The following is a 42,683-nucleotide window of genomic DNA, read 5'->3' as shown; positions in this document are numbered from 1 at the left end:
TCTCACTGCACGCTGGTGACGATGGCCGACGCCCCTCATCTGCGGTGAGACGAGCAGGATTATGCCGGTGATTTGGGGGAAAACGGAAGCAGAATGTTTTTGATTCTCAGGCTTGACACGGATTCCGAAAATCAGAAGTGAGTTGCCCGTCGGGCGGTTTCCTCGCACGCTTTGCCTTGTCGCTCTTGCACGCGTGATCTAACATCGAACTCCAAGCACAATAATCGTGCGGGCCCGAACCGCATCGAAGGGAGAAGACAATGAAGCCATTGATGATGGCCGCAGCCGTTGTTGCCGGTATCGCTGCCACCGCCGCAAGTGCCGCGCCGCTGCCCGAGGCAAAGCCCGATGACGTCGGATTTTCACAACAGGGATTGGCCCGCCTCGACGATTTCTTTGCGCGCGAGATCGCCGCGAAGCGCGTCCCCGGCGCCGTGGTCGCGATCGCCCGCGACGGCAAGCTCGTGCAGTACAAGGCGTATGGCCAGCTCGATCCGGTGAAAGGCACGCCGATGCCGCTGGACGCCGTGTTCGCGCTGGCCTCGATGACCAAGCCGATGGCGGCGGTCGCCGGCCTGACGCTGATGGAACAGGGCCGCCTGCCGCTGCAGGCGAAGCTCTCGGACTACTATCCCGGGTTCGGCGCGATGAAGGTCGGCGTCCCGCAGGCGGACGGTTCGCTAAAACTCGATGCGCAGGCTTCGCCGATCCACATCCACGACCTTTACCGGCACACATCCGGACTGATGTATGGCGGACGCCCGGACAGTTCGAGCCCGGTCGCGCGTCAGTATCCCGGTGGCACCGCGCCGGCGACCGAAGGCGATACCCAGGCCTTCATCGATCGCATCACCAAGCTGCCGCTGGCGCACCAGCCGGCGACGGTTTTCGAATACGGCTTCTCGATCGACGTGCTCGGCGCCGTCGTTGAAAAGGTCAGCGAGCAGCGGCTTGGCGACTACCTCGGCAGCAATGTGTGGCAGCCGCTCGGCATGAAGGACGCCACCTTCCATCCCACCGAGGCGCAGCGCGCGCGCCTTGCCCGTCCCTTCCCCAATGACCCGCTGACCGGCAAGCCGCAGGCGATCACGCTGCTGGACACGCCGACCAAATTCGACTGCGGCGGCGCCTGCGCGTTCGCCACCATGGGCGACTATGTGCGCTTTGGACAGATGCTGCTCAACGGTGGCGAGCTCGACGGCCAGCGTGTTCTCGGGCCCAAGACCGTGCACCACATGATCTCCAACCACCTTGGTCCTGACATCAAGAACAACGTCGGCAATATAGAACCGCATCGCGCCGGCTTTGGCTTCGGCCTGAGCGTGGCCGTTCGCACCGAGGAAGGGCTGTCGTCGGTGCCGGGCAATCCCGGCGAGTTCACCTGGAACGGCGCCTACGGCACGCAGTTCTTCTGCGATCCGAAGGAGCGGCTCGTCGTCGTGGTGGGAACGGCGGCCCCCGGGGAATTGCGAAAATACTATCGCGAGCAGGTGCAGGACATCGTCTACGGCGCGATGGTGAAGTAGGTTGGCGGTGGACTCGTAGCCCGCATGAGCGGAGCGATATGCGGGAACACTTTTCCCGGGGTCGCTTCGCTCGCCCGGGCTACGAAACGCTCTCGGGGCAATTCGTCAATCGCGCCGGCACGCCGATGGCGGTGCAGCCGGCGGGCACATCATGCTCGACGAGCGCGCCGGCGCCGATTCTTGCGAAGTCGCCGACGCTGACATTGCCGATGATGGTCGAGCCGGCGCTGAGCAGAACGCCCCTTCCGATCTTCGGCGCACGCTCCAGTTCGCAATGCTTGCGACCGATGGTGACGTTCTGCAGGATCGTCACCTCGTCGCCGACGACGGCAAAGGCGCCGATGATGATGCCGGTGGCGTGATCGAGAAACACCGACGTTCCGATCGACGCGGCGGGATGAATGCTGACCTGAAGCTGATCGGACGACAGGCTTTGCAGCAGCAGCGCGAGATCACGCCGTCGCTCCTGCCAGAGCCAGTTGGACACGCGCCAGGCCTGCAGCGCGACGTAGCCCTTGAAGTTCAAGAGCGGTGGCAGCAGCGTTGTCGTCGCGGGATCGTGAACGGCGATGCCCTGCAGGTCGCGGCTGGCGGCGTCGATCAGATCTGAAGACGCCGTGAAGGCCTGGTGCGCGACCTGCGTGAAGCGCGCGCGATCCGCCTGCGTTCTGCCGAGCCGCGCACCGATCTGATGGGCCAGCGCGTGGGCGAAATCGGGATGGGCGAGAATCGACGCGGACAGCGCGGCGCCGAACACGGGATCGCGTGCGACGGCGCTCTCGGCTTCGCCGCGGATCGTGCGCCAGAGATGATCGACTGATGCAATTCCCTTCATGACGGCCGCCCAAGAGGTTGCGCGTGCAGACAATATAGAGCGGCTGCACAACAGCGCCAGCGTGCCTTGGTGCTTCGGCTGCTCCATTGCCCGTCCATGACGAAAGGAGAGAGCGGGAGCCATGCCGTCATAGGGAAAGTGAAGAGCACTCGCGCGCCGTACCAAAAACAAACCGCCCATCTGCTTTCGCAGATGGGCGGCTGTATCCGCCATCGAGCGTCATGGGGGCATCACGCGCGCGGCTGAATTCTCTCTACCGAGCCGACCTCAATTCTGTGGCTGGTCGTTCGGCGGGGTCGGGCGCGTCTTGTGCTGCGCCATGAACGCGTCGAACTCTTCCTTGTCCTTGGCGTGGCGCAGGCGGTCGAGGAAGTTCTTGAACTCGACCTGCTCTTCCTCGAGCCGGCGCAGGGTTTCCATGCGGTACTCGTCGAAGGCGCGGTTGCCGCTGGAGGGCGGGCCGAAGCCGAAGCCGCCAAAGCCGCGGCCTTCCATGCGGTTGCGCATCCGGTCCATCTTGTACTGCATCCGCTCCATCTTGTTCTGCCAGCGATCCCCGTTGCTCCAGCAACCCATTTTTCTGCTCCCTAGTGTGAAAAAGAGAAGGGCGAGGCCGATCGGCCACCAGATGATGAAGCCGAGGATGGTCACCGCGATCCAGCCGGGGTGCCAGGGGCTCTCAAGCATATGGGGGCGGTGATAGGTCTCTTCCCTCGGACCGCGCCATCGATTGACATCTGCGGTGTAGGCCATTTCCCTCTCCATGACGGCAATCACGCCGTTGTGAATGTAAATAACATTTACATACCTAAACCATCCACCGTTTTTGTCAAGCGGACGGCGCGTCGCGGCTCTGAAAATTTATTTTTGGGAGCCCCAGGGACCAGATGGCGGTACCGGCGGCGGGCCTGACGGCTTCTGGTCCGGCGACCGGCGGTCAGTCGGGAACCCCAGCCCGCGCAGATAGATCAACACCTGGGCTTCCAGCAGTTCGTCCGGCGACATCGGCAATTTGCGCCGCGCCCCGTCGCCGCGGCCGAACAGCGAGGCCACGCCGTGCGCCATCGACCAGATGTGCAGCGCCATCATCAGCGCCGGTGGCCGGGGCACGCCGGGCGGCGCCATCGCCGCCAGCCGCTCGGCGGCGGCGCGCATGATGGCGAAGGCGCGCTCGCTCGCCGCCATCAAATTGGCGTTGGACTCGACGGGAATCCCCGATTCGAACATCGCCGAGTAGAGCGCGGGCTCGTTGCGGGCGAATGCCAGATAGGCCTTGCCGACGCGTTCGAAGGCGGTGACCGTGTCCGGACGGCCGTCGTCCCAGGCCTGCGTCAGCACCGCCTCGAACTGCTCGAAACCGCGCTGGGCGACCGACGACAGCAATTCATCGCGATCGCGGAAATGGCGGTAGGGCGCGGCGGGGCTGACCCCGGCCATGCGCGCGGCGTCCGCGAAGGTGAAGCCGGCCGGCCCCTTCTGCGAGATCAGATCGAGCGCGGCCTGCAGCAGCGCTTCCTTCAGATTGCCGTGGTGGTAGCCGCGCTCGGTGCGGCCTTGGTCCTTGCGCCAGCTCATGTGAATGGCTTTTACATGAGTGGCGCGTAAAGGTCACTTATTTTGCGCGTTCAGGAAGGTTAACGGTTGGATAGTAGGGCCGGTGGTGACCACTTGAACCTCTCCCCGCCTGCGGCGTTCTCACCCCGCCTTGTGCGCGCTGCCCTTCTGCAGTTCCTCGAAGCCTTTCGCGGCCTGCTGCACGTCCTCGGAGAAATCCGACATCTCCTGGATCTGGCGGATCTCGATCACCTCGTTCGCGCTGGCCGGGCATTTTTTCGCCCAGGCGATCGCCTCCTCGCGCGACCTGACGTCGATCATCCAGTAGCCGCCGAGCACTTCCTTGGCCTCGGTGAAGGGACCGTCGGTGACCATGGGCGTGCCGGTGGCGAAGGAGACCCGCGCGCCCATCGAGGGCGGATGCAGCCCGTCGAGCGCGATCAGGACGCCGGCTTCCTTCAGCGCCTCGTTGTACTTCATCATCGCCTTGACCCTTTCAGGGTCGAGCTGGACGTCGGGCGGCGCGGTCTCATAACCCAGCGGGATCATCAGCATCATGAAGCGCATGGCGGGAGTGTCCTTGGTTCGGGGGTTGCCGTCACTTCTTCGCTTGCGCCCGCAGCTTCTCTTCCTGCTCGCGCAGTTCGGGGGTGAGCGCCTCGCCAAAATCTTCGGCTGAAAACACCTGGCGAATTTCGATCTCGTCGCCTTCGGCAAATGGCGCGCGCTTCATCCAGCCGATCGCCTCGTCCAGCGATTTGGTGTTGATCAGCCAGAAACCGGCGACGAGATCGTTGCTCAGCGCGAACGGACCGCGGCTGACGCCCTCCCCGCTGCCATATCTGATCCGCGCGCCCTTGGACGTCGGATGCAGGCCCTCGCCCGCCTCCATCACGCCGGCCTTGACCAGTTCCTCGTTGAACTTGCCCATCGCGGCAAAGAGCTCCGTGCTCGGCATCACGCCCGCTTCTGAATCCTTGCTGGCCTTCACAATCACCATGAATCGCATCGTCATGCTCCGTTTCGATCCCGTTGGGCGGCAACCATCGCGCCGGCCCTCGTCAACAAGACGAACGGGCTTTTGCGGCCCCGACATGTCGGTCGAGTTTTATTTTTGGTGTGATTCATACCCCGACGCGCATTATTGCCGCGTCGTCGATCCGGTACGGGCTCACCGCTCGTGCTGGATTTTGCATATGCGCCGGCGCCTGGGCTATAGAGCGGGAAATCACCTCTCTCGCCGACGGACCTGGCCATGGCCTCCTCTCCTCAAAAAGTTGCCCTCGTCACCGGCGCCGCGCGCGGCATCGGGCTGGCGGCGGCCAAACGCTTTCTTGCCGAGGGCTGGAAGGTGGCGCTGCTCGACATCGAGGGCGAGTTGCTGCGCGGCGCGGTCGCCGGCATCGCCGATGCCGACAACACGCTGGCGCTCCATTGCGACGTCTCCGATGCGACTGCTGTGGCGAGCGCGATGGCCTCGCTCAATGGACGCTTCGGCCGGCTCGACGCGCTGGTCAACAATGCAGGGATCGCCGTGTTCGCGCCGCTGCTCGATACTTCAGACCGGGACTGGAGCCGCATATTGGCGGTCAACCTCACCGGTCCATTCATCTGCACGAAGGCGGCGGCGCCGTTGATGCGCGAGCATGGCGGCGCGATCGTCAACATCACCTCGATCTCGGCGGTGCGCGCCTCCACGCTGCGCTCGGCCTACGGCACCAGCAAAGCGGGGCTGGCGCATCTCACCAAGCAACTCGCGGTCGAACTCGCTTCGCTCGGCATCCGCGTCAATGCGGTGGCGCCCGGCCCGGTTGAAACCGCGATGGCGAAGCAGGTCCACACGCCTGAAATCCGCGCCGACTATCACGACGCCATTCCGCTCAACCGCTACGGGCTGGAGGAAGAGCTGGCGGAAGCGATCTTCTTCCTGTGCAGCGACCGGTCGAGCTACATCACGGGCCAGGTGCTCGCCGTCGACGGCGGCTTTGATGCCGCCGGCATCGGCCTGCCGACGCTGCGGGGCCAGCGCAGGAACGGGTGAGGTTCGTTCTGCGCATCCCGGCAGGCCAGCATCGATTTCGCCGGCGCTCGACTGGTGCCATTGAACGCCTGTCGCAATATCTTGATCGAAGCCGGCGTCTGTGACGCGAGGCACTTGACGAAACCTTGCCACATATCTCAGCGTAACTGCCCGGAAGGGCCGTGCTGAAAGGAGCCGCGCATGCGAATGGCGATTATCAGAATTGCCGTTGCCGCCGTCGGCCTGGTGGCGGCGATCCTGCCGGTGCGGGCGGATATCCGAATCCTGGCGAGCCCCGGCGGAGAGGTCGGACCGTTTCTCGAACTGTTCGGTCGCGTCCGTGAATCCGGCGAGCGGGTGGTGATCGACGGGCCCTGCCTGTCGGCCTGCACGCTGGTGCTGATGACGGTGCCGACCGAGCGCATCTGCGTGACGCGCCGCGCGGTGCTGGGATTTCACGCCGCGCGCTCGATCGATCGCCGCGGCCGGATCTACGCCGAACCGGAAGCCTCGCGCGCGGTCGAGGCGGCCTATCCGGAACCGGTGCGGCGATGGATCATGCGGCGCGGCGGGCTGACGTCGCGACTGTTGCTGCTGCGCGGGCGCGAGCTGGCCGCGATCTATCCGCGGTGCAGGTGAGCCCGCCAATGTTTCGATGCGCGGTGGGCGCGTCGGTGGGTTACGGCTTCGCCTAACCCACCCTACGAAACCTCACATCCCTTCCTTCGGGCAGTTCACCATCCAGGGGATGCCGAATTTGTCGACGCACATGCCGAAGCCGTTGGAAAAGAACGTCGGGCCGAACGGCATCCGCACCGTGCCGCCCTCGGCGAGCGCCTTGAAGCGACGCTCGCCGTCAGCGGGATCCTCGACTGCGAGCGCGACGGAAAAGCCCTGCGGCGCCTTGTAATCGCCGGGCGTGGCGTCGGATGCCATCAGCACCTCGCCGTCGATGGTGACGCGGGCATGCATGATCTTCGCCTTCCAGTCCGCGGGGATCGGCATATCGGCGGGACCATCGCCATAGGGCATCTTGGCCTCGATCTGCGCGCCGAGCGCCTTCTGGTAATAGTTGAGCGCTTCCTCGCAATTGCCGTTGAAGAACAGATAGGGATTGACCTGCATCGCTGTCTCCTTGGTTTCTTTGGTGGTAGCGTTGGGTTCCGGCTCTGCGTCGCATCACTAACGTGCTGCGCCGCGTCCGGGACACGATCGTTGCTCTCATTTCTCGGTGAGCGTCTTCAGCCTGGCGAGACCGGCTTCAAAATCCCGGCCGATCATGTTGTCGAGATTGATGAACACCTGGATCAGCCTGGACATGAAGTTCGCCGGACCATGCATCACCCATGTGACATGGGTGCCATCGCCCTGCGGCAGCATTGTGAACTCGGCGGTGTTGTGACCTTCGAACGGCGTGAAGAAATCGAGCTTGATGACGATTTTGGACGGCGCCGCAGCCTCGAGAATTTCCATCCGGCCGGAACCGACATTCCTGTCGCCGTCCCAGGCGTAGATCGCGCCCTTGCCGCTCGCGTCACCGTCATAGCTGCGCTTCATGGCGGGGTCTTTCTGCTCGTAAGGCGACCAGCTCAGCCATTTGTGAAAGTCCGATATCAGCGGGAAGATTCGTTCGGCCGGCGCCTTGATATCGATCGCCCGCACGACGCAAATCGTGGCCGGCTTGGTCGCGGCAAGGCCCAGGATGACGGCGATGGCAATCGCCAGGATCACGGCAATGATGGCAATGACTTCGAACATGATCGGCTCCGGGAGGGAGATTGAATGGAGGTCGGCGGCTCTCGTTCAAGACGAGCGAGGGAGGCGGGGGCCGACAAGGGCAGCGAAATTTTTCGGTGTGGCCCTACTTGCCCGCCTTCTTGCCGCGGGGCTGGCTGTCGCGCTGGAGGCGGTCGAGGTGCATGCGGATGTGGGCGGCTTCGGCGGAGGTATTGGCAAGCGCAATGGCGCGGTCGAAGGCGGTGCGGGCTTCCTCGTTGCGGTCGAGTTGCATCAGGAAGGCGCCGCGCACGCCGAAGAAATGAAAATAGTTCGACAGCCGCGCCGCCAGCGGCTCGATCATGTCGAGCGCGGCTTCCGCTCCCCTCACCTTTGAAACCGCGACCGCGCGGTTCAGCGTCACCACCGGCGACGGCTGCATGATCTCGAGTGCGCCATAGAGCAGGTCGATCTGGGTCCAGTCGGTATCCTCGGGCTTTTCCGCACGCGCGTGCAGCGCTGAAATCGCAGCCTGCACCTGATAGGGGCCGCTGCGGCGATGGCGCATCGCCTTGTCGATCAGCGCCAGCCCCTCGGCGATCAGCGGCTTGTTCCACTTCGAGCGGTCCTGGTCGTCGAGCAGGATCACCGCCCCATCAGCGTCGAACCGCGCATCGGCGCGCGCGTGCTGCAACAGCAATAGCGCGGTCAGCCCCATGATCTCCGGCTCGCTCTGGAACAGCCGCAGCAACAGCCGCGCCAGCCGAATGGCCTCCTCGCACAGGGGACTGCGGATCTCGGCGGTGTCGCCGCTCGCCGAATAGCCCTCGTTGAAGATCAGGTAGATCATGGCGGCGACGGAGGCCAAGCGCTCGGAGCGCTCCGCCGCGCCCGGCGTCTCGAACGGCACGTCGGCATCGGCGACGCGCGCCTTGGCGCGGGTGATGCGCTGCTCCATCGCCGCTTCCGAGACCAGGAAGGCGCGCGCGATCTGCTTCACCGTCAGCCCCGAGACGATGCGCAGGGCGAGTGCGATCTGCTGCGTCGCCGGCAGGTCCGGGTGGCAGCAGATGAACAATAGCCGCAGGATGTCGTCACGGTAGTGCGAGCCGTCCAGCCGCTCCGCGACTTGTTCCTCGGCGTCGTCGAGATCGGAGATCGCCTCGTCGTCGGGCAGCGCCTCCTGCTTCTTGGTCCGGCGGATATCGTCGATCGCGACGTTGCGCCCGACCATGATCAGCCACGCCGCGGCATCGCGCGGCGGGCCGTTCTGCGGCCAGTTCTTCAGTGCGCGCAGGCACGCGTTCTGGAACGCCTCCTCCGCGGTATCGAGATTGCGGAAATAGCGCAGCAATGCGCCGACCGCCTGGGGGCGAGCCGACGTCAGCGCGGCATCGATCCAGGCGGCGTCGGTCATGGCTTGGCGCTCCCCGGCGTGAAGTGGCCGACCGGGCGGATCTCGTAGGCGCCGCCGGGATTGGCCGCGCCGAGATCGCGGGCAACCTCAAGCGCCTCGTCGAGGTTCTTGCAATCGACGACATAGAAGCCGAGCAGTTGCTCCTTGGTCTCGGCGAAGGGTCCGTCCAGCACCAGCGGCGGGTTTTCCTTGCGCAGCGTGGTCGCCGCCGTCGTCGGCAACAGCCGGGCGACCGGGCCGAGCCGGCCCTGCTGGGAGAGCTTGTCCTGCACGACCGCGAGTTTCTTCATGACGGCGGCGTCCTGTTCCTTGGTCCAGGAGCCGACGAGATCCTCGTCGTGATAGCAAAGTATGGCGTACAGCATGGCTGTCAGGCGTCTCCGTTCGTAGTGATGACGAACGATTATGCCCGCTGCCGACAGGTGCGTCGAAGAAATTCTGAAATGTTCCGCCTCAGGGCCCGACGATCGTCGGCGGCGGCGGTTGAGCATGTGAAGGCTCCCCTCCCGGATCAAAGAAGGCTAGAGAAGCGGCTGGATCCATGATGTGAGGCGGGTCAAGCCGTCTTGGTGCTGCGGAAGGGTTGGCAATGACGAAGGGTGCGCTCGCGCTGCTGGTGCATGGTGGTACCGAAAACTGGTCGCCGCAGCGCTGGAAGAGCCGGTTCGACGAGGTCTGCGAGGGCCGACCCGTGCTGCAGCTTTCCGACGCCAAATCCGATCCGGCGGCGGTGCACTACGCCGCGGTATGGAAGCCGCGTCCGGGCGAGCTTGCCGCCTTCCCCAATCTGCGTGTGATCTTCAATCTCGGCGCCGGCGTCGATGCGCTGATGGCCGACCGCACCCTGCCCGACGTGCCGCTGGTGCGCGTCGCCGTCGGCGACCTCACCGCGCGGATGACCGAATATGTCGTGCTGCATGTGCTGATGCACCACCGCCAGGAGCTCTACTTGCGGGAATCGCAGCGCGAAAAACGCTGGGCGCCGAAGTCGCAATGGGCGGCGAACGCGATCTCTGTCGGGGTGATGGGGCTCGGCACGCTGGGCGCCGATGCGGCCGATGTGCTGCGGCGGCTCGGCTTTCGCGTCGCGGGCTGGAGCCGCGGCCCGCGCACGATCGCTGATATCGAATGCTTTCATGGCGAGGCGCAGCTTGACGCATTTCTGCGGCGCACCGACATCCTGGTCTGCCTGCTGCCGCTGACGGCGGAGACGCGGCACATTCTCAACCGGCCGCTGTTCGAGAAGCTGAACCGCGCCAGCCCGCTCGGCGCGCCGATCCTGATCAACGCCGGGCGCGGCGGCCTGCAGAACGAACCTGATATCCTGCAATGTCTCGACGACGGCACGCTCGGCGGCGCCTCGCTCGACGTCTACGGCACCGAGCCATTGCCGGCCGACAGCCGGTTCTGGACCCATCCGAAGGTGGTGCTGACCCCGCACAACGCGGCCGATACCGATCCGGACGAGATCTCGAAATACGTCGCCGAGCAGATCGAGCGCTTCGAGGCCGGCGGCGCGCTGGAGAATGTGGTGGATCGCGGACGGGGGTATTAGGGTTGATCGCCAATACGAGGAAACTGGAAACCGACAGCGATCAGAGAAAAGATCGTCGTCCCTGCGAACGCAGGGACCCATAACCACAAATCCATGTTTTGTTAGAAGGCGTCTGCCTGATCGCCCTACCGATAGATCACGCGGTTTGGGTCCCTGCGTTCGCAGGGACGACGGAGAAAACTATTTCGCCGTGCCGAGCATCACGTTGATCGCGCCGTTGACGATCGCTTCCAGCTCCTTCCGCGGCACCTGGGCGCGGGCGCGGATGGCGATGGTGTGGATGGTGGAGGAAGCGATCTGCGCCAGCACGGCCGGATCGGCGCCATCAGGCAGTTCGCCCTTCTCTTTCGCGTGCCGGAAGCAGGCGGCGAACGCCTTGTCCAGACCGACAAGGCCCTCCAGCACCATGGCGCGGATATCAGGGTCATGCACCGCCTCGGAGGCGGCGGTCATCACCGTGAAGCAGCCGCGCGGGCCGGCTTCGCCTGACAGATAGATGTCGAGCGCCACCGCATAGATGCGCGCCAGCCGCTTTCGGATCGGCAGTTCGTTCGTGAAGATATCGCCCATCGCGGCCCGCGCATCGTCGCGATAGCGGCGGTAGCTCTTGATGAAGAGTTCGCGCTTGTCGCCGAACGCACCATAGAGGCTCGGCCGGTTCATGCCGGTCGCGGCGGAGAGATCATCGAGCGATGTCGCCGCGAATCCATCCTTGCGAAACAGGTCGAGCGCCTTGGCCAGCGCCACATCAGGCTCGTAGGAGCGCGGACGGCCGCGCCGCCTCGGTGGAGCCGGGTCGTCGATCCTGGTAACAGGCGGCCTCTTACTTTTTTGTACCATTTCGCAATATATTCCTTGACCCGATTTATATTATGCGGAACAGTATAAAAATCAATCCTGCCCGCCCCGGAGCGTCGGCCCGATTGATCAACCTGCCAAGGAGGAAACCATGGATCTCTATTTCTCGCCGCTCGCCTGCTCGCTGGCGACCAGGATCGCGTTGTACGAAGCCGGCGCCGAGGCCAATTATCTCGAGGTCGATCCGAAGACCAAGGTCGTGCGGAAGGACGGTTCGGATTTCCGCACCGTCAATCCGCTTGGCCTGGTGCCGACACTGCGCACCGACGACGGCACCGTGCTGACGGAGAACGCCGCGATCCTGCAATATGTCGCCGACCGCTTTCCGAACGCCGGCATCTCGGCCAAGTCTGCCGAGGAACGCAGCCGCCTGCATCAATGGCTCTGCTTCATCGGCACCGAACTGCACAAGGCGCTGTTCGTGCCGCTGCTCGACAAGACCGCGCCGCAGGACGCCAAGACCTATGCGCTGAGCAAGAACATCTCGCGGCTCGACTATCTCGAGAACTACCTGAAGGGCCGCGAGTTCCTGCTCGACCATTTCAGCGTGGCCGATGCCTACCTCGTCACCATCATCAACTGGACGATGGCGACGCCGCCGGTCGAGCTGGCGAAATGGCCGACGGTGAAGGCGTATCATGATCGGCTGCGCGCCCGCCCGAGCATCGCGAAAGCGGTGGCGGAAGAGTTCGAGCTCTACAAGGCCGAGCAGGCGCGGCACAAGACAGCGGCATAGGGCGTAGTCTCTCAACACGCCGCCTCCGCGAATGCGGGGGCGGCCTGGTAGACAAGCGTTATCCCGCCGGCGCCAGCAGGCGCCTGGTCAGATCGCTCAACGCCCGTCGAAAAATCCCGGCATCGTTGCGCGCCCGCGCCAGCACCAGCGCGCCCTGGATGGTGAGCAGCGCATCTTCCGCGCGGCGCTGGGCCTGGCTCCTGCTCAGGCCGGATCGCCGCAACAGCAGCACAAGCGCAGCTTGCCAGCGCGCAAAATAGCTTTCGACGGCTTCCGAGAAATGATCGCGCGCAGCGCCGAGCGCGACCAGACCGATCAGGCAGATGCGATTTCCCGAATGGAAATACTCGTCAACGCCGGCGATCATGGCGGCGATTGCGCGCGCCGGATCGTCGGCATCGCGCAAGGGAGCGTAGATGTTGAGTTCGAACCAGCCGTCGATCTCGGCCAGCACCTCGCTCGCCATCTGCTCCTTGCCGCCGGGAAAGAGGTGATAGAGGCTGCCCTTGCCGAGTCCGGTCGCCTCGGTGATCAGCGTCAGCGAAGCGCCCTCGTAGCCATGCGCGCGAAACACTTCGCCGAGCGTGCGCAATATCTCCTTCCGCTCGACGCCCCGCTTCAGCATCTCGTTACTTCGGATCCTCGCCGAGACCCGGGACGTCGGCCGGGCGCGGCCCCGGCGCCGGCCAGTGGAAGCGGCGCTCGCTCTCCTTGATCGCGACGTCGTTGATGCTGGCCTCGCGCCGGCGCATCAGGCCGTGCTCGTCGAACTCCCACTGCTCGTTGCCGTAGGAGCGGTGCCACTGCCCGACATCGTCGTGCCATTCATACTGAAAGCGCACCGCAATGCGGTTCTGGTCGAACGCCCAGAGGTCCTTGATCAGGCGGTAGTCATGCTCCTTCGCCCATTTGCGGGTGAGGAATTCGACGATCGCCTCGCGCCCCTGGAAAAATTCCGAGCGGTTGCGCCAGCGGCTGTCCTCGGTATAGGCGAGCGACACCTTGACCGGATCGCGGGAATTCCAGGCGTCCTCGGCCATCCGCGTCCTCTGCGCGGCGGTTTCGCGGGTGAACGGCGGCAGCGGCGGACGCGACATGGCATGTCTCCGGTTATGACCGGGGACAATTGTACCGGCCGGTACAGCCAGTCAAGTGGGAAAATTCTATTCCGCCAGGTCCGCCTTCATCAGAAGCCGCAGCGATTTCGGGATTGGCTGCGCCCTGCCGTCGCAGATGAAGGCGACGCGCACCTCGGCCTTGACCAGCACCTCCTCGGCGCGCCGCACCTCCTGCGCCAGCGTGATCGAGGCGCCCTTCACCGCGACCGGCCATGTCACGACATCGAGCACGTCATCCATCCGCGCCGGCCGCAGGAAGTCGAGCTGCATCGAGCGCACCACGAAGGCGAAGCCCGGCGTCTCCACCTCGGCCTGTTCGAAGAGAGCGTGCTGCGAGGCGCCCATCAGCCGCAGATGATTGGTGCGCCCGCGCTCCATGAAGCGCAGATAGTTGGCGTGATAGACGATGCCGGAGAAGTCGGTGTCCTCGTAGTAGACACGGACCTGCATGTGATGGCGGCCGTCACGGATCTCGCCGTCGAGGGGAAGGGTCATGTCATTCTCAGATATCAGCAGAGAGAGACAAGGATCGGGCCGTGACCAGCAGCCGCTTGTCGCGCGTCCAGATAAGCATCTCCGCTGTCAGCGCTGCAGCCGCCAACAGATGGGCATCGACATATCCAATCCCCAATCCCGACAATTTCCGATCCGCGATGAAGCTCAGGACTTGATCGGTACTCGCTGCCGCCGCTTGCGGAAGAGCGCTCAGGTCGTCGATCATTTCGGTGATCCTGGGCATGTTTCCGAGCGCCAACTCGCCGAGCACGAAGGGATGCATCGCGACATCACCACGATCAAGCAGTTGAACCAACTGGGTATCGGAATGGCGGAAATGGTCGATCCAAACCGATGTGTCGACCAATACGATCATTCGGGCCGACGACGTGGCGGTGCCTCAGCCCCCGGTTGGGTTCCTCCCATGCGCGCAAGCCGGCGCCCGGCCTCACGCTCGACAAACGCCTTCAGTGCTTCTCGAACGACAGCCGACTCCTCGGTAAGACCGGCATATTCCTGGGCTTTGGCAAAAAGCTCGTCGTCGATCGCGATCGTGGTTCTCATCCGGCCATCTCCTGCATCAAAGGATAGCACCCTTCGATGCAGATTTCCATGCAGGCACTCATGCCACCGCCGGCCTTGCCGCGCCCACGGTCACCAGCACGATTTCCGGCGGAACACCCAGGCGGAACGGCATGATGCTGCAGCCGAGGCCGCCGGAGACGACGACGTCGCAGTTCATCTTGATGTGGCCATAGGCGAGCTGCTGTCCGGACGGCGAGATCGGCGACCAGCCCAGCATGCGCACCTGGCCGCCGTGGGTGTGCCCGGAGAGCTGCAGCGCGACGCGCGAGGGCATGCGCCGGGCGACGTCGGGCTCATGCGCCATCAGAACCACCGGCGCGTCGTCGGTGATCTTCGAAAGCGTCGCGGAGAGATCGTCGACGCCGACCCGCTTGAGCGGCCGGAAGCGGCGCGCCGGGACGTAGGCGAGCTGATCGCCGAGACCGGCGAGCCAGAACGCGCGACCGTTCTTGTGGAGTTTCTTCGCGTCGTTTTCGTAGACGGGAATGCCGACCTTCTCCAGCGCGCGGCCGGCGGACGGCAGCCCATGTCCTTCGCGCTGCACGGTCTTGTCTTCCCACCAGTCGTGATTGCCGAGCACCGCATGCACGCCGAGCGGCGCCTTCAACCCGGCCAGCACCGCCGCCCATTCGGCCTCGGGAATGATGCGCGTCACCTTGCGATGGCCGATCACGTAGTCGCCGAGCAGGACGACGATGTCGGGCCTGAGCGCATTGGTGCGCTCGACGATCTGCCGGATGCGATCGAGCGACATCCAGGGATCGCAGGCGTGCAGATCGGCGATGGCGGCGATCCTGAGATCGAGATCTGCGGGCCATTGCGGCGGCGAGATGTTGTACCTGGTGACGCGAAGCCGGACGACCGGCTCGCTGAATCCGTAAGCGGTGGTCGAGACGCCGACCGCGCCCAGTCCACCCATGCTCTGCAGAAAATGACGGCGTGTTAACATGGAACTCATTCGTGATGCATTTCGAACATGGGGACGGATTGAGCCCGAATTGCGGTGCGTTTGTGCAGATCGTCAGCAGACCTCCGGGAGCTTCTCACAAGCGCGAGACTGCGACGCTTCCAGCGCGCTGGCCATCTCTCTTGGTGCATCGTCGGAAGGATCGGGTTCAAAACGTCAGTCGTCGCTGTCGCCGTTGCCGAACAGGCCGAATTGCGCGGGATCGCTGCTGGGTTCGGCGAGGCCGAGGTGGCGGAAGGCGTGCGAGGTCAGCAGCCGGCCGCGCGGGGTGCGCTGCAAATAGCCGCACTGGATCAAATAGGGCTCGATGATATCCTCGATCGCGTCGCGCGGCTCCGACAGCGCCGCCGCCATGGTCTCGACCCCGACCGGGCCGCCGCCATAGTTCAGCGCGATGGTCGTGAGGTAGCGACGATCCATGGCATCGAGGCCGGCGGCATCGACCTCCAGCGCGCTCAGCGCGTGGTCGGCGATGGCGCGGTCGACCGAACTGGCATCAGCCGCGGAGGCAAAGTCGCGGACGCGACGCAGCAGGCGGCCGGCGATGCGCGGCGTGCCGCGGGCGCGGCGCGCGATCTCGTTGGCGCCATCCTGCGTCATGCCGATATTGAGCACGCGGGCGCCGCGGGAGACGATCTTCTCGAGTTCCTCCTCGGTGTAGAAATTCAGGCGGATCGGAATGCCGAAGCGGTCGCGCAGCGGATTGGTCAAGAGGCCTGCGCGCGTGGTGGCGCCGACGAGGGTGAATTTTGCGAGATCGATCTTGACCGAGCGTGCCGCAGGTCCTTCGCCGATGATCAGGTCGAGCTGAAAATCCTCCATCGCGGGATAGAGCACTTCCTCGACCGCCGGGCTGAGGCGATGGATCTCGTCGATGAAGAGCACGTCGCGCTCTTCGAGATTGGTCAAGAGCGCCGCGAGATCGCCGGCCTTTGCGATCACAGGACCCGAGGTGGCGCGAAAGCCGACGCCGAGCTCGCGCGCAACGATCTGCGCCAGCGTGGTCTTGCCGAGGCCCGGAGGACCGACGAACAGCACGTGATCCAGCGCCTCGCCGCGCTTGCGCGCCGCCTCGATGAAGATCGAGAGATTCTTGCGCGCCTGCGCCTGGCCGACGAATTCGGACAGCAGTTGCGGACGCAGCGCGGTGTCGCCGACGTCGTCGCTGCGGCGTTCGGGGGTGACGATGCGGGAGGGAGGATTCACTTCGCCAGTTCCTTCAGGCCCAACCGGATCAATTGCGCCGTCTCGGCATTCTCGCCGGCGCTGCGCGACGCCGCGGCAATCGCGGCCGCCGCCTGCGGCTGGCCATAGCCGAGATTGACCAGCGCGGAAATCGCGTCGGTCACCGGGCGCGGCGCGCGCTGATCGTCGACGGCGCCGGCGAGATGCACCACGGCCGGATCGACGTTGGCGAACGCGGGCGCCTTGTCCTTCAATTCAGAGACGATGCGCTCGGCGACTTTCGGTCCGACACCGGGCGTGCGCGACACTGCGGCCTTGTCGCGCAGCGCGATGGCGTTGGCGAGTTCGGCCGGCGGCAAGGTACCGAGCACCGCGAGAGCGACTTTCGCGCCGACGCCCTGCACGGTCTGCAGCAGGCGAAACCATTCGCGCTCGGTATCGGTGCGGAAGCCGAACAGCTTGATCTGGTCCTCGCGGACATAGGTCTCGATCGACAGCACCGCGGCCTCGCCGGGCGACGGCAGCGCCTGCAGCGTGCGCGAGGAGCAATGCACCTGATAACCGACGCCGCCGACGTCGAGGATGACAAAGTCCTCGCCGTAGGTATCGATCAGGCCCTTGAGTTTACCGATCATAGGCTGGCCACCCTCATCCGCAGCGCGGCGCCCTGGCGGTGGTGGGCATGGGTGATGGCGATGGCGAGCGCGTCCGCGGCGTCGGCGGATCTCGGCTCGGCCTTCGGCAACAGAAGCTTCAGCATCACCGCGACCTGGTGCTTGTCCGCATGTCCCGCGCCGACCACGGTCTTCTTCACCCGGTTGGGCGCATATTCCGCAACCGATATACCGAACATCGCGGGCGCCAGCATGGCGACGCCGCGGGCCTGGCCGAGTTTCAGGGTAGCGACGCCGTCCTTGTTCACGAAGGTCTGCTCCACCGCGGCCTCGGCCGGGCGGAAATCGCCGAGCACGGCGGCCAATCCCTCATGGATCGCGAGCAGGCGGCTGGCCAGCGGCAGATCGTCCGGCGGCTCGACCGAGCCGCAGCCGATGAAGACGAGCCGGTTGCCCTCGCTCTCGATCACGCCCCAGCCGGTGCGGCGCAGGCCGGGGTCGATGCCGAGGATGCGGACGGGGTGGCGAATCGGTGGGGCTGTCATGGCGTAGTGATAACGCCAGAGCCGGATGAACGAAACATAAAGAGAACGGAAATCCCCGCCAAAGCGGCTGGCCGCGCCGCCGAACCATCGTCGTCCCTGCGAACGCTGCGTTCGCAGGGACCCATAGCCACCGTTGCCGATGGTGAAGGAAGTCGTCTCCCCTTGTGCCCTTTCCGCGGGCCGCGGCGTATGGGTCCCGGCTCAAGGCCGGGACGACGGATTACCCGCCCATCCTGGCGACGAGGGCGTCGGAGATTTCGAAATTGGCATAGACGTTCTGGACGTCGTCGTGCTCGTTGAGCACGTCCATCAGCTTCAACAGCTTCTCGCCGGTCTCGTCGTCGACCGCGATCGTGTTCTGCGGCTTCCAGGTCAGCGCGGCCTTGCGGGCTTCGCCGAACTTGCCTTCCAGCGCCTTTGCGACCTCGCGAAAGGTTTCCTGCGAAGCATAGACCTCGTGGCCGCTTTCGCTTGAAACCACGTCGTCGGCGCCGGCCTCGATCGCGGCTTCCAGCATGGCGTCGTCGGAAGCGACCCTGGCGTCATATTCGATGATGCCGGTGCGGTCGAACATGAAGGCGACCGAGCCGGTTTCGCCGAGGTTACCGCCGGACTTCGTGAAGTAGGAACGGATGTCGGACGCGGCGCGGTTGCGGTTATCGGTCAGCGCCTCGACGATCACGGCAACGCCGCCGGGGCCGTAACCCTCGTAACGGATTTCGTCGTAGCTCTCGCCATCACCGCCGGTCGCCTTCTTGATGGCGCGCTCGATATTGTCCTTCGGCATGTTTTCCTGGCGCGCCGCGATCACCGCCGCGCGCAGCCGCGGGTTCATGGCCGGGTCCGGCGTTCCCAATTTGGCGGCCACCGTGATTTCGCGCGCCAGCTTGCCGAACAGCTTGGACTTCTGGGCATCCTGCTTGCCCTTGCGGTGCATGATGTTCTTGAATTGGGAATGGCCGGCCATGCAGGGATCTCTTGGATTCGTCCAGGGAATGCGGGGGTTGAAGCGCGGCCTTATAGGCCCTGAACCGGCCGAAATCAAAGATTTGCGACCCCGCAGGGTATGAGGGTACTGCCGTGCGGCGAAATATCAGGCAGTTGTTAACCATGATTTCATGCTCGGATGAGAGGATTTTCCGCAGATCTTCAACTTTTACGAGATGTCATGGCCTTCGGATTGTTCAAGAAGCAGCCGTCAGGACCGGTCGCACCTGCCGTCGAGCCCAAGGCCCAGGCGACCGCCACCCCGGCGGAGGTCGCTTCCGGTGACGGCGATTCGGCCAAGGCGATCCTCGAACTTCTGGAACTCGAGCTCGGCGCGATGATCCGCCAGCTCGAGCGCGCGGCCAATTCGGTCGCCGGCGGCGCCGAGGCGACGGCTGCGACACTCTCGACCATCCGCGAGCGCACCGATGCCCTGACGAGCCGTTCCAGCGCCGCCCAGAGCACGGCGACGACGTTCTCGCACGCCGCCGACAAATTCACGCAGTCGGCAGAGGGCATCGGCACGCAGGTGCGCGACGCCGGCAAGCTTGCCGACCAGGCCAGCGAGGCCGCGCGCGAAGCCGGCGCCAATGTCGACCGCCTGCGCGAGTCCTCCGCGGCGATCGGCAATGTCGTCAATCTGATCGCGCAGATCGCGCGGCAGACCACCCTGCTCGCGCTCAATTCCACCATCGAGGCCGCGCGCGCCGGCGAGGCCGGCCGCGGCTTCGCCGTGGTCGCGACCGAAGTGAAGGCGCTCGCGGTGCAGACGCAGAACGCCACCGAGGAGATCACCAAGAAGATCGAGGCGCTGCAGCGCGACGCCGCCGGATCGGTCGACGCCGTTCACCGCATCACGCAGGCGATCGAAGCGATCCGCCCGGTGTTCGCTCACGTCAACAACGCGGTCGCCGAGCAGAACGCGACGACAGGCGAAATAGCCGACAATGCGGCTTCCGCTTCCAGCTTCATCGCCGCCGTCGGCGACAGCGCCGGCGAGATCGACAGCGCGACCAAGCAAGCCGAGTCCCATGGCGAAAGCGTCGCCAGGGCCGGACGCAATGTCACCGCGTTTGCGCAGAAGCTGAAGGCGCGCTGCGCCGTGCTGCTGCGACTGGATGAAAAGCAGGGCGAACGCACCGAGCGCCGCAAGGACGAAAGGTTGCCTTGCAACCTCAAGATCGAGATTACGGTCCCGCGCGGAGCGATATCAGCGCCGGTCTATGAAATTTCGAGGGGAGGCATTCTGGTCGGCGAGACCGAGGCGGAAGCGCTGGCGCAGGGCCAGAGTTTTGACGCGACGCTGCAGGATGTCGGCGCCTGCCGCATTCGTATCGTCCAGCGGTCGAAAGCCGGCGCGCACGCGCAGTTCGAACGGCCGGACACCGCGTTGACTGAAAAGATCGAAGACAAGATGTGGTCGATCCAGGACGACAACACCGAGGCGGTGACCCGTGCGATGGAAGCCGCGGCCGCGTTGAAGAAGATTTTTGAAAACGGCATCGACTCCGGCGCGATCTCGATGGAGGACATGTTCGACACCAACTATGTCGAGATACAAGGCAGCAATCCGGTGCAATACCGCACCAAAATTCTCGACTGGGCCGATCGCGCGCTGCCGCCGTTCCAGGAAGCCTTCCTCGCCAAGGACAAGCGGATGGCGTTCTGCGCCATGATCGACATCAACGGCTACCTGCCGGTTCACAACAAGATCTATTCGCACCCGCAGCGGCCGGGCGACGTCACCTGGAACACCGCCAACAGCCGCAACCGCCGCATCTTCAACGATGCGGCCGGGCTCGCCGCCGGGCGCAACCAGCGCGCCTATCTGCTCCAGAGCTATGCGCGCGACATGGGCAACGGTAACACGGTGATGATGCGCGAGATCGACGTGCCGATCCGTGTCAAAGGCCGCCACTGGGGCGGGTTCCGCACCGCCTACAAGCTCTAGTGCGCTCTCAGGCAAGACTCCAAGGCGCGAATCGCGTTCTAGACTTGGAATGGAATGCGATCGCAGCAACGGGCCGCCTCGCCGGCTCTGACTGGAGAAAGCTCTGACATGTCCGTTGTGCAGCGTGCCGTCCTGGACACTCTATCCAACCAGACCCTGGCCGAACGACTGATCGACCAGCTTGCCGACCGTATCGGCGGACTCGGCGTGGAGCTTGCCGATATCGCCGGCAGCGTGCAGGAGGTCGCAAGCCGCGTCGCGAACCAGTCGGAGCGGTTCCACCATCTGCAGAACACCGCGGAGACGATGGTCTCGGCCAATCGCGGCATCGCCAACGCATCGCAGGCGGTGCAATCGACGACATCAGCGGCCGTCGTGGAGATCGTCCAATCGCGCAGCGCGGTGGATACGGCCGTCAACCACATCGCCGAACTCGTCGAAGCGGTCGGCCGCATCGAGGCCCGGCTCAGCGCCGTCGGCACGGCGCTGTCGCAGGTCGCAAAGGTTTCCGGCTCGATCGAGGCGATTGCCAAGCAAACCAACCTGCTGGCGCTCAACGCCACGATCGAGGCGGCGCGCGCCGGAAGCGCCGGCCGCGGCTTTGCCGTGGTGGCGAGTGAAGTGAAGAGCCTGGCGGAAGGGACACGCCAGGCCACGCAGCAGATTTCCGATACCATCCGCGATCTCGACGGCCAGATCGGCAGCCTGATCGGCGAGAGCAGCGACGCCTCGCTCCGCGCCAAGAGTGCCGGCGAAGGCGCACGGCAGATCAGCGGCATCATCGCACGGGTGCACCAGGGCATCGCGTCGGTAGGTCAGGAAATCGATGGCGTCGCGCGGGCTGCGACGTCCAATCTCGGCCATTGCGACACCGTCATCACCGAGCTCAGCGAACTCGCCAGGGGCGTCGAGCTCTCCTCGCGCGATCTCAAGCACGCGGACGAGCGGGTGGCAAAGCTGCTCGAGACCTCCGAAGGCCTGATCGCGTTGATTGCCGACAGCGGCGTCGAGACCTCGGACGCGCCGCTGATCCGCGTCGTCGTCGACACCGCAAAGCGCATCTCGTCCGAGTTCGAGGCCGCGATCGACCGCGGCGAGATCACGCTCGACCGGCTCATGGACGAGAAGTATCGGGAAATCCCCGGCACCGATCCCAAGCAGTATCTGACCCATTACGTCGACTTCACCGACCGCGTGCTGCCCGGGATTCAGGATCCGATCCAGAAATCCGATCCGCGCATCGTGTTCTGCGTCGCCTGGGCCAGGAGCGGCTATCTGCCGACCCACAATCCGAACTACCGCCTGCCGCAGGGACCTGATCCGGTCTGGAACAACGCCAACTGCCGCAACCGCCGCCTATTCAACGATCGCGCGGTAAAGAAGGTAGCGGCGAACACAAAGCCGTTTCTGTTGCAGACCTACCGCCGCGACATGGGCGGCGGCAACTTCGTGCTGATGAAAGACCTGTCGTCACCGATCTTCATCCGCGGCCGCCATTGGGGCGCCTTCCGGATGGGTTTTCGGCAGAACTAAACTCCAGCGGAAACCTCATCACGCCCAGAACGAGGGCACGGCCGGCTCGAGCCTGCCGCCGGCCCGCACCGGCGCAACGCGCAGCGCGAGGCCGCTTGAATCATCGGTTTCGACCGCGACACCGCTCAGCGTCGCAACGCCGCCCGCAGGTTCGAAGCGGCTGGAGGGAATGCCGCCCGTGAAGCGCCGCAGCGGCTCTTCCTTCTGCATGCCGATCACGGAATCATAATCTCCGGTCATGCCGGCATCGGTCATGTAGGCGGTGCCGCCGGAAAGAATCTGGTGGTCGGCGGTCGGCACGTGGGTGTGGGTGCCGACGACGAGGCTGGCGCGGCCATCGCAGAAATAGCCGATCGCCTGCTTCTCGCTGGTCGCCTCGCCGTGGAAATCGACCACGATCGCGTCTGCCGCCTCGCGCAGCGGGCAGGCATCGAGCTCCCGGTTGAGCACCGCGAAGGGATCGTCGAACGGCGTCATGAAGACGCGGCCGATGGCGTTGATGACGAGCGCGCGCTTGCCGTTCCTGGTCTCGACCAGCGCCGCGCCGCGGCCCGGCGTGCCCTTCGGATAGTTGGCAGGGCGGATCAGTTTTGGCGCACGCTCGATGAACACCAGCGCCTCGCGCTGATCCCAGGCGTGATTGCCGAGCGTGATCGCATCGGCGCCGGCGTCGAGCAGTTCCTGATAGATCGCCTCGGTGATGCCGAAACCGCCGGCGGAATTCTCGCCATTGACGACGACAAGATCGAGCGCCCAGTCCTTGATCATGCCGGGCAGATGTTCCGAGATCGCGGTGCGGCCGGCCCGGCCGACGACGTCACCGACAAAGAGAATTCGCAAAGTTCAACTCCGGAAATCGAACACTTTCTTTTCCGTTAGCACATAATCCAGTGCGACGTCGTGCGGCAGGGCTGGAACGGCTTTTATTTCCTGCACCGAGAATGCGGTGCCGACAGCGATGATCGCCTTCGCCTTGCGCAGATGCGCGAGTGTGAAGTCGTAATGACCGGCGCCGTAGCCGATGCGATGGCCGGCGCGGTCGAACGCCGCCAATGGCACCAGCATGATGTCAGGAATGAGTTCTTCCGCCGCGGGCGACGGCTCGGGTATGCCGAGCGGTCCCAGCATCAGGCGATCCTCGGGCGACCATGCGCGAAAGGCGAGTGACTTGCCGCGCGACAGCACCGCGGGAAGCGCGAGCCGTGCGCCCTGCCCGGCGAGCTTTTTCATCAGGGGTGCGGGATCGATCTCGCTGCGGATCGGCGAATAGCCCGACACGACGAGGCCCCGCTCGATCTTGAACGGCAAGCCGCGTTTCGCCATCGCTTCCGAGGCGGCAGCGCGCTGCTCGTCGCTCATGGCATCGCGTTTGGCCAGCGCGGCGGCGCGGAGGTCGGCTTTCGACAGGGTTGTGGTCATGCGATGAACGATCCGGATTCCGAGCCAATCGTAGCCCGGATGGAGCGCAGCGAAATCCGGGATCATCTCGCAACCAAGAAGCGCCTGTCCCGGATTGCGCTGCGCTCCATCCGGGCTACGCTGGGCACGCCGTATCAGACAGCGATGCTCCGAAAGCTTGGGGAAACAGACTTGCCGACAAGCCAAAGTGCGAGGCCGCGAACGCCGTTGAAGCACTCGATCCCGGAGTTCCCTACGAAAGTAGGTGGGCACCATATGTCCGGGTCCACGGACCCGGCCAGGGACAGTTCCCTAAAGGATCGATAAGGCCCCGGGGATATATGGCTCCTGACGCACGACGCAGCTTCGCAACGACAATGTAAGCGCTGCAGACCGAATCCGCCAGCGGTTACCGAGCGATCATCCGAAGCTCTAACTCACCCTAAGATTGCGTTCTATTTCACCTTCTCCTGAAGGGTCCTCCAGGGGGTGAAGCAACCCAGCACCCAATGCTGTCTCCTCACCCGATCGCGATGCCGGTGCCGATGGTGCGGTTGATGATCTGCGTGGTCTTCTCGATGCGGTCGGCGGCGGCGTTCAGCGCGTTGGCGACGGCGATCTGCGTTGCCTTGGCGCGATCGGCGGCGGCGACGCGGACGTTGCGCAGGGTTTCCAGTTCGCTCTCCAGCGCGCGGACGCGGGCGTTGGCGTCGAGCAGTTCGTCGCACACGGTGAGCGCGGCCATCACGGTGAGGCGCGCATCGCCGATCTCGCCGAACTTGCCGCGCAGCTCGCCGACCCGCGATTCCAGGCTCTCGGCGAGCTTCAGGAGCCGCACTTCCTGTCCTTCCTCGCAGGCCATGCGGTACTGCCGGCCGTTGATGGTGACGTTGATGTGGCTCATTCGTCCTCTCCGGCATCGAGCACCGCGCGGATGGTGCCGATCGCGACATCAAGTCTTTCGGCGATCTCGCGGTTGGTGCGCTCCAGCCGCCGCGTCTTCACCAGCGAGCCGTCGAGCTCGTCGGCGAGCCGCGAGCGATCGGCGCCGAGCGCCTGGATCCGGCTCGCCAGTTCGTTCTCGTCGCGGTCGGCATCGCGCCGTCGTTCGGCTGCCGCCTCGAGCGCATCGAGCGCCAGCATCAGGCGCCGCGTGGCGGCGTCGATGTCGACCTGGACCTGCTCGGCCGTGCCGGTCCCATTGGTGTAACGATCGCTCATGAGAGGCTGCGCGCACCTTCGCGATAGGCCCGCCGCGTGACAGCAAAATCTGCGGTTCGGCAAGCGGTTAGAGGACGAAATTTACGTGGCAAGCGAGCCGAGCGCAACGGCCGCGCGAAGCTATGCACTGCTAGATCGGGGTGGACCCACACCCCGATCCAGCAGTCAAGTGCGCATGCCCTTATCGGAAAACCGGTCCCCACTTTTCGCTGGCGCGGCCCTTCGGGTCCGAGGTCATGCGGTAAGCAACCTTTCGCCCCAAAAGCCCGTTTCCACGCCTTGGACTCGACGGGATTGAGGTGCTATCCAGCCCCGGCCTTCCCTTGATCCACGCCCGTATCGCGGCCCTTCGCCCGATACGTTACCCGCAACCAAGCACCTCATTTCAGGCGGATTTTCATCATGACGCAGGTCGATCATACCCGTATGGCCAATGCGATTCGCGGGCTTGCCATGGATGCCGTCGAAAAGGCGAAATCCGGCCATCCCGGCCTGCCGATGGGTGCCGCCGACATCGCGACCGTGCTGTTCACGCAGTTCCTCAAATACGATGCCGCAGCTCCGAACTGGGCGGACCGCGACCGCTTCGTGCTCTCCGCCGGCCACGGCTCGATGCTGCTCTACGCATTGTTGTACCTCACCGGCAACAAGGAGATGACGCTCGATCAGATCAGGAATTTCCGTCAGCTCGGCTCCAAGACGCCGGGCCATCCGGAGAACTTCGAAACCAGCGGCGTCGAGACCACGACCGGCCCGCTCGGCCAGGGCATCGCGACCGCGGTCGGCATGGCGCTGGCTGAAAAGATGCTGGCCGCCGAGTTCGGCAAGAAGGTGGTGGGACATCACACCTACGTGCTCGCTTCCGACGGCGACCTGATGGAGGGCGTCTCGCAGGAAGCGATCGCGATGGCCGGGCACTGGAAGCTCTCCAAGATGATCGTGCTGTACGACGACAACGGCATCTCGATCGACGGCCCGACCTCGATCGCCGATTCGGTCGACCAGGTGAAACGCTTCAAGTCCGCCGGGTGGGCGGCGGAATTGATCGACGGCCATGATCCGAAAGCGATCGCAGCGGCGATCAGCCGCGCGCAGAAATCCAGCAAGCCGACGCTGATCGCCTGCAAGACCACGATCGGCTACGGCGCGCCGACGCGTGCCGGCACGGCAAAGGCACATGGCGAGGCGCTCGGCGCCGACGAACTCAAGGGCGCCAAGGAAAAGCTCGGCATCTCGCTCGAGCCGTTCTCGGTGCCCGACGACGTGCTGAAGGCGTGGCGCGAAGCCGGCAGCCGCGGCGCTGCCGCGCGCGCGGAATGGGAAGGCGTGTTCGCCGAGCTCGGCCCGCGCAAGCGCGCCGAGTTCGAGCGGCGGATGCGGCACGAGCGGCCGGCTGCACTCGCGAAAGCGCTCCGCGCGCACAAGAAGGCGCTGCTGGAAACGCCGCAGAATCTCGCCACGCGGAAGTCCTCGGAATCCGCGATCGACGCGATCGCGGCCGCGATGCCGATGGAATTCCTCGCCGGCTCCGCCGACCTCACCGGCTCCAACAACAACAAGGCGAAATCGGCGACCGCGTTCTCGGCCAAGACGCCGAAGGGCCGCTTCATCCATTACGGCATCCGCGAGCACGGCATGGCGGCTGCGATGAACGGCATCTTCCTGCATGGCGGCTTCGCCCCGAACGGCGCGACCTTCCTGGTGTTCACCGACTACGCCCGCCCGGCGATGCGGCTCGCCGCGCTGATGGGCGCCGGCGTCGTCTATGTGATGACCCACGATTCGATCGGGCTCGGCGAGGACGGCCCCACACACCAGCCGGTCGAGCATCTCTCAGCGCTCCGCGCCATGCCCAACATGCGCGTGTTCCGGCCCTGCGACGCCGTCGAAGTGACGGAATGCTGGGAACTGGCGCTCAACCGTATCGACGGCCCGACAGTGTTGGCGCTGACCCGCCAGAACCTGCCGCAGCTCCGCACCACCGCGCCGAACGATAATCCTTGTGCGCATGGCGCCTATGAACTGGTCGCAGCCCAGGGTGACGCAAAAGTGTCGCTGTTCGCCTCGGGCTCCGAGGTCGAGATCGCGGTAGCCGCCCAGAAGCAGCTCGCAGAGCGCGGGATCGCGGCACGGGTGGTATCGGTCCCGTCGGTCGAACTTCTGCTGGCGCAGCCCGCGGACCGAAAGACAGCCATTATCGGTAATGCCCCGGTCAAGATCGCCATCGAGGCCGGCGTGCGCTGGGGCTGGGATGCCGTGATCGGCCAGGATGGTGAATTCGTGGGCATGCACGGATTCGGCGCCAGCGCGCCCGCCAAGGACCTTTTCAAGCACTTCGGAATTACCGCCGAGGCCGCCGTTAACGCTGCCCTGAAGCGTTTGGCCTGACGGTTGAGATTGCGGGGAAAAAGGTCTACCTAGGCTCCCATCTTGACCGTTTCCGCCCGGCAGAACCGGGCGTTCCGCCGTCAGCCCCTCGTGGAACGATTCCGCGGGGATGGCACCAGCTATTAAGGGAGAAGCAGCATGGCAATCCGCGTTGGGATTAACGGATTTGGTCGCATCGGCCGCAATATCTTGCGAGCCATCGCCGAATCCGGCCGCAAGGATATCGAGGTGGTCGGCATCAACGATCTCGGCCCGGTCGAGACCAACGCCCATCTGCTGCGCTTCGACTCCGTGCATGGCCGCTTCCCCGGCACCGTGACCGTCGACGGCGACATGCTCAGCCTCGGCAATGGCAAGATCAAGGTTTGCGCCGAGCGCGATCCTTCCAAGCTGCCGTGGAAGGCGCTCGGCGTCGACATCGCGCTGGAGTGCACCGGCATCTTCACCGCCAAGGACAAGGCCTCCGCGCATCTGACCGCCGGCGCCAAGCGCGTGCTGGTTTCGGCGCCCGCCGACAATGCCGACGCCACCATCGTCTACGGCGTCAACCACGACACCCTGACCAAGGATCACCTGGTCGTCTCCAACGGCTCCTGCACCACTAACTGCCTGGCGCCGGTCGCCAAGGTGCTGAACGACACGGTCGGCATCGAGACCGGCTTCATGACCACGATCCACGCCTATACCGGCGACCAGCCGACGCTCGACACCCTGCACAAGGATCTCTATCGCGGCCGCGCGGCGGCGATGTCGATGATCCCGACCTCGACCGGCGCGGCGAAGGCGATTGGCCTCGTGCTGCCGGAGTTGAAGGGCAAGCTCGACGGCGTCGCGATCCGCGTGCCGACGCCGAACGTCTCGGTGGTCGACCTCAAGATCGTCGCCAAGCGCGCAACCGACGCCAAGGAGATCAACGCGGCGATGAAGCGCGCCTCCGAGCAGCAGCTCAAGGGCATCCTCGGCTATACCTCGGCGCCGAACGTCTCGATCGACTTCAACCACGATCCGCACTCCTCGACGTTCCACGAGGACCAGACCAAGGTGCAGAACGGCACGCTGGTGCGCGTGATGTCCTGGTACGACAATGAATGGGGTTTCTCCAACCGCATGGCCGACACCGCCGTCGCGATGGGCAAGCTGCTGTAAATTCTAATCTCGTGTCTCGGACGCGCCGCGGCACGAAGTGACGCGGTGCAGAGCCGGGACCCATTTCAGCGCAGGTCCTGGTTCAGCACAGCGGCACTTCGCGCCGCAGTGCGCCCGGGACAAGAGAGTGACAATGTCCAAAACCTTCCGCACCCTCGATGACGTCGACGTGAAGGGCAAGCGCGTGCTGCTGCGCGTCGACCTCAATGTGCCCATGGAAAACGGCCGCGTCACCGACGCGACAAGGCTCGAGCGCGTCGCGCCGACCATCACCGAGATTTCCGGCAAGGGCGGCAAGGTTGTCCTGCTCGCCCATTTCGGCCGCCCGAAAGGACGCGACGCCAAGGACTCGCTCAAGCCGGTCACTGAGGCGCTGTCGAAGGTGATCAAGAAGCCGGTCGCGTTCGCCGACGACTGCGTCGGCGAGGCCGCTGCCAAGGCCGTCGCCGCGATGAAGGACGGCGACATCCTCTGCCTGGAGAACACCCGCTTCCACAAGGAAGAAGAAAAGAACGATCCGACGTTCGTCGCCGAGCTGGCAAAGCTCGGCGACATCTGGGTCAACGACGCCTTCTCGGCCGCGCACCGCGCGCATGCTTCCACCGAAGGCCTCGGCCACAAGCTGCCCGCCTATGCCGGCCGCACCATGCAGGCCGAGCTCGACGCGCTTTCCAGGGCACTGGAAGCGCCGACCAAGCCCGTGATCGCGATCATCGGCGGCGCCAAGGTGTCGACCAAGATCGACCTGCTCGAAAACCTCGTCAGCAAGGTCGATGCGCTGGTAATCGGCGGCGGCATGGCCAATACGTTCCTGCACGCGCAGGGCGTCAATGTCGGCAAGTCGCTGGCGGAGAAGGATCTCGCCGCCACTGCGCTGCGCATCATGGAAAAGGCCGAGGCTGCGAACTGCGCCATCATCCTGCCGGTCGATGCGGTCGTCGCCTATCATTTCGCGGCCAACTCGCCCTCGCACGCCTACGGGCTCGATGCGATCCCGGCCGAGGGCATGATCCTCGACGTCGGCCCGCAATCGACCGCGCGGATCCACGCCGCGATCGACGATGCGGCGACTTTGGTTTGGAACGGCCCGCTCGGCGCATTCGAGATGACGCCGTTCGATCGCGGCACGATGATTGCGGCGAAGCATGCGGCTGAGCGCACCAAGGCGAAGAAGCTGATCTCGGTCGCCGGCGGCGGCGACACCGTCGCGGCGCTGAACCAGGCCGGTGTCGCCGACGAGTTTTCCTATGTTTCGACGGCCGGCGGCGCCTTCCTCGAATGGATGGAAGGGAAGCCGCTGCCCGGCGTGGAAGTTCTCAAGTCACGATAGACCAAGATTTTAATGGGGCGCCAGAGGCGCGGCAAATACAGGAGAATTTGAATGGCTCGCATTACCTTGCGTCAACTGCTCGATCATGCGGCAGAGCACGATTACGGGGTGCCGGCGTTCAACATCAACAACATGGAGCAGGCGCTCTCCATCATGGAGGCCGCCTCCGCGGTCGACGCGCCCGTCATCATCCAGGCCTCGCGCGGCGCGCGTTCCTACGCCAATGACGTCATGCTCAAGCACATGATGGACGCCGTCACCGAAATCTATCCGCAGATCCCGGTCTGCGTTCACCTCGATCACGGCAACGAGCCCGCCACCTGCATGACCGCAATCCAGGCCGGCTTCACCTCGGTCATGATGGACGGCTCGCTGAAGGCCGACGGCAAGACCCCCGGCGACTGGGACTACAATGTCGGCGTCACCAAGACGGTCACCGACATGGCGCATCTCGGCGGCATCTCGGTGGAAGGCGAACTCGGCGTGCTCGGCTCGCTCGAGACCGGCATGGGCGACAAGGAAGACGGCCATGGCGCCGAAGGCAAGCTGTCGCACGACCAGTTGCTCACCAACCCCGATGAAGCCGTGAAATTCGTCAAGGAGACAAAAGTCGACGCGCTCGCGATCGCGATGGGCACCTCGCACGGCGCCTACAAGTTCACCCGCAAGCCCGACGGCAACATCCTCGCCATGAACGTGATCGAGGAGATCCATCGCAAGCTGCCGAACACGCACCTGGTGATGCACGGCTCGTCCTCGGTGCCGCAGGAGCTGCAGGAGATCATCAACGCCAATGGCGGCAAGATGAAGCCGACCTGGGGCGTGCCGGTGTCCGAAATCCAGCGCGGCATCAAGAACGGCGTGCGCAAGATCAACATCGACACCGACAACCGCATGGCGATGACGGGCCAGATCCGGAAAGTGCTGAAGGACAATCCGGAAGAATTCGATCCTCGCAAATATTTGAAGCCTGCGATGGAAGCGATGACCAGGCTGTGCAAGCAGCGGCTGCAGGAATTCAACACCGCCGGCCAGGCCAGCAAGCTCAAGAAGGTGCTGACCACGGCCGAAATGGCCAAGCGGTATGCCAAGGGTGAGCTCGACCCGCGTACGGCCTGAGCCGCCCGCGCGCCTCGCAAACACCCGAGGTGCGACGAACGATTTCTAGGCATTTGCCCGAGAACCGCCTATTTTGGTTTGCAAGGGCATGATGTTTCCGGAGAACGTTCCCATGAATCTTGCTGACCTCAACAAGGTTGCCCTCGCCCTGGTCACCCCAGGCAAGGGCATTCTCGCCGCCGACGAATCCTCGGGCACGATCAAGAAGCGTTTCGACGCGATCAAGGTCGAATCGACCGAGGAGAACCGCCGCGACTATCGCGAGATGCTGTTCCGCTCCACCGAGGCGATGAGCAGGTATGTCTCGGGGGTGATCCTCTACGACGAGACGATCTGGCAGAACGCGAAGGACGGCACGCCGCTGGTCAAGCTGATCGAGCAGGCAGGCGCGATCCCCGGCATCAAGGTCGACGAGGGGACGCAGGCGCTGCCGCAGTGTCCGGGTGAACTCGTCACCGTGGGCCTCGACAAGCTCGCCGAGCGGCTGAAGAAATATTACGAGCGCGGTGCGCGCTTCGCCAAATGGCGCGCGGTGATCGATATCGGCAGCGGCACTGGCGGCCGGGGCATCCCCACCATGACCGCGATCAGCGTCAACGCGCATGCGCTGGCGCGCTATGCGGCGCTGTGCCAGGCGGCGCAGATCGTGCCGATCGTCGAGCCGGAAGTGCTGATGGACGGCGATCACGATATCGACCGCTGCTACGACGTCACGCAGCGCGTGCTGAACAAGACGTTCCAGGAACTGCGGGTGCAGCGCGTCGAGCTCGAAGGCATGGTGCTGAAGCCGAACATGGCCATTTCAGGCAAGAAGTGCGCGAAGCAGGCGTCCGTTGCCGAAGTCGCTGACAAGACCGTGCGGATGCTGAAGGCTTGCGTCCCCGCGGCCGTGCCGGGCATCGCCTTCCTTTCCGGCGGACAATCCGACGAGGAAGCCACCGCGCATCTGGATGCCATGAACAGGATCGGCGGCCTGCCCTGGAAGCTCACCTTCTCCTACGGCCGCGCGCTGCAGGCGGCGCCGCAGAAGGCGTGGTCCGGCAAGGCCGAGAACCTCGCCGCGGGCCAGCGCGCGTTCACGCACCGTGCGAAAATGAATGCGCTGGCCAGCAAGGGCGAGTGGGACACCGGCCTGGAAAAGAAGGTCGCCTAGATTTGTCCAGCAAACCCGCTCCGCCGCGCCCGGCGCCGCGCCTCTATCTCGCGACGCCTGAGGTGGACGATCCGTCGCAGCTTGTGAGCCAGCTTCCCGAATTGCTGGCGGCGGCCGACGTCGCGGCGGTGCTGGTGCGGCTGAAGCCCACCGACCAGCGCACCATGATCACGCGCGCCAAAGCGCTGGCGCCGCCGATCCAGAATGCCGGCGCGGCGCTGCTGCTCGACGGCCATGCCGAACTGGTGGCTCGCGCCGGCGCCGACGGCGCGCATCTGACCGGCCTCGCCGCGCTGGAGGATGCCTGGCCAACGCTGAAGCCGGACCGCATCGCCGGCGTCGGCGGCCTTGCCACGCGGCATGATTCAATGGCTGCGGGTGAAGCCGGTGCGGACTATGTGCTGTTCGGCGAGCCGGACGCCAAGGGCCAGCGCCCCTCGACGGAGGCGATCGCCGAACGCCTGCAATGGTGGGATGAATTGTTCGAACCGCCTTGCGTCGGCTTTGCCGCCTCGCGCGAGGAAGCCTTTGAATTCGCCGCCGCCGGCGCCGACTTCGTGCTTGCAGGCGATTTCATCTGGGCCGATCCGCGCGGCGCCAGGGCGGCGCTGATCGATGCCGCCCAGGCCATCCAGCAAGCGCACGACGCCGCGCTTGAAAAAGCCAAGGTTGGCAAAGACACGGCTGGCAAAGACACGGCTGGCACAGATACAGCCGGACACGGATAACGCCGGATATGAAGCTGCTGCGTCCCATATCGCTGCTTGCGGGTCTCCTGCTGACGATGGCCGGCGCCACCGCGCAGGTGTCGCCGACGCCGCCGGCCGAGCAGCCACTGGCCAGTCCGCCGCTCGCAAAAAAGGAGGCGCCCAAAGCGAAGGCTGCTCCAAAGGCGGCGCCGAAGGAAACCAGGCAGCCCGCCGCGACGCCGTCACCGGCGACGACGCTCAAGCCTGCACTGACGACGAAGCCGGCTGCAACGCCGACGCCCTCCCCTTCGCCGACCACCGCCTTCGACGACCCGAACGCCGATCTCGTCTACGGCGCCTATCAGCGCGGCATGTACAAGACGGCGTTCGATCTCGCGATCACCCGCGCGCAATATAACGGCGACGCCAAGGCGATGACGATGCTGGGCGAGCTCTATGCCAACGGGCTCGGCGTCAAGCGCGACTATGCGAAGGCCGCCGACTGGTATCAGCGCGCCGCCGACGCCGGCGACCGCGAGGCCATGTTCGCACTGGCCATGATGCGGCTGTCCGGTCGCGGCGGAAACACCAATCGCGACCAGGCGGTCAAGCTGCTGGCCTCCTCCGCCAAGCTCGGCAACGCCAAGGCGGCCTACAATCTGTCGCTGCTCTATCTCGACGGCAATACGCTGCCGCAGGACGTCCGGCGCGCCGCCGAACTGCTGCGGCAGGCCGCCGACGCCGGCAATCCGGAAGCGCAATACGCGCTGGCGACCTTCTACAAGGAAGGCACCGGCGTGCCGAAGGACCTCGAAAGGGCGGTGCGGCTGCTGCAGGCGGCGTCGCTGGCCGACAATGTCGACGCCGAGGTCGAATATGCCATCGCGCTGTTCAACGGCACAGGCACGCCGAGGAATCAGCCCGCGGCGATCGCGCTGCTGCGCAAGGCAGCGCGGCAGAACTCGCCGATCGCGCAGAACCGCCTTGCCCGTGTGCTGGTGACCGGCCTCGGCGTGCCGGTCGACAAGATCGAGGGACTGAAGTGGCACCTCGTCGCCAAAACCGCCGGCAAGGGCGACCCCGAGCTGGACGAGCGGCTTTCGGAGCTCAGCGCCGCCGACCGTGCCAAGGTCGAGGAAGCGGCGCGGAAATGGACCAGCACCGACAAGAAATGACGCCTTGACGGCGGCACGTCTGCAGGGCACCCAGTCCCCGATCACTGACGGCATCGGGCCGTTTTCCCTCTCACTTCACACAAGCCGGCATCATGCTCCACTCCGCCCTTATCAACGTCATGGTGAAAGCCGCGCGCCGCGCCGGCCGCAGCCTCAAGCGCGACCTCGGCGAGATCGAGCACCTGCAGGTGTCGCTGAAGGGGCCGGCGAACTTCGTCACCAAGGCCGACAAGCGCGCCGAGGAAATGCTCTACGAGGACCTCGCCAAGGCGCGGCCGGGCTACGGCTTCATCGGCGAGGAAGGCGGCGCGCGCGAGGGCGCCGACAAGACCCACACCTGGATCGTCGATCCCTTGGACGGCACCACCAACTTCCTGCACGGCATTCCGCAGTTCGCGATCTCGATCGGCCTGCGGCGCGACGACACCGTCATCGCCGGCGTGATCTACAACCCCGCCAATGACGAGTTGTACATCGCCGAGCGCGGCAAGGGAGCGTTCCTCAACGACCAGCGCCTGCGCGTCGCCGGCCGCCGCCGGCTCGATGAATGCGTCGTCGCCTGCGGCCTGCCGCATATCGGCCGCGGCGATCACCAACTCGCGCTGAAGGAAATGGCCGCGCTGCAGAACAAGGTCGCCGGCTTCCGCCGCTTCGGCGCCGCCTCACTCGACCTCGCCTTCGTCGCCGCCGGCCGCATCGACGGCTACTGGGAACGCAACCTGCAGCCCTGGGATATCGCGGCAGGCCAGATCATGGTGCGCGAGGCCGGCGGTACGATTTCGGATATCGGCGGCAAGGACGACGCGCTGAACACCGGCCACGTGGTGTGCGGCAATGAGTTCGTGCACGGCGAATTGGTGCGGATATTGAAGCCGCTGGGGTAGTGGCATGGCCTGCCGGAAAGCATCCGGGGCACAGGTTCAGTCATCCGACTTGATTTCAGTAAGTGAGTAGCTCGTGCTGCGGCCGCCTCCTTCATCTCTCGCAAGAATACCGTGTGCGACGAGTTCATTGATATCGCGCAGCGCAGTATCCGCCGAACACTTCTCGATTTTGGCCCATTTCGACGAAGTCAACTTTCCCTCGAACCCGTCGAGTAAGCGATTAAGGATGTCGCGCTGACGGTCGTTAAGAGATGTCGCCGCGTTTACACGCCAGAACTCTGCTTTGCGGAATACACTCGACAAGACCGTTTCGGCGCCATCGAATGCACGATCCAGGCACGCCAAGAACCATTCAAGCCACCGAGTGATATCGAGGTCGCCTTTTTGCGTCGCCTCAAGCATGTCGTAGTAAGCACTCCGCTCCAGTTGAATCTGCGCCGACATGCTGTAAAAGCGCTGCGGGCTATCTTCCGATCGCGCAAGCGACATGTCGGCGATAGCGCGTGCTATGCGACCGTTGCCATCGTCAAATGGATGGATGGTAACGAACCAAAGGTGCGCGAGCGCGGCCTTGATAACGGGATCAGGCTTGGCCTCGAAATTGAACCAGGTCAGGAAACCCTGCATTTCGTTGTCGAGTCGATCGGCAATCGGCGCTTCGTAGTGAATCTTCTCGCGACCATGCGCGCCGGAAACGACACGCATCGATCCCGATTCCTCGTCGCGCCACTGAGCGACTTTGATTTTACCGAGGCCACTGCGTCCTGTCGGAAACAGCGCGCCATGCCAACTGAAAAGTCGTGCGGCACTGAGAGGCTGGTCAAACCTTTGGGTAGCATCGAGCATCATCTCCACGATGCCTTCGACATTGCGATCGGCCGGGGGCAACGCCCCGACGTCAATCCCCAGACGCCGGGCGATCGAGGATCGCACTCGATCCCTGTCGAGAAGTTCGCCTTCGATCTCACTGGACTTGAGAACGTCCTCAGTGAGAGTTTTGAGGACGGCTTCTTCGCGCAGGGGAAGGCCAAGCGCCTGCATGCGACCGATCAACCGTCCTTGCCTGTGCCGGACGGCGCTCAGTTGATTGGCAAGCGCCCCTTGATCCCAGCGAAACTGGGGCCAATCTGATCGTTCATGAATATACGCCGGCATTCACCGCGCTCCTTGCGGTGATTATGAGGCTTATTCACCGCACCCGCAAGGTTAATATCCGCATACTTAGCGGTGAATAGGGCCAACTCCAGATCTGGCAAAATTTCCCGTTAGCCATCGGGGTCAGGATTTGGCCGCCGCCGGCGGCCCATGCGGCTCACTCACCGCCGCCTTCTCTTCCACCTTCTCCCGATCCCCCGCCAGCACGCGCTGCACGGTGACGAAGAACACCGGCACCATCAGAAGCGCCAGGATCACCACCGCAATCATGCCGCCCATCACGCTGGTGCCGAGCGCCTGCTGGCTGGCGCCGCCGGCGCCGTGGGCGATTGCCATCGGCAGCACGCCGCAGACGAAGGCGAGGCCGGTCATCAGGATCGGACGAAAGCGCAACGAGCAGGCCTCGATCGTCGCATCGAGCAAGGGCTTGCCCTGCGCGCGCAGATCCTTGGCGAACTCGATGATCAGGATGGCGTCCTTGGCGGCAAGGCCGATGATGGTGATCAGGCCGACGGTGAAATAGACGTCGTTCGGCAAGCCCCGCATGGTAGCTGCGATCACCGCGCCGCAGATGCCGAGCGGCACCGTCAGCAGCACCGCGAGCGGAATGGTCCAACTCTCGTAGAGCGCGGCGAGCAGCAGGAACACCACCAGCACCGAGAGGCCGAGCAGGAACGGCGCCTGCGAGCCCGACAGCTTTTCCTGCAGCGATTGCCCGGTCCATTCATAGCCGAAGCCGCGCGGCAGCCTGTTGGCGAGCCGCTCCATCTCCTTGATGGCGTCGCCCGAGGTGAAGCCGGGTTTTGCCTCGCCCGAGATGCGCACGGCGGGATAATAGTTGAAGCCCGCGATCTGCGTCGGCCCCTTCTGCCACTGCACCGTCGCGAAGGCGGAGAACGGCACCAGTTGGCCGCGGCTGTTCTTGACGTTGTAGTTCAGGATGTCGTCCGCGTTCATGCGGCTGGTGCGGTCGGCCTGCACGATGACGCGCTGCATCCGCCCGCGGTTCGGGAAGTCGTTGATGTAGTTCGAGCCGAGATTGGTCGAGATGGTCTGGTTGATGTCCTCGAAGGTGACGCCGAAGGCGCCCGCCTTCTCGCGGTCGATCAGGAGATTGACCTGTGGCGCCGGCGGCAGGCCTTCGACATAGACCTTCTGCAGCACCGGGCTGGCATTGGCCTCGGCGATCAGCCGGTCGGAGGCGGCGATCAGCGCCGGATAGCCCTTCTGGCCGCGGTCCTGCAGGCGGAACGAGAAGCCCGATGAATTGCCGAGATTGTCGATCGGCGGCGGCTGCAGCGCCGAGATCCTGGCGTCGCGGATCGACGACAGATCGCGGTTGATGTCGGCAACGATGGCGGCAGCCGAATCCTTCGGCCCGCGCTCCGACCAGTCCTTCAGCGTGATGAAGGCCTGCGCGGTGTTCATGCCCTGGCCGAGGAAGCTGAAGCCGGTAAGGAACGTCACTTCCTCGACGCCCGCCCGATTGAGCAGATATTTCTCCACCGCCTCGACCGCGGCCTCGGTGCGGGCATAGGAGGAATCGGATGGCGTCTGCACGTCGGTCGTGATGAAGCCCTGGTCGTCGACCGGAAGGAAGCCGCCGGGCAGGCGGACGAAGACGTAAGCCAGGCCAATCAGCAGCACGGCATAGATCAGCATCAAGCGCCCGGTGCGCTTCAGCGAGCCCTTGACGGTGCGCGTATAGCCGCCGCGGCCGCGCTCGAGCACGCGGTTGAACCAGCCGAACACGCCAGTGCTGGCGTGGCTGTGGCCAGCCTTGACCGGCTTCAGCAGCGTCGCGCACAGCGCCGGCGTCAGCGACAGCGCCATCAAGGCGGAGAACGCGATGGCGGACACCATGGTGACCGAGAACTGACGGTAGATGATGCCGACCGATCCCGGGAAGAACGCCATCGGCACGAACACCGCCATCAGCACCAGCGTGATGCCGATGATGGCGCTGGTGATCTGCGACATCGCCTTGCGCGTCGCTTCCTTCGGCGGCAGGCCCTCTTCGGCCATGATGCGCTCGACGTTCTCGACCACGACGATGGCGTCGTCGACCAGGATGCCGACCGCCAGCACCATGCCGAACATGGTCAGCATGTTGATGGAATAGCCGGCCGCCATCAGCGTCGCGCAGGTGCCGAGCAGCGCCACCGGCACCACGATGGTCGGAATGATCGTGTAGCGGATGTTCTGCAGGAACAGAAACATCACGATGAACACCAGCGCCACCGCTTCGACCAGCGTCATCAGCACCTTGTTGATGGATGCCTTGACGACGGGCGTGATGTTGTAGGGGATTTCGTAGGTGATATTGGCCGGAAAGAACTTCGACAGTTCCTTCATCTTGGCTTCGACGGCGCTGGCGGTGGCGAGCGCGTTGCCGGTCGGCGAGAGCAGCACCGAAAGGCCCGCGGTCGGCTTGCCGTTCAGCCGTGTGTTGAACTGGTAGCTGAGGCCGCCGATCTCGATGCGCGCGACGTCGCGCAGCCGCACGGTGGAACCGTCAGCGTTGGCGCGCAGCGTGATCGCGCCGAATTCCTCCGGCGAGGAGAGCTGGCCCTTGACCAGCACCAGCGCGGAAATCTTCTGCTCCGGCGTGCTCGGCTCGGCGCCGACGCTGCCCGAGGCGACCTGGGCGTTCTGCGCCGAGATCGCCTTGTTGACGTCGTCGGCGGTGAGGCCGTAGCCGACGAGCTTGGCCGGATCGATCCAGATCCGCAGCGAACGTTCGGTCGAATACAGCGTGGCGCGGCCGACGCCCGGAATACGCCTGACCTCGCCGAGCACGTTGCGGATCATGAAATCGCCGAGGCCGATTTCGTCGAGCGAACCATCGGTCGAGTTCAGCGTGATGATCTGCAGCACGGCGGAGGAAGCTTCCTCGACCAGGATGCCCTGCTGGATCACGGCGCGCGGCAGCCGCGCCTCAACGCGCTTGAGGCGGTTCTGCACTTCCACCGATGCCGCACCGGTATCGGTGCCGGGCACGAAATTGGCGGTGATTTCGACCTGCCCGAGCGAGTCGGAGGTCGATTCGAAATTGAGGATGCCGGAGGCGCCGTTGAGTTCCTCCTCGATCAGCCGGGTGACGCTGTTGTAGAGGTTTTCAGGCGACGCGCCGGGATAGCTGGTCGAGATCGAGATCGAGGGCGGCGCGATGATCGGATACTGCGCGACCGCGAGCAACGGGATCGAGATCGCGCCGATCAGGCAGATGAAAAGCGCGACCACCCAGGCGAAGATCGGCCTATCGATGAAGAAACCAGGCATCGGTCAGGCTCAGCGCGACGTGTGCGCCGCCAGTGAATCCGATACCGAACCAACCGAGGCATCCGCATCGATCCACGACGTCGCCTTGACCTTGTCGCCGGGCACGAATTTCTGGAACCCGTCGACCACAACGCGGTCGCCGTCCTTCAGGCCATCGCTGATCAGCCACACGCCATCCTGCGCGGCGCCCGTGCGGACCGGCTGTGTCGCGATTCGACCGTCGTCCTTGACGACGAAGACCTCGCTGCCGCCGCCGGCGTCGCGCTGGATCGCCTGCTGCGGCACGGCGATGGCGTCCGAATCGATGCCCTGCTCGATCAGCACGCGGACATACATGCCCGGCAGCAATTCGCGGTTCGGATTCGGGAACTGGCCGCGCAGCGTGACCTGTCCGGTATAGGCGTCGACCTTGGCTTCCGAGAACAGCAGCTTACCGGAGATCGGGAAGACCGTGCCGTCGTCGAGCACGAGACGGACCTTTGCCGTATCCGGCGCGATCCGGTCGAGATCGCCGCTGTCGAACGCACGGCGCAGCTTCTGCATCTCCGAGACCGATTGGGTGAAATCGGCATAGATCGGGTCGAGTTGCTGGATGGTGGCGAGACTGGTGGTATCGTTCTGCACCACCAGCGCGCCTTCGCTGACCAGTGCGGCGCCGACCACGCCGCTGATCGGCGCGCGGATCGTCGCATAATCGAGATTGAGTCTGGCGCGCGCGACTTCGGCCTTGCGGCTCCCGACCTCGGCCTCGGCCTGGCGCTGGGCCGCGATGGCCTTTTCGTTCTCGGCTTCCGGCGCCGCGCGCTGGCTGGTCAGTGTCGCAATGCGCCGCGCATGCTGGGTGGCGAGATCGAGCGCCGCCTCCGCCTTGTCCAGCGCAGCCTCGCTTGCCTGCAATTCCACCTCGAACGGCTTGGGATCGATCCGGTACAGGGGATCGCCGGCCTTCACCTCGGTGCCCTGCTGGAACAGGCGCTCGACGACAATGCCCGATACCCGCGCGCGGACTTCCGAAACACGGGTCGGCGCGATGCGTCCGGGCAACTCACGCACGAGGGCGCGAGCCTGCGTGCGGACAGTATAGGTTCCGACCTCAGGCTCGGGCGGCTTGGCCGCCGCGGTCGCCGCGTGCGGTTCGTTGCAGCCGGCCAAAAGAGGCGCCATCGCAGCCAACATCAGAACGATGCATGCCGATTGCGTTCGAAGTCCTGACATTGGAAGTATTGCCCCAGTTCAGATTGGAAGCGCGAATTGAAGATTCGCGACGTTGCCGTCGGAGATATAGAGAACTCACGGTTGATACGGAGAGGATAAGGGTAGCCTGCTGCAACGCAATAGTCGGCGCGGCGGCCCAATGTCACACGACGCTACCGCGCTGATATCCCGTGCATTTCAGCGGACTCACTCGATTGTGAGACGGTTCCATTGCAGCTTTCGCGCGGGAACCGAAAGACCGTCGCTCGAGAACATGTCGTTTGCCTGCACGCAGTTGCAGTTGATGCGTGTTGCCGCAGCCGCCGGCATGATTCGGTTAATCCCCACCTAACCCGCGATTCGGACGCGTGGCCCGGATAGGCGAAATGCAATCACTCGCCGTCACCGCCGTCGCCGAAACGGTCCCGCGCGGTGCGCCGACCATGGTGCCAGTGCAGCGCCGCTGCCTCTCGATCGACAACAGGTCAGCCTGTTGCCGGATCAGCATGATGGCCCGGCATTAACCATTACGTCGGGTCGGCGATCCATTCGACAAGTCAGACGGGGCGTCATGAAAAATCCCGGTTGGACATCGAACAGTTCCCAAATACGTTGACGTCAAGGCCGGGTTTCGGGAAGAGGTTGCGTGTGGTTTGCCCGAAATGGCGGCTTGCCCGCTTTTTTCTCCGGCCCGCTGTGCCATATTGGCCGCCAGCGCGGTCTTTCGTGAACGGTGACACCCGCAAATGCCCCCCGGCCCCTCCTCCCGCTCCGATATGGAGATCGAACTGAGCAAACTGTCATCGCCCCGGATCTTCCTGGTGCGGATGCTGGTGTTCCTGGTGCTCTGCGCGCTGATCATGGTCGTGCTGTACAAGCAGATCGTGCTCGCGTTCTTTGCCAATCCCGGCCTTAATGCGCTGATCGGCGGGGTGCTGCTGATCGGCATCATCCTGTCGTTCCGGCAGGTGATCCGGCTCTATCCGGAAGTGGCCTGGGTCAACAATTTCCGCATCGCCGATCCCGGACTGGCGGTCGACCGGCGCCCGAAACTGCTAGCGCCGATGGCGGCGATCCTCGGCGGCGAGCGCTCGGGACGAATGACGATCTCGCAGCAAACCATGCGGCACCTGCTGGATTCGATCGCGACGCGCCTGGACGAGGCCCGTGACATCTCCCGTTACATGACCGGCCTGCTGGTCTTCCTGGGCCTGCTCGGCACGTTCTGGGGCCTGATCGAGACCGTCGGTTCCGTCGGCAAGGTGATCGAAGGCCTGAAGGTCGGCGGCGACGCAGGCTCCGTGTTCGATACCCTGAAGGAGGGATTGGCCGCGCCGCTCGGCGGCATGGGCATTTCGTTCTCGTCCTCGCTATTCGGCCTTGCCGGCTCGCTGGTCCTCGGCTTCCTCGACCTGCAGTCGAGCCAGGCGCAGAACCGCTTTTATACCGACCTCGAGGACTGGCTCGCTTCCACCGTGCGCGAATATGGCGACGGGTCCGGCGTCACCGGCGAACTGCAGCATGCGATGGAGCGAATTCGCGCCGTGGTCGAGGAAAGCGGCGGCAGCCGCAATACCACGGCGGCGATGGCCAACCTCGCCGAAGCGATCCAGGGCCTCGTCGCCCATATGCGCACCGAACAGCAGATGATCCGCGAATGGGCCGACGGCCAGGGCGAGCAGAACCGCGAGATCAAGAAGCTTCTGGAACGGATCGCCAAGCAGCCCGAAAAGAGCTGAGGGAATGGTCGTGTCCCGGACGCGGTGCGGTGTGCAACGCCGCTCCGCAGAGCCGGGACCCAATGCGTGACAGGTCCCGGCTCTGCGTCGCATCACTTCGTGCTGCGTCGCGTCCGGGACAAGATACTGGCAAGATACTGGAGAGAATAGATGGCCCTCGCCCGTGCCCGCCGCAGCGAATCAGGATTGAACTACTGGCCGGGTTTCGTCGACGCGCTGTCGACGCTGGTGCTCTCGATCGTGTTCCTGCTGTCGGTGTTCCTGGTGGTGCAGTTCTTCCTGTCGCAGGAAGTCACCGGCAAGGACAAGGCGCTGGAACAGCTCAACGCCAAGATCGCGCAGCTCAACGACCTGTTGTCGCTGGAAAAGCTCGGCAAGCTCGCGCTCGACGACCAGATCGCGCAACTGCGCGCCGGCCTTGCCGCGGCGGAAGGCGAGCGCGACCGCGTCAAGGGACTTTACGAAGGGCTGTCGGGCGCCGGCGACGCCCAGGGCCGCGCCAGCGAACTCAGCAAGGCGCTCGAATCCGAAAAGGGCGTCTCTTCGCGCGCGCTCGCCCAGATCGAGGTGCTGAACCAGCAGATCAGCGCGCTGCGCCGCCAGCTCGCGGCGC

At 64.7% G+C, this 42,683-nt stretch carries 44 protein-coding genes, 1 other RNA gene and 1 pseudogene; 18 read left to right on the top strand and 28 right to left on the bottom strand.

The window, feature by feature from the left end; genetic code table 11:
* Positions 1-260: 260 nt before the first annotated feature.
* On the top strand, positions 261-1,526 hold the full coding sequence (locus V7E26_RS14705; protein ID WP_324417170.1) for a serine hydrolase domain-containing protein: 1,266 nt from the start codon (positions 261-263) through the stop codon (positions 1,524-1,526).
* A gap of 79 nt (positions 1,527-1,605) precedes the next feature.
* Here the strand turns inward: V7E26_RS14705 and V7E26_RS14700 are convergent, their stop codons facing one another.
* From V7E26_RS14700 to V7E26_RS14680, 5 genes are all read right to left on the bottom strand, one after another.
* Positions 1,606-2,361, bottom strand: a complete 756-nt coding sequence (locus tag V7E26_RS14700; protein ID WP_324417168.1) for a serine O-acetyltransferase — start codon at positions 2,359-2,361, stop codon at positions 1,606-1,608.
* Positions 2,362-2,628: 267 nt separating this feature from the next.
* Entirely contained in the window at positions 2,629-3,114 is a 486-nt protein-coding gene (locus tag V7E26_RS14695; RefSeq protein WP_324417166.1) for a DUF2852 domain-containing protein, read from the bottom strand.
* Between the two features lie 108 nt (positions 3,115-3,222).
* Positions 3,223-3,936 (bottom strand): TetR/AcrR family transcriptional regulator, encoded by a 714-nt coding sequence (locus tag V7E26_RS14690; RefSeq protein WP_324417164.1) that lies wholly within the window; start codon positions 3,934-3,936, stop codon positions 3,223-3,225.
* Positions 3,937-4,056: 120 nt separating this feature from the next.
* Positions 4,057-4,482: a YciI family protein gene (locus V7E26_RS14685; protein WP_324417162.1), complete on the bottom strand. Its 426-nt coding sequence runs from the start codon at positions 4,480-4,482 to the stop codon at positions 4,057-4,059.
* 31 nt (positions 4,483-4,513) lie between these two features.
* Positions 4,514-4,924, bottom strand: a complete 411-nt coding sequence (locus V7E26_RS14680; RefSeq protein WP_324417160.1) for a YciI family protein — start codon at positions 4,922-4,924, stop codon at positions 4,514-4,516.
* A 246-nt stretch (positions 4,925-5,170) separates the two neighbouring features.
* On the opposite strand from V7E26_RS14680, the gene V7E26_RS14675 reads away from it, so the two are divergent.
* The gene (locus V7E26_RS14675) at positions 5,171-5,956 is read left to right on the top strand and encodes an SDR family NAD(P)-dependent oxidoreductase (RefSeq protein WP_324417158.1); all 786 of its coding nucleotides are present in this window, start codon (positions 5,171-5,173) and stop codon (positions 5,954-5,956) included.
* A 186-nt stretch (positions 5,957-6,142) separates the two neighbouring features.
* Positions 6,143-6,574: a hypothetical protein gene (locus V7E26_RS14670; RefSeq protein WP_324417172.1), complete on the top strand. Its 432-nt coding sequence runs from the start codon at positions 6,143-6,145 to the stop codon at positions 6,572-6,574.
* Positions 6,575-6,646: 72 nt separating this feature from the next.
* Here V7E26_RS14670 and V7E26_RS14665 read toward each other — a convergent pair whose 3' ends face one another.
* The 4 genes from V7E26_RS14665 to V7E26_RS14650 all read right to left on the bottom strand — a co-directional run bounded on the left by V7E26_RS14665 (position 6,647) and on the right by V7E26_RS14650 (position 9,433).
* Positions 6,647-7,060, bottom strand: a complete 414-nt coding sequence (locus tag V7E26_RS14665; RefSeq protein ID WP_324417156.1) for a VOC family protein — start codon at positions 7,058-7,060, stop codon at positions 6,647-6,649.
* 96 nt (positions 7,061-7,156) lie between these two features.
* Positions 7,157-7,693 (bottom strand): SRPBCC family protein, encoded by a 537-nt coding sequence (locus tag V7E26_RS14660; RefSeq protein WP_324417153.1) that lies wholly within the window; start codon positions 7,691-7,693, stop codon positions 7,157-7,159.
* 103 nt (positions 7,694-7,796) lie between these two features.
* Positions 7,797-9,068 (bottom strand): RNA polymerase sigma factor, encoded by a 1,272-nt coding sequence (locus tag V7E26_RS14655; protein WP_324417151.1) that lies wholly within the window; start codon positions 9,066-9,068, stop codon positions 7,797-7,799.
* Positions 9,065-9,433 (bottom strand): YciI family protein, encoded by a 369-nt coding sequence (locus tag V7E26_RS14650; RefSeq protein ID WP_324417149.1) that lies wholly within the window; start codon positions 9,431-9,433, stop codon positions 9,065-9,067. Before V7E26_RS14650 ends, V7E26_RS14655 begins: the two co-directional genes overlap by 4 nt.
* Positions 9,434-9,657: 224 nt before the next feature.
* Between V7E26_RS14650 and V7E26_RS14645 the strand changes: the two genes are divergently transcribed.
* Positions 9,658-10,623, top strand: coding sequence for a 2-hydroxyacid dehydrogenase (locus V7E26_RS14645; protein ID WP_324417147.1), 966 nt, complete (start codon positions 9,658-9,660; stop codon positions 10,621-10,623).
* 180 nt (positions 10,624-10,803) lie between these two features.
* On the opposite strand, the gene V7E26_RS14640 is transcribed toward V7E26_RS14645, so the two are convergent.
* Positions 10,804-11,463, bottom strand: coding sequence for a TetR/AcrR family transcriptional regulator (locus V7E26_RS14640; RefSeq protein ID WP_324417145.1), 660 nt, complete (start codon positions 11,461-11,463; stop codon positions 10,804-10,806).
* Between the two features lie 109 nt (positions 11,464-11,572).
* Here V7E26_RS14640 and V7E26_RS14635 point away from each other — a divergent pair, with 109 nt between their 5' ends.
* Positions 11,573-12,217, top strand: coding sequence for a glutathione binding-like protein (locus V7E26_RS14635; RefSeq protein WP_324417143.1), 645 nt, complete (start codon positions 11,573-11,575; stop codon positions 12,215-12,217).
* Between the two features lie 58 nt (positions 12,218-12,275).
* Here the strand turns inward: V7E26_RS14635 and V7E26_RS14630 are convergent, their stop codons facing one another.
* From V7E26_RS14630 to V7E26_RS14585, 10 genes are all read right to left on the bottom strand, one after another.
* Positions 12,276-12,842, bottom strand: a complete 567-nt coding sequence (locus tag V7E26_RS14630; RefSeq protein WP_324417141.1) for a TetR/AcrR family transcriptional regulator — start codon at positions 12,840-12,842, stop codon at positions 12,276-12,278.
* A 4-nt stretch (positions 12,843-12,846) separates the two neighbouring features.
* Complete coding sequence (locus V7E26_RS14625; protein ID WP_324417139.1) at positions 12,847-13,314, bottom strand: nuclear transport factor 2 family protein; 468 nt, start codon at positions 13,312-13,314, stop codon at positions 12,847-12,849.
* A gap of 66 nt (positions 13,315-13,380) precedes the next feature.
* Positions 13,381-13,830 carry a tol-pal system-associated acyl-CoA thioesterase gene (gene ybgC / locus V7E26_RS14620; protein ID WP_324417137.1) on the bottom strand — a complete coding sequence of 150 codons (450 nt, stop codon included), beginning with the start codon at positions 13,828-13,830 and terminating at the stop codon, positions 13,381-13,383.
* Between the two features lie 7 nt (positions 13,831-13,837).
* Entirely contained in the window at positions 13,838-14,206 is a 369-nt protein-coding gene (locus tag V7E26_RS14615) for a type II toxin-antitoxin system VapC family toxin (protein WP_324417135.1), read from the bottom strand.
* Entirely contained in the window at positions 14,203-14,394 is a 192-nt protein-coding gene (locus V7E26_RS14610; protein WP_324417133.1) for a type II toxin-antitoxin system VapB family antitoxin, read from the bottom strand. The genes V7E26_RS14615 and V7E26_RS14610 overlap by 4 nt, the downstream gene beginning before the upstream one ends.
* 58 nt (positions 14,395-14,452) lie before the next feature.
* The gene (locus tag V7E26_RS14605) at positions 14,453-15,364 is read right to left on the bottom strand and encodes a metallophosphoesterase (RefSeq protein ID WP_324417131.1); all 912 of its coding nucleotides are present in this window, start codon (positions 15,362-15,364) and stop codon (positions 14,453-14,455) included.
* Positions 15,365-15,538: 174 nt separating this feature from the next.
* Complete coding sequence (gene ruvB, locus V7E26_RS14600) at positions 15,539-16,588, bottom strand: Holliday junction branch migration DNA helicase RuvB (protein ID WP_324417128.1); 1,050 nt, start codon at positions 16,586-16,588, stop codon at positions 15,539-15,541.
* On the bottom strand, positions 16,585-17,202 hold the full coding sequence (gene ruvA, locus V7E26_RS14595) for a Holliday junction branch migration protein RuvA (RefSeq protein WP_324417126.1): 618 nt from the start codon (positions 17,200-17,202) through the stop codon (positions 16,585-16,587). The genes ruvB and ruvA overlap by 4 nt, the downstream gene beginning before the upstream one ends.
* The gene (ruvC, locus tag V7E26_RS14590; RefSeq protein ID WP_324417124.1) at positions 17,199-17,726 is read right to left on the bottom strand and encodes a crossover junction endodeoxyribonuclease RuvC; all 528 of its coding nucleotides are present in this window, start codon (positions 17,724-17,726) and stop codon (positions 17,199-17,201) included. Before ruvC ends, ruvA begins: the two co-directional genes overlap by 4 nt.
* A 220-nt stretch (positions 17,727-17,946) precedes the next feature.
* Positions 17,947-18,693, bottom strand: coding sequence for a YebC/PmpR family DNA-binding transcriptional regulator (locus tag V7E26_RS14585; protein ID WP_324417122.1), 747 nt, complete (start codon positions 18,691-18,693; stop codon positions 17,947-17,949).
* A 201-nt stretch (positions 18,694-18,894) separates the two neighbouring features.
* Between V7E26_RS14585 and V7E26_RS14580 the strand changes: the two genes are divergently transcribed.
* A complete protein-coding gene (locus tag V7E26_RS14580; protein ID WP_324417120.1) occupies positions 18,895-20,664 on the top strand; it encodes a methyl-accepting chemotaxis protein in 1,770 nt (589 codons plus the stop codon).
* 108 nt (positions 20,665-20,772) lie between these two features.
* Entirely contained in the window at positions 20,773-22,197 is a 1,425-nt protein-coding gene (locus V7E26_RS14575) for a methyl-accepting chemotaxis protein (protein WP_324417118.1), read from the top strand.
* 18 nt (positions 22,198-22,215) lie between these two features.
* Here the strand turns inward: V7E26_RS14575 and V7E26_RS14570 are convergent, their stop codons facing one another.
* From V7E26_RS14570 to V7E26_RS14550, 5 genes are all read right to left on the bottom strand, one after another.
* Complete coding sequence (locus V7E26_RS14570; RefSeq protein WP_324417116.1) at positions 22,216-23,037, bottom strand: TIGR00282 family metallophosphoesterase; 822 nt, start codon at positions 23,035-23,037, stop codon at positions 22,216-22,218.
* A gap of 3 nt (positions 23,038-23,040) precedes the next feature.
* Positions 23,041-23,616 (bottom strand): 5-formyltetrahydrofolate cyclo-ligase, encoded by a 576-nt coding sequence (locus V7E26_RS14565; RefSeq protein WP_324417114.1) that lies wholly within the window; start codon positions 23,614-23,616, stop codon positions 23,041-23,043.
* A 188-nt stretch (positions 23,617-23,804) separates the two neighbouring features.
* A non-coding RNA gene (ssrS, locus tag V7E26_RS14560) (6S RNA) lies at positions 23,805-23,965 on the bottom strand.
* 150 nt (positions 23,966-24,115) lie between these two features.
* Positions 24,116-24,499 (bottom strand): cell division protein ZapA, encoded by a 384-nt coding sequence (locus V7E26_RS14555; protein WP_324417112.1) that lies wholly within the window; start codon positions 24,497-24,499, stop codon positions 24,116-24,118.
* Entirely contained in the window at positions 24,496-24,816 is a 321-nt protein-coding gene (locus V7E26_RS14550) for a DUF4164 domain-containing protein (protein WP_324417110.1), read from the bottom strand. Before V7E26_RS14550 ends, V7E26_RS14555 begins: the two co-directional genes overlap by 4 nt.
* A 402-nt stretch (positions 24,817-25,218) precedes the next feature.
* Between V7E26_RS14550 and tkt the strand changes: the two genes are divergently transcribed.
* From tkt to V7E26_RS14510, 8 genes are all read left to right on the top strand, one after another.
* Positions 25,219-27,204 (top strand): transketolase, encoded by a 1,986-nt coding sequence (gene tkt / locus V7E26_RS14545; protein WP_324417108.1) that lies wholly within the window; start codon positions 25,219-25,221, stop codon positions 27,202-27,204.
* A gap of 138 nt (positions 27,205-27,342) precedes the next feature.
* The gene (gene gap, locus V7E26_RS14540) at positions 27,343-28,350 is read left to right on the top strand and encodes a type I glyceraldehyde-3-phosphate dehydrogenase (protein ID WP_324417106.1); all 1,008 of its coding nucleotides are present in this window, start codon (positions 27,343-27,345) and stop codon (positions 28,348-28,350) included.
* Between the two features lie 133 nt (positions 28,351-28,483).
* The gene (locus V7E26_RS14535) at positions 28,484-29,680 is read left to right on the top strand and encodes a phosphoglycerate kinase (RefSeq protein ID WP_324417104.1); all 1,197 of its coding nucleotides are present in this window, start codon (positions 28,484-28,486) and stop codon (positions 29,678-29,680) included.
* A gap of 51 nt (positions 29,681-29,731) precedes the next feature.
* Positions 29,732-30,799, top strand: a complete 1,068-nt coding sequence (gene fba / locus V7E26_RS14530) for a class II fructose-bisphosphate aldolase (RefSeq protein ID WP_324417102.1) — start codon at positions 29,732-29,734, stop codon at positions 30,797-30,799.
* Between the two features lie 112 nt (positions 30,800-30,911).
* Entirely contained in the window at positions 30,912-31,952 is a 1,041-nt protein-coding gene (locus V7E26_RS14525) for a class I fructose-bisphosphate aldolase (RefSeq protein WP_324417100.1), read from the top strand.
* Between the two features lie 2 nt (positions 31,953-31,954).
* Positions 31,955-32,680, top strand: coding sequence for a thiamine phosphate synthase (locus V7E26_RS14520; RefSeq protein ID WP_324417098.1), 726 nt, complete (start codon positions 31,955-31,957; stop codon positions 32,678-32,680).
* A gap of 8 nt (positions 32,681-32,688) precedes the next feature.
* Entirely contained in the window at positions 32,689-33,816 is a 1,128-nt protein-coding gene (locus V7E26_RS14515; protein ID WP_324417096.1) for a tetratricopeptide repeat protein, read from the top strand.
* A gap of 92 nt (positions 33,817-33,908) precedes the next feature.
* Positions 33,909-34,700: an inositol monophosphatase family protein gene (locus tag V7E26_RS14510; protein WP_324417094.1), complete on the top strand. Its 792-nt coding sequence runs from the start codon at positions 33,909-33,911 to the stop codon at positions 34,698-34,700.
* A gap of 36 nt (positions 34,701-34,736) precedes the next feature.
* Here V7E26_RS14510 and V7E26_RS14505 read toward each other — a convergent pair whose 3' ends face one another.
* The 3 genes from V7E26_RS14505 to V7E26_RS14495 all read right to left on the bottom strand — a co-directional run bounded on the left by V7E26_RS14505 (position 34,737) and on the right by V7E26_RS14495 (position 40,352).
* Positions 34,737-35,855, bottom strand: coding sequence for a Fic family protein (locus V7E26_RS14505; protein WP_324417092.1), 1,119 nt, complete (start codon positions 35,853-35,855; stop codon positions 34,737-34,739).
* Positions 35,856-35,978: 123 nt separating this feature from the next.
* Positions 35,979-39,137 (bottom strand): multidrug efflux RND transporter permease subunit, encoded by a 3,159-nt coding sequence (locus tag V7E26_RS14500; RefSeq protein WP_324417090.1) that lies wholly within the window; start codon positions 39,135-39,137, stop codon positions 35,979-35,981.
* A 9-nt stretch (positions 39,138-39,146) separates the two neighbouring features.
* Complete coding sequence (locus V7E26_RS14495) at positions 39,147-40,352, bottom strand: efflux RND transporter periplasmic adaptor subunit (protein ID WP_324417088.1); 1,206 nt, start codon at positions 40,350-40,352, stop codon at positions 39,147-39,149.
* A 365-nt stretch (positions 40,353-40,717) separates the two neighbouring features.
* Here V7E26_RS14495 and V7E26_RS14490 point away from each other — a divergent pair, with 365 nt between their 5' ends.
* From V7E26_RS14490 to V7E26_RS14480, 3 genes and pseudogenes are all read left to right on the top strand, one after another.
* Positions 40,718-40,855: a hypothetical protein gene (locus V7E26_RS14490; RefSeq protein WP_324417086.1), complete on the top strand. Its 138-nt coding sequence runs from the start codon at positions 40,718-40,720 to the stop codon at positions 40,853-40,855.
* A 222-nt stretch (positions 40,856-41,077) separates the two neighbouring features.
* Complete coding sequence (locus tag V7E26_RS14485) at positions 41,078-42,070, top strand: flagellar motor protein MotA (RefSeq protein WP_324417084.1); 993 nt, start codon at positions 41,078-41,080, stop codon at positions 42,068-42,070.
* A gap of 150 nt (positions 42,071-42,220) precedes the next feature.
* Positions 42,221-42,683: pseudogene (locus V7E26_RS14480) on the top strand (peptidoglycan-binding protein); the annotation flags it as partial.

Source organism: Bradyrhizobium sp. (assembly GCF_036735945.1).
Lineage (GTDB): Bacteria > Pseudomonadota > Alphaproteobacteria > Rhizobiales > Xanthobacteraceae > Bradyrhizobium.
The sequence above is the reverse complement of the archived record's forward strand: the minus strand, read 5'-3'. Positions and strand labels throughout refer to the sequence as shown.

Coding starts and splice junctions, on each gene's coding strand:
- V7E26_RS14705 (WP_324417170.1), top strand. CDS start 261: ATGAAGCCATTGATGATGGCCGCAGCCGTTGTTGCCGGTATCGCTGCC.
- V7E26_RS14700 (WP_324417168.1), bottom strand. CDS start 2,361: ATGAAGGGAATTGCATCAGTCGATCATCTCTGGCGCACGATCCGCGGC.
- V7E26_RS14695 (WP_324417166.1), bottom strand. CDS start 3,114: ATGGCCTACACCGCAGATGTCAATCGATGGCGCGGTCCGAGGGAAGAG.
- V7E26_RS14690 (WP_324417164.1), bottom strand. CDS start 3,936: ATGAGCTGGCGCAAGGACCAAGGCCGCACCGAGCGCGGCTACCACCAC.
- V7E26_RS14685 (WP_324417162.1), bottom strand. CDS start 4,482: ATGCGCTTCATGATGCTGATGATCCCGCTGGGTTATGAGACCGCGCCG.
- V7E26_RS14680 (WP_324417160.1), bottom strand. CDS start 4,924: ATGCGATTCATGGTGATTGTGAAGGCCAGCAAGGATTCAGAAGCGGGC.
- V7E26_RS14675 (WP_324417158.1), top strand. CDS start 5,171: ATGGCCTCCTCTCCTCAAAAAGTTGCCCTCGTCACCGGCGCCGCGCGC.
- V7E26_RS14670 (WP_324417172.1), top strand. CDS start 6,143: ATGGCGATTATCAGAATTGCCGTTGCCGCCGTCGGCCTGGTGGCGGCG.
- V7E26_RS14665 (WP_324417156.1), bottom strand. CDS start 7,060: ATGCAGGTCAATCCCTATCTGTTCTTCAACGGCAATTGCGAGGAAGCG.
- V7E26_RS14660 (WP_324417153.1), bottom strand. CDS start 7,693: ATGTTCGAAGTCATTGCCATCATTGCCGTGATCCTGGCGATTGCCATC.
- V7E26_RS14655 (WP_324417151.1), bottom strand. CDS start 9,068: ATGACCGACGCCGCCTGGATCGATGCCGCGCTGACGTCGGCTCGCCCC.
- V7E26_RS14650 (WP_324417149.1), bottom strand. CDS start 9,433: ATGCTGTACGCCATACTTTGCTATCACGACGAGGATCTCGTCGGCTCC.
- V7E26_RS14645 (WP_324417147.1), top strand. CDS start 9,658: ATGACGAAGGGTGCGCTCGCGCTGCTGGTGCATGGTGGTACCGAAAAC.
- V7E26_RS14640 (WP_324417145.1), bottom strand. CDS start 11,463: ATGGTACAAAAAAGTAAGAGGCCGCCTGTTACCAGGATCGACGACCCG.
- V7E26_RS14635 (WP_324417143.1), top strand. CDS start 11,573: ATGGATCTCTATTTCTCGCCGCTCGCCTGCTCGCTGGCGACCAGGATC.
- V7E26_RS14630 (WP_324417141.1), bottom strand. CDS start 12,842: ATGCTGAAGCGGGGCGTCGAGCGGAAGGAGATATTGCGCACGCTCGGC.
- V7E26_RS14625 (WP_324417139.1), bottom strand. CDS start 13,314: ATGTCGCGTCCGCCGCTGCCGCCGTTCACCCGCGAAACCGCCGCGCAG.
- ybgC (WP_324417137.1), bottom strand. CDS start 13,830: ATGACCCTTCCCCTCGACGGCGAGATCCGTGACGGCCGCCATCACATG.
- V7E26_RS14615 (WP_324417135.1), bottom strand. CDS start 14,206: ATGATCGTATTGGTCGACACATCGGTTTGGATCGACCATTTCCGCCAT.
- V7E26_RS14610 (WP_324417133.1), bottom strand. CDS start 14,394: ATGAGAACCACGATCGCGATCGACGACGAGCTTTTTGCCAAAGCCCAG.
- V7E26_RS14605 (WP_324417131.1), bottom strand. CDS start 15,364: ATGTTAACACGCCGTCATTTTCTGCAGAGCATGGGTGGACTGGGCGCG.
- ruvA (WP_324417126.1), bottom strand. CDS start 17,202: ATGATCGGTAAACTCAAGGGCCTGATCGATACCTACGGCGAGGACTTT.
- ruvC (WP_324417124.1), bottom strand. CDS start 17,726: ATGACAGCCCCACCGATTCGCCACCCCGTCCGCATCCTCGGCATCGAC.
- V7E26_RS14585 (WP_324417122.1), bottom strand. CDS start 18,693: ATGGCCGGCCATTCCCAATTCAAGAACATCATGCACCGCAAGGGCAAG.
- V7E26_RS14580 (WP_324417120.1), top strand. CDS start 18,895: ATGGCCTTCGGATTGTTCAAGAAGCAGCCGTCAGGACCGGTCGCACCT.
- V7E26_RS14575 (WP_324417118.1), top strand. CDS start 20,773: ATGTCCGTTGTGCAGCGTGCCGTCCTGGACACTCTATCCAACCAGACC.
- V7E26_RS14565 (WP_324417114.1), bottom strand. CDS start 23,616: ATGACCACAACCCTGTCGAAAGCCGACCTCCGCGCCGCCGCGCTGGCC.
- V7E26_RS14555 (WP_324417112.1), bottom strand. CDS start 24,499: ATGAGCCACATCAACGTCACCATCAACGGCCGGCAGTACCGCATGGCC.
- V7E26_RS14550 (WP_324417110.1), bottom strand. CDS start 24,816: ATGAGCGATCGTTACACCAATGGGACCGGCACGGCCGAGCAGGTCCAG.
- tkt (WP_324417108.1), top strand. CDS start 25,219: ATGACGCAGGTCGATCATACCCGTATGGCCAATGCGATTCGCGGGCTT.
- gap (WP_324417106.1), top strand. CDS start 27,343: ATGGCAATCCGCGTTGGGATTAACGGATTTGGTCGCATCGGCCGCAAT.
- V7E26_RS14535 (WP_324417104.1), top strand. CDS start 28,484: ATGTCCAAAACCTTCCGCACCCTCGATGACGTCGACGTGAAGGGCAAG.
- fba (WP_324417102.1), top strand. CDS start 29,732: ATGGCTCGCATTACCTTGCGTCAACTGCTCGATCATGCGGCAGAGCAC.
- V7E26_RS14525 (WP_324417100.1), top strand. CDS start 30,912: ATGAATCTTGCTGACCTCAACAAGGTTGCCCTCGCCCTGGTCACCCCA.
- V7E26_RS14515 (WP_324417096.1), top strand. CDS start 32,689: ATGAAGCTGCTGCGTCCCATATCGCTGCTTGCGGGTCTCCTGCTGACG.
- V7E26_RS14510 (WP_324417094.1), top strand. CDS start 33,909: ATGCTCCACTCCGCCCTTATCAACGTCATGGTGAAAGCCGCGCGCCGC.
- V7E26_RS14505 (WP_324417092.1), bottom strand. CDS start 35,855: ATGCCGGCGTATATTCATGAACGATCAGATTGGCCCCAGTTTCGCTGG.
- V7E26_RS14500 (WP_324417090.1), bottom strand. CDS start 39,137: ATGCCTGGTTTCTTCATCGATAGGCCGATCTTCGCCTGGGTGGTCGCG.
- V7E26_RS14495 (WP_324417088.1), bottom strand. CDS start 40,352: ATGTCAGGACTTCGAACGCAATCGGCATGCATCGTTCTGATGTTGGCT.
- V7E26_RS14490 (WP_324417086.1), top strand. CDS start 40,718: ATGCAATCACTCGCCGTCACCGCCGTCGCCGAAACGGTCCCGCGCGGT.
- V7E26_RS14485 (WP_324417084.1), top strand. CDS start 41,078: ATGCCCCCCGGCCCCTCCTCCCGCTCCGATATGGAGATCGAACTGAGC.